51 protein-coding genes and 2 tRNA genes (2 of these 53 running past the window's edge) are annotated in these 57053 nt (G+C 67.4%); 31 read left to right on the top strand and 22 right to left on the bottom strand.

The features are described 5' to 3' along the window. Positions 1 to 2128, top strand: the 3' portion of a protein-coding gene (locus DIE03_RS29740; protein WP_124455802.1) for a phosphocholine-specific phospholipase C. The gene continues 44 nt to the left of window position 1, outside the view; 2128 of the gene's 2172 nt are visible here — the last part of the coding sequence; the start codon falls outside the window, past its left edge; the stop codon is at positions 2126 to 2128. 205 nt (positions 2129 to 2333) lie between these two features. After that, positions 2334 to 3059 (top strand): phosphonate utilization associated transcriptional regulator, encoded by a 726-nt coding sequence (locus tag DIE03_RS29735; RefSeq protein WP_124455801.1) that lies wholly within the window; start codon positions 2334 to 2336, stop codon positions 3057 to 3059. A gap of 177 nt (positions 3060 to 3236) precedes the next feature. Here the strand turns inward: DIE03_RS29735 and DIE03_RS29730 are convergent, their stop codons facing one another. From DIE03_RS29730 to DIE03_RS29705, 6 genes are all read right to left on the bottom strand, one after another. After that, a complete protein-coding gene (locus tag DIE03_RS29730) occupies positions 3237 to 3608 on the bottom strand; it encodes a hypothetical protein (protein ID WP_124455800.1) in 372 nt (123 codons plus the stop codon). Beyond that, the gene (locus DIE03_RS29725) at positions 3605 to 4993 is read right to left on the bottom strand and encodes an FAD-dependent oxidoreductase (RefSeq protein ID WP_124455799.1); all 1389 of its coding nucleotides are present in this window, start codon (positions 4991 to 4993) and stop codon (positions 3605 to 3607) included. Before DIE03_RS29725 ends, DIE03_RS29730 begins: the two co-directional genes overlap by 4 nt. Before the next feature lie 102 nt (positions 4994 to 5095). After that, positions 5096 to 6226 (bottom strand): 2-aminoethylphosphonate--pyruvate transaminase, encoded by a 1131-nt coding sequence (locus DIE03_RS29720; protein ID WP_124455798.1) that lies wholly within the window; start codon positions 6224 to 6226, stop codon positions 5096 to 5098. A gap of 49 nt (positions 6227 to 6275) precedes the next feature. Further along, positions 6276 to 8003 (bottom strand): putative 2-aminoethylphosphonate ABC transporter permease subunit, encoded by a 1728-nt coding sequence (locus DIE03_RS29715; RefSeq protein WP_124455797.1) that lies wholly within the window; start codon positions 8001 to 8003, stop codon positions 6276 to 6278. After that, complete coding sequence (locus tag DIE03_RS29710; RefSeq protein WP_124455796.1) at positions 8000 to 9091, bottom strand: putative 2-aminoethylphosphonate ABC transporter ATP-binding protein; 1092 nt, start codon at positions 9089 to 9091, stop codon at positions 8000 to 8002. The genes DIE03_RS29715 and DIE03_RS29710 overlap by 4 nt, the downstream gene beginning before the upstream one ends. 97 nt (positions 9092 to 9188) lie before the next feature. Beyond that, complete coding sequence (locus DIE03_RS29705) at positions 9189 to 10244, bottom strand: putative 2-aminoethylphosphonate ABC transporter substrate-binding protein (protein WP_124455795.1); 1056 nt, start codon at positions 10242 to 10244, stop codon at positions 9189 to 9191. 209 nt (positions 10245 to 10453) lie between these two features. Here DIE03_RS29705 and phnA point away from each other — a divergent pair, with 209 nt between their 5' ends. After that, positions 10454 to 11692, top strand: coding sequence for a phosphonoacetate hydrolase (phnA, locus tag DIE03_RS29700; protein ID WP_124455794.1), 1239 nt, complete (start codon positions 10454 to 10456; stop codon positions 11690 to 11692). 29 nt (positions 11693 to 11721) lie between these two features. Further along, positions 11722 to 13176, top strand: coding sequence for a phosphonoacetaldehyde dehydrogenase (phnY, locus tag DIE03_RS29695; RefSeq protein WP_124455793.1), 1455 nt, complete (start codon positions 11722 to 11724; stop codon positions 13174 to 13176). Positions 13177 to 13266: 90 nt separating this feature from the next. Here the strand turns inward: phnY and DIE03_RS29690 are convergent, their stop codons facing one another. Next, positions 13267 to 13539 (bottom strand): hypothetical protein, encoded by a 273-nt coding sequence (locus tag DIE03_RS29690; RefSeq protein WP_124455792.1) that lies wholly within the window; start codon positions 13537 to 13539, stop codon positions 13267 to 13269. A 327-nt stretch (positions 13540 to 13866) separates the two neighbouring features. Between DIE03_RS29690 and DIE03_RS29685 the strand changes: the two genes are divergently transcribed. From DIE03_RS29685 to DIE03_RS29675, 3 genes are read left to right on the top strand one after another with little or no spacing between them, the layout of a single operon-like run. Beyond that, on the top strand, positions 13867 to 14649 hold the full coding sequence (locus DIE03_RS29685) for an amino acid ABC transporter substrate-binding protein (RefSeq protein WP_124455791.1): 783 nt from the start codon (positions 13867 to 13869) through the stop codon (positions 14647 to 14649). Positions 14650 to 14663: 14 nt separating this feature from the next. Next, positions 14664 to 15344: an amino acid ABC transporter permease gene (locus DIE03_RS29680; protein WP_124455790.1), complete on the top strand. Its 681-nt coding sequence runs from the start codon at positions 14664 to 14666 to the stop codon at positions 15342 to 15344. Then, on the top strand, positions 15341 to 16099 hold the full coding sequence (locus tag DIE03_RS29675; protein ID WP_124455789.1) for an amino acid ABC transporter ATP-binding protein: 759 nt from the start codon (positions 15341 to 15343) through the stop codon (positions 16097 to 16099). The genes DIE03_RS29680 and DIE03_RS29675 overlap by 4 nt, the downstream gene beginning before the upstream one ends. Positions 16100 to 16123: 24 nt before the next feature. Here DIE03_RS29675 and DIE03_RS29670 read toward each other — a convergent pair whose 3' ends face one another. Further along, positions 16124 to 16939 (bottom strand): alpha/beta fold hydrolase, encoded by an 816-nt coding sequence (locus DIE03_RS29670; RefSeq protein WP_124455788.1) that lies wholly within the window; start codon positions 16937 to 16939, stop codon positions 16124 to 16126. An 81-nt stretch (positions 16940 to 17020) separates the two neighbouring features. On the opposite strand from DIE03_RS29670, the gene DIE03_RS29665 reads away from it, so the two are divergent. Continuing rightward, positions 17021 to 17635 (top strand): CGNR zinc finger domain-containing protein, encoded by a 615-nt coding sequence (locus DIE03_RS29665; protein ID WP_124455787.1) that lies wholly within the window; start codon positions 17021 to 17023, stop codon positions 17633 to 17635. 37 nt (positions 17636 to 17672) lie between these two features. Here the strand turns inward: DIE03_RS29665 and DIE03_RS29660 are convergent, their stop codons facing one another. Together DIE03_RS29660 and DIE03_RS29655 are read right to left on the bottom strand one after the other, a co-directional pair. After that, a complete protein-coding gene (locus tag DIE03_RS29660; protein WP_124455786.1) occupies positions 17673 to 18725 on the bottom strand; it encodes a DUF3592 domain-containing protein in 1053 nt (350 codons plus the stop codon). Positions 18726 to 18910: 185 nt separating this feature from the next. Next, positions 18911 to 18986: transfer RNA gene (locus DIE03_RS29655), tRNA-Lys, on the bottom strand. Positions 18987 to 19176: 190 nt separating this feature from the next. On the opposite strand from DIE03_RS29655, the gene DIE03_RS29650 reads away from it, so the two are divergent. Both DIE03_RS29650 and DIE03_RS29645 read left to right on the top strand, forming a co-directional pair. After that, entirely contained in the window at positions 19177 to 19581 is a 405-nt protein-coding gene (locus tag DIE03_RS29650; RefSeq protein WP_034201217.1) for a PaaI family thioesterase, read from the top strand. 8 nt (positions 19582 to 19589) lie between these two features. Then, positions 19590 to 20456, top strand: coding sequence for a patatin-like phospholipase family protein (locus tag DIE03_RS29645; protein WP_124455785.1), 867 nt, complete (start codon positions 19590 to 19592; stop codon positions 20454 to 20456). Positions 20457 to 20509: 53 nt separating this feature from the next. Here DIE03_RS29645 and DIE03_RS29640 read toward each other — a convergent pair whose 3' ends face one another. Next, positions 20510 to 21523 (bottom strand): D-2-hydroxyacid dehydrogenase family protein, encoded by a 1014-nt coding sequence (locus DIE03_RS29640; protein WP_034179363.1) that lies wholly within the window; start codon positions 21521 to 21523, stop codon positions 20510 to 20512. A 427-nt stretch (positions 21524 to 21950) separates the two neighbouring features. Between DIE03_RS29640 and DIE03_RS29635 the strand changes: the two genes are divergently transcribed. Continuing rightward, the gene (locus tag DIE03_RS29635; RefSeq protein WP_124455784.1) at positions 21951 to 23000 is read left to right on the top strand and encodes a LysR family transcriptional regulator; all 1050 of its coding nucleotides are present in this window, start codon (positions 21951 to 21953) and stop codon (positions 22998 to 23000) included. A gap of 128 nt (positions 23001 to 23128) precedes the next feature. Here DIE03_RS29635 and DIE03_RS29630 read toward each other — a convergent pair whose 3' ends face one another. The 3 genes from DIE03_RS29630 to dprA all read right to left on the bottom strand — a co-directional run bounded on the left by DIE03_RS29630 (position 23129) and on the right by dprA (position 27659). After that, positions 23129 to 25726, bottom strand: a complete 2598-nt coding sequence (locus tag DIE03_RS29630) for a DNA topoisomerase III (protein WP_124455783.1) — start codon at positions 25724 to 25726, stop codon at positions 23129 to 23131. 193 nt (positions 25727 to 25919) lie between these two features. After that, positions 25920 to 26300, bottom strand: coding sequence for a thioredoxin family protein (locus DIE03_RS29625; RefSeq protein ID WP_124455782.1), 381 nt, complete (start codon positions 26298 to 26300; stop codon positions 25920 to 25922). Positions 26301 to 26336: 36 nt separating this feature from the next. Beyond that, the gene (gene dprA, locus DIE03_RS29620; RefSeq protein ID WP_260434974.1) at positions 26337 to 27659 is read right to left on the bottom strand and encodes a DNA-processing protein DprA; all 1323 of its coding nucleotides are present in this window, start codon (positions 27657 to 27659) and stop codon (positions 26337 to 26339) included. A 185-nt stretch (positions 27660 to 27844) separates the two neighbouring features. On the opposite strand from dprA, the gene def reads away from it, so the two are divergent. From def to DIE03_RS29550, 14 genes are all read left to right on the top strand, one after another. Continuing rightward, positions 27845 to 28348 carry a peptide deformylase gene (gene def / locus DIE03_RS29615; protein ID WP_011353573.1) on the top strand — a complete coding sequence of 168 codons (504 nt, stop codon included), beginning with the start codon at positions 27845 to 27847 and terminating at the stop codon, positions 28346 to 28348. Positions 28349 to 28382: 34 nt separating this feature from the next. Then, complete coding sequence (gene fmt / locus DIE03_RS29610) at positions 28383 to 29375, top strand: methionyl-tRNA formyltransferase (RefSeq protein ID WP_124455780.1); 993 nt, start codon at positions 28383 to 28385, stop codon at positions 29373 to 29375. A gap of 120 nt (positions 29376 to 29495) precedes the next feature. Next, on the top strand, positions 29496 to 30137 hold the full coding sequence (locus tag DIE03_RS29605; protein WP_124455779.1) for a LysE family translocator: 642 nt from the start codon (positions 29496 to 29498) through the stop codon (positions 30135 to 30137). Between the two features lie 100 nt (positions 30138 to 30237). After that, positions 30238 to 31095 (top strand): zinc metalloprotease HtpX, encoded by an 858-nt coding sequence (gene htpX, locus DIE03_RS29600; RefSeq protein WP_059232900.1) that lies wholly within the window; start codon positions 30238 to 30240, stop codon positions 31093 to 31095. A 232-nt stretch (positions 31096 to 31327) separates the two neighbouring features. Beyond that, positions 31328 to 32719, top strand: coding sequence for a 16S rRNA (cytosine(967)-C(5))-methyltransferase RsmB (gene rsmB, locus DIE03_RS29595; protein ID WP_124455778.1), 1392 nt, complete (start codon positions 31328 to 31330; stop codon positions 32717 to 32719). Then, positions 32716 to 33306, top strand: a complete 591-nt coding sequence (locus DIE03_RS29590; RefSeq protein ID WP_124455777.1) for a DUF4390 domain-containing protein — start codon at positions 32716 to 32718, stop codon at positions 33304 to 33306. The genes rsmB and DIE03_RS29590 overlap by 4 nt, the downstream gene beginning before the upstream one ends. Then, entirely contained in the window at positions 33296 to 35710 is a 2415-nt protein-coding gene (gene esaS, locus DIE03_RS29585; protein WP_124455776.1) for a sensor histidine kinase EsaS, read from the top strand. Before DIE03_RS29590 ends, esaS begins: the two co-directional genes overlap by 11 nt. After that, positions 35711 to 36412 (top strand): response regulator transcription factor EsaR, encoded by a 702-nt coding sequence (gene esaR, locus DIE03_RS29580; RefSeq protein WP_124455775.1) that lies wholly within the window; start codon positions 35711 to 35713, stop codon positions 36410 to 36412. Between the two features lie 60 nt (positions 36413 to 36472). Then, positions 36473 to 36548: transfer RNA gene (locus DIE03_RS29575), tRNA-Phe, on the top strand. Positions 36549 to 36899: 351 nt separating this feature from the next. Then, entirely contained in the window at positions 36900 to 37634 is a 735-nt protein-coding gene (queC, locus tag DIE03_RS29570; RefSeq protein WP_014895698.1) for a 7-cyano-7-deazaguanine synthase QueC, read from the top strand. Between the two features lie 75 nt (positions 37635 to 37709). Further along, positions 37710 to 38342, top strand: coding sequence for a 7-carboxy-7-deazaguanine synthase (gene queE, locus DIE03_RS29565; RefSeq protein ID WP_034190231.1), 633 nt, complete (start codon positions 37710 to 37712; stop codon positions 38340 to 38342). 18 nt (positions 38343 to 38360) lie between these two features. Beyond that, positions 38361 to 38813, top strand: a complete 453-nt coding sequence (gene queD, locus DIE03_RS29560) for a 6-carboxytetrahydropterin synthase QueD (protein ID WP_006482561.1) — start codon at positions 38361 to 38363, stop codon at positions 38811 to 38813. Between the two features lie 316 nt (positions 38814 to 39129). Next, entirely contained in the window at positions 39130 to 39915 is a 786-nt protein-coding gene (locus DIE03_RS29555) for an HpcH/HpaI aldolase/citrate lyase family protein (protein ID WP_124455774.1), read from the top strand. Continuing rightward, on the top strand, positions 39912 to 40664 hold the full coding sequence (locus tag DIE03_RS29550) for a tetratricopeptide repeat protein (RefSeq protein WP_124455773.1): 753 nt from the start codon (positions 39912 to 39914) through the stop codon (positions 40662 to 40664). The genes DIE03_RS29555 and DIE03_RS29550 overlap by 4 nt, the downstream gene beginning before the upstream one ends. A gap of 81 nt (positions 40665 to 40745) precedes the next feature. On the opposite strand, the gene rodA is transcribed toward DIE03_RS29550, so the two are convergent. From rodA to DIE03_RS29525, 5 genes are all read right to left on the bottom strand, one after another. Next, positions 40746 to 41894 carry a rod shape-determining protein RodA gene (rodA, locus tag DIE03_RS29545; protein WP_124455772.1) on the bottom strand — a complete coding sequence of 383 codons (1149 nt, stop codon included), beginning with the start codon at positions 41892 to 41894 and terminating at the stop codon, positions 40746 to 40748. A gap of 11 nt (positions 41895 to 41905) precedes the next feature. Further along, on the bottom strand, positions 41906 to 44185 hold the full coding sequence (mrdA, locus tag DIE03_RS29540; RefSeq protein WP_124455771.1) for a penicillin-binding protein 2: 2280 nt from the start codon (positions 44183 to 44185) through the stop codon (positions 41906 to 41908). Between the two features lie 103 nt (positions 44186 to 44288). Next, complete coding sequence (gene mreD, locus DIE03_RS29535) at positions 44289 to 44801, bottom strand: rod shape-determining protein MreD (RefSeq protein ID WP_009687274.1); 513 nt, start codon at positions 44799 to 44801, stop codon at positions 44289 to 44291. Next, on the bottom strand, positions 44798 to 45865 hold the full coding sequence (gene mreC, locus DIE03_RS29530) for a rod shape-determining protein MreC (RefSeq protein ID WP_124455770.1): 1068 nt from the start codon (positions 45863 to 45865) through the stop codon (positions 44798 to 44800). Before mreC ends, mreD begins: the two co-directional genes overlap by 4 nt. A 127-nt stretch (positions 45866 to 45992) precedes the next feature. Beyond that, the gene (locus DIE03_RS29525) at positions 45993 to 47036 is read right to left on the bottom strand and encodes a rod shape-determining protein (protein ID WP_004189550.1); all 1044 of its coding nucleotides are present in this window, start codon (positions 47034 to 47036) and stop codon (positions 45993 to 45995) included. A 367-nt stretch (positions 47037 to 47403) separates the two neighbouring features. Between DIE03_RS29525 and gatC the strand changes: the two genes are divergently transcribed. The 5 genes from gatC (at position 47404) to DIE03_RS29500 (ending at position 52516) form a co-directional block, all read left to right on the top strand. Further along, a complete protein-coding gene (gene gatC / locus DIE03_RS29520) occupies positions 47404 to 47703 on the top strand; it encodes an Asp-tRNA(Asn)/Glu-tRNA(Gln) amidotransferase subunit GatC (RefSeq protein ID WP_006477478.1) in 300 nt (99 codons plus the stop codon). Between the two features lie 69 nt (positions 47704 to 47772). Continuing rightward, positions 47773 to 49263 carry an Asp-tRNA(Asn)/Glu-tRNA(Gln) amidotransferase subunit GatA gene (gene gatA, locus DIE03_RS29515; protein WP_124455769.1) on the top strand — a complete coding sequence of 497 codons (1491 nt, stop codon included), beginning with the start codon at positions 47773 to 47775 and terminating at the stop codon, positions 49261 to 49263. A gap of 4 nt (positions 49264 to 49267) precedes the next feature. After that, positions 49268 to 50743, top strand: coding sequence for an Asp-tRNA(Asn)/Glu-tRNA(Gln) amidotransferase subunit GatB (gene gatB / locus DIE03_RS29510; protein ID WP_124455768.1), 1476 nt, complete (start codon positions 49268 to 49270; stop codon positions 50741 to 50743). 118 nt (positions 50744 to 50861) lie between these two features. Next, positions 50862 to 51701, top strand: a complete 840-nt coding sequence (locus tag DIE03_RS29505) for a polyphosphate kinase 2 family protein (protein ID WP_124455767.1) — start codon at positions 50862 to 50864, stop codon at positions 51699 to 51701. Positions 51702 to 51742: 41 nt separating this feature from the next. Continuing rightward, positions 51743 to 52516, top strand: coding sequence for an exodeoxyribonuclease III (locus tag DIE03_RS29500; protein WP_124455766.1), 774 nt, complete (start codon positions 51743 to 51745; stop codon positions 52514 to 52516). Positions 52517 to 52602: 86 nt separating this feature from the next. On the opposite strand, the gene DIE03_RS29495 is transcribed toward DIE03_RS29500, so the two are convergent. After that, on the bottom strand, positions 52603 to 53655 hold the full coding sequence (locus DIE03_RS29495) for an NAD(P)-dependent alcohol dehydrogenase (RefSeq protein WP_023477668.1): 1053 nt from the start codon (positions 53653 to 53655) through the stop codon (positions 52603 to 52605). A 226-nt stretch (positions 53656 to 53881) separates the two neighbouring features. On the opposite strand from DIE03_RS29495, the gene DIE03_RS29490 reads away from it, so the two are divergent. After that, positions 53882 to 54826: an AraC family transcriptional regulator gene (locus tag DIE03_RS29490; protein ID WP_124455765.1), complete on the top strand. Its 945-nt coding sequence runs from the start codon at positions 53882 to 53884 to the stop codon at positions 54824 to 54826. 23 nt (positions 54827 to 54849) lie between these two features. Here the strand turns inward: DIE03_RS29490 and DIE03_RS29485 are convergent, their stop codons facing one another. Beyond that, positions 54850 to 55905, bottom strand: coding sequence for a M48 family metallopeptidase (locus DIE03_RS29485; protein ID WP_124455764.1), 1056 nt, complete (start codon positions 55903 to 55905; stop codon positions 54850 to 54852). Further along, a protein-coding gene (locus DIE03_RS29480) for an AmpG family muropeptide MFS transporter (protein ID WP_124455763.1) crosses the window boundary here: on the bottom strand, positions 55895 to 57053 show its 3' portion. It continues 263 nt past the right edge of the window; 1159 of the gene's 1422 nt are visible here — the last part of the coding sequence; its start codon lies beyond the right edge, outside the window; its stop codon occupies positions 55895 to 55897. The genes DIE03_RS29485 and DIE03_RS29480 overlap by 11 nt, the downstream gene beginning before the upstream one ends.

Here is a 57053-nt window from a genome sequence, read left to right as displayed (position 1 = left end):
GTCGGCCGGCGCGATGGCCGCCTACGCGGGCTTTCCGCCCGCGATCCGCAACGCGCTGGCGATGCCGGCCGCCTATCGCACGGGCACGATCCGCGACGTCGAACACGTCGTGATCTTCATGCAGGAAAACCGTTCGTTCGACCATTACTTCGGCGGGCTGCGCGGCGTGCGCGGCTTCAACGACCCGCGCCCGCACCTGCTGCCGAGCGGTGCGCCGGTGTGGCAACAGCCGCCGGCGTCGGTGTTCACGAAGAACTACCATTCGCGCGGCCTCGATCCGTCGGCGCCGTACGTGCTGCCGTTCTACCTCGACCCGAAGCAGACGACCGAATTCCAGCCGGGCACCAACCACGGCTGGAGCAGCGGCCACCTGTCCTGGAACAACGGCCAGTGGGACCAGTGGGTGAACCAGAAGCAGGACGTGCTGACGATGGGCTACCTGAAGCGCCAGGACCTCACGTACCACTACGCGCTGGCCGACGCGTTCACGATCTGCGATTCGTACTTCTGCTCCGCGCACGCCGACACGGCGCCGAACCGCATCTACCTGTGGACCGGCACGGTCGACCCGCGCAACATCTACGGCAACCCGCCGAACGGCCCGGGCATCGGCGAGCGCGACGACGTGAACGGCTACACGTGGACGACCTACGCCGAGCGCCTCGAGGACGCGAAGATCAGCTGGAAGGTGTACCAGGGCGGCACGGGCATCCCGGGCGACCCGACCGACAACTACACCGACAACTCGCTGATGTTCTTCAAGCGCTTCCAGGTGAAGGAGGGCGCGAGCGGCCCGCTGGTCGACAAGGGCGCATCGGACCACACGCTCGCCGAGCTGAAGGCCGACGTGCAGGCGAACCGGCTGCCGCAGGTGTCGTGGATCGTGTCGCCGTACAAGTACAGCGAGCACCCGCAGGCGTCGCCGACCGACGGCGCGTTCTACATCAACATGGTGCTCGAGGCGCTGACGTCGAACCCGGAGGTGTGGGCGAAGACGGTGTTCATCCTCAACTACGACGAGAACGACGGGCTGTTCGACCACGTCGTGCCGCCGGTGCCGCCGGTCACGAGCGGCGTGGGCGGCCAGGGCATCGTGTCGTCGAACCTGCTGTCGAACCTCGGCGACGAGCTGCTCGACCTGAACAAGTACCCGGGCGAAATGAGCCCGCTCGTGCCGGGCGCCGACCCGGGCGGCATCCAGCCGATCGGCCTCGGGCCGCGCGTGCCGCTGATCATCATCTCGCCGTGGACGAAGGGCGGCTGGGTCTGCTCGGAGACGTTCGACCACACGTCGGTGCTGCGTTTCCTCGAAGCGCGCTTCGGCGTGAAGGAGCCGAACATCAGCGCATGGCGCCGGTCGATCTGCGGCGACCTCACGTCGGCGTTCGACTTCTCCGCGCGTCCCGACACGCGCACGGTGAGCTTCACGGTGCCGCAGCACATCGCGACGGCCGGCCAGGCGTACCAGGTGCCCGCGCAGCAGTCGATGCCGGCGCAGGAGCCCGGCACGCGTCCGGCGCGTGCGCTGCCGTACGAGCTGTTCGTGCACGCCCACGTGCATGGCCGCGACGACAGCGTGTCGCTCGACTTCGCGAACTCCGGTGATGCGGGCGCCGCGTTCTACGTGTACGACCGCCGCAACCCGGCGACGCCGCCGCGCCGTTACGCGGTGTCCGCGCATGACCGCTTCGCCGATACCTGGAGCACGTCGGCCGCGCGCGGCGAGTACCATCTCGCCGCCTATGGCCCGAACGGCTATCTGTGCGAGTTCCAGGGCAACACGCGGCTCGCCGCGGACGGCCGCCACGCGAACCCGGAAGCGAAGATCGGCTACGACGTGCGCAACCGCCACGTGTACCTGCAACTGCGCAACAGCGGGCGTGCGACGTGCCGTATCACGGTCGACAACGCGTACAGCCATGCGCAGGCGCGCACCTACACGCTGGAGCCGGGCGAGCGTGTCGAGGATCACTTCGCGCTGTCGTCGAGTCACGGCTGGTACGATCTGACGATTACCGCGACGACGCTGCGCGGCGGTGACGACAAGGTCGTGCGCCGCTTCGCGGGCCACGTCGAGACGGGCCGGCCGAGCCAGAGCGATCCGGGGCCGGTGAAGCCCACGGCCTGACGGCCGCACGTCGCGCGAGGCGGGAAGTTCGCCCGCCGCGCGACCGCCGATCGCCGCCTGCCGGGGCGCCAGGTACTTTCCGGCAGGCGGAATTGGCTTTTGGAAACTGAAAACTGTTGACAATGTGTCGAGCCGAGGGTATACAAGGATCATTCGCCGATATGGCGCCCTCGTTTTCACCCGCAGCGTCGCTGCCTGCCCGACCATGACTTCCCCGAACGCGCTCAGCGCCATCGAACTCCTGCAAAGCCAGTCGCTCGCGATGATCGTCCAGGACATGCTCGAGCGCGCGATCGTCTCCGGTGAATACGCACCAGGCGAGAAGCTCAACGAAGTCGATATCGCGACCAAGCTGAACGTGTCGCGCGGCCCCGTGCGCGAAGCTTTCCGCGCGCTGGAGCAGGCCGGCCTGCTGCGCAACGAGAAGAACCGCGGCGTGACGGTGCGCGTCGTGCCGCTGCGCGAGGCCGAGGAGATCTACGAAGTGCGCGCGATGCTCGACGAATCGGTCGCCCGCGCGCTCGCGAAGCGCATCTCGCCCGATACGCTGAAGGTGCTGAAGGGCATCATCCAGTCGATGAAGGATGCCGCGAAGACGCACGACGTCACGCGCTATACCGAGCTGAACGTGCAGTTCCACGACGCGATGGTCGTCGGCGTCGGCAATACGCACCTCACCGATACCTACCGACGCCTCGTGCGCCAGCTCGGGCTGCTGCGCCAGGCCGCGATCGAGGCCGAGGAGGATGCGATCTCGGTGTCCGCGGCCGAGCACGACAAGATCGTGCAGGCGCTCGCGGGCGGCGACGAGGAGAAGGCCGTCGCGCTCGTGCGCGAGCACGTCGCGCACGGTCTCGCGCGGATGCGTCGTACGCATGAGCAGGGGCTGCCAGCGGCGGGCAAGGCGGCGCGGGAGAAGACCGGCGCGTGAGTGGACGTGTTATCTGTCCCGCACGTTGACGACGAAAAGCCACGGAACGGTTGACTTACGGCCTTTCGTGGTCGAAGCGGGCCTACCTACGGCTCGTTTGTGCAGCCGAATATGGCGGCCGACGCTTCACTCGACGTTGACGATGTCCGCCCGAATGCGGTGATCCCTCGCAACGGATCATCTGCCGCGCTGTTTATCGAAGAAGTCGTCCAGTACCCAACCGGTTCCGGATTCACAGCGCACTTGCGTGTATGCATAGACCTTTGCAGCCCGATCCGCCACGGGGGCGCAGGACTCGCCTTTCCTGACCGTAAAGATCGGTTGGGTCCTATCGTCGTTTGGTTCGGCGAAGGCCGGCATTTCACGAAGCGCCGTCCATTTCTCATCTCTATATTTCGAGCACGCACCGACCATCACGGCGAGTGCGGCGAACAGCAGAAAGCGCATCATTTCTTCATATGTATTGGCGAGATCACGAATCGTATCGCGACGATCCTGGTCTGCACATGCTCGAAATGAATCGACACGTCGTCTGCTCGATGCCGTCACGCCTTGTCCGCCTTCCCCGCCGCGCTCGCAAACTTCGCGAGCCACGTATCGACTACCGAAGGCTGCCGGCTCTCGTCCTCCGCGCGCTCCTTGCGGCGGATCGCGTTGCGCACGACGTGCGCGCCGACATAGCGGATCGGCTCCGGCGGGAAGTGGCCGAGCGGGCCGCGCACGATCGGGCTGCGCGTCCACGCGTTGTCGAGGCCGAGCACGAGCGACGACAGGATCTGCCCGCCCATGTAGGTCGGCCCGACACCGTTGCCCGAATAGCCGAAGCCGTAGAACACGTTCGGCGCGTCGTCGAGGCGGCCGAAGAACGGGAAGCCCGTGACCGAGCGATCCGACGGTCCGTTCCAGCTCGCGGTGACCGGCACGCCGGCGAGCGACGGAAAAAACTCGCGCAGGCTGTGCGTGAGCTGCGCCTCGTACGGCGAGCGCCGGTCGAACACCGGCGCGATGCGGCTGCGCCATGAGAATGTGTTGCCGCCCTTGCCGAGCATCAGCCGGCCGTCGGCCGTCGTGCGGTAGTAGTAGACGAAGATTCGCGAATCGAGCACTGACACGCCGTCTACGAGCCCGGTTTTTTCGAGCAGCTCCGGGCATTTCTCGGTGATCACCATGTCGCTCGACACGACCGCGATCGTGCGCTCGAACTGCGGGAAGCGGCTCGCCATCCACGCGTTGATCGCGAACACGAGCTTGCCTGCGGTGACGCTGCCCGACGGCGTGCGCACGACGGCCGGCTGCCCCGGCGTGAAGTCGAGCATCGGCGTGCGTTCGTAGAGGCGGATGCCCATCGCGAGCGCGACGCGGCGCAGCCCGCGCACGAGCTTGCCGGGATGCACGGTCGCGGCGATCGGCGAGTAGACGCCGTCGAGATTGCGCGCGGAACCCGAGCGGCGCGCGACTTCGGCGGGTGGCAGCGGTTCGTAGCTGTGGATGCCGCACGCGGCGAGCGCGTCGAGCACCGGCGCGAGCGTGCCGACCTGTGCGCGCGACGTCGCCGTGTACAGCGTGCCGTCGAGCCGCAGTTCGGCGTCGATGGCGTGCGCGCGGCAGAAATCGGCGATGTGCTGCACGGCCGCTTCGGAGGCCTTCACGAGCCGGATCGCCTCGGCTTCGCCGAACAGGCGCCGCAGCGTCAGGAATTTCGCGGACCACGTGAGCAGGCAGCCGCCGTTGCGGCCGCTCGCGCCGGCGCCGCACAGGTCGGCCTCGACGATCGCGATGTCGAGCGCGGGGTGTTGCTGCTTCGCCTGGATCGCGGTCCAGAGCCCTGTGAAGCCGCCGCCGACGATGCACACGTCGGCCTGCGTCGCGCCCTGCAGCGCGGGGGCGAGATCGCCGTCGTTGAACAGCGCTTGTTCGATCCAGAAGGGTCGCATCGGGGTGTTCGTCTATAAGGGTCGGGGCACGTGCCGCGCACGGCCGGAAAACGGCCGGCCGCATGCGCGTAAGCACGCGGCCGGGTGCATCGTGTCACGTCGTCATGCTGCCGCTTCGGCCGACACGCGGCGCACGCCCATCGCGCGCAACGTGTCGGCGATCGCCGCGACGGCGCCCGGAATACCGGCTTCGCCGAAGTGGCCGATACAGCCGACGCGGAACGTCTCGACTTCGGTCAGCTTGCCCGGATACAGAATGTAGCCGCGCTTTTTGACTTCCTGATAAAACCGCTTGAAGTCGTAGTTCGGATCGTCCGGCGCGTGGAACGTGACGATGATCGGCGCCTGGATCGCCGGATCGAGGAACGGCCGGAAGCCGAGCGCGAGCATCCCGTCGATCAGCGCGCGGTAGTTGCGCTGGTAGCGGCCGCCGCGCGCGGCGAGCCCGCCTTCGTCGACGTACTGCGCGACGGCCGCGTCGAGCGCCGCGACCACGTGCGTCGGCGGCGTGAAGCGCCACTGCGTCGTGCGCTGCATGTAGACCCACTGGTCGTACAGGTCCATCGCGAGCGAATGGCTGTTGCCTTCGCAGCGTTCGAGCGCGCTGCGCTTCGCGATCACGAAGCCGAGCCCCGGCACGCCCTCGAGGCATTTGCCGGACGCCGCGATCACCGCGTCGAACGGCGTCGTGCGCGCGTCGATGTCGATCGCGCCGAACGAGCTCATCGCATCGACGATCAGCGCGCGTCCGTGCTTCGCGACGACCTGCGCGATGTCGTGCAGCGGGTTCAGCACGCCGGCACCCGTCTCGCAGTGCACGAGCGCGACGTGCGTGATGGTCGGGTCGGCAGCGAGCGCGCGCTCGACGTCGGCCGGATCGACGCGGCGATCCTCGCGGTAGTCGATCGTCGTCAGCCGGCGGCCGAGCACGCGGCAGATCTTCGCGATGCGCTGGCAGTACGCGCCGTTGTTCGGCACGAGCACGTGACCGTCGCGCGGCACGAGCGTGCCGAGGGCCGCCTCGACCGAGAACGTGCCGCTGCCTTGCAGCGGCACGCATTCGTGCGTGCCTTCGCCGTGCACGATCTGCAGCAGGCGTTCGCGCAGCCGCGCGGTGATCGCGTTGAAGTCGCTGTCCCACGACCCCCAGTCGCGCAGCATCGCGTCGCGCGTGGTGTCGGAGGTCGTCAGGGGGCCGGGGGTGAGCAGGATGGGCTGGGCGGCGAGCGGCATGGTGTCTCCTTGATGAAGTCGGGACGTCACGTGAATGCGGCTAAAAAAATCAGTGGCGATGCGGGTTGCGCCAGGCCTGCGTACGGCGCAACAGTCGATGCGAGATGCAGGCGAACAGCACGCACGCGAACGACGAGGTCGCGAGCACGAGCGTGGCCATCGCGGCGGCCGGGCCCATCTGGCCCGCGTCGTCGAGGTTCAGGATCGCGACCGATGCGGGCTGCGTGTCCGGCGAGTAGAGGAACGCGACGGCCGAGACCGTCGTCATCCCGTTGACGAACAGGTAGCGTGCGATCAGCAGGATCGCCGGCAGGCACACGGGCACCGTCACGCGCAGGAAGGTCTTGTAGAACGGCACCTTCAGCGAGGCGGACACGGCCTCGAACTCGCTGTCGATCTGCCTGAGCGCGGTCACGGCGGTGAGGTGGCTCGATGCGTAGTAGTGGACGACCGTGACGATCGCGAGCAGCCACAGCGACCCGTACAGCGCGTTCAGCGGATTGCCCGGCGCGTTGAACAGGAAGATGTAGCTGATGCCGAGCACGAGCCCCGGCACGCCCATCGGCAAAATCGCGCACAGGCTGATGAAGCCGCGCAGCCACCGTGCGCCGCGCGTCTTCTCGATCAGGTAGGCGCCGCCGAACACGACGATCGTGCCGCCGGCCGCCACCGTCGCGGCCATCCGCAGGCTGTTCTTGTACGCGTCGAAGATGCCGGCGCCGATCAGCCCCATCTCGTAGTGCTGCAGCCCGACGCTCATCTGGTACGGCCAGAACTTCACGAACGACGCGAACACCGAGATGCCGACCACCGCGATGAAGAACGCGCACACGAGCGTGCAGTACGCGAGCATCGCGGCGTCGAAGCCGCGCGACGGCTTCGGCTGGTACGGCGTCGAGCGCGCGCCGAGCTGCGATTGCTGGCGGCGGCGGATGAAGAAGTCGACGCCGAACGCGACCAGCGCCGGACACAGCAGCATCAGGCTCACGACCGCGCTGCGGTTGAAATCCTGCAGCCCGATGATCAGCTTGTAGATGTCGGTCGACAGCACGTTGTACGAGCCGCCGATCACGACCGGCACGCCGAAGTCGTTGATGCACATCGTGAACGCGACCATCGTCGCGCTGATCAGCCCGTACTTCGCACCGGGCAGCGTGATCGTGAAGAACTTGCGGATGCGACTCGTGCCCATCGCGTCGGCGGCCTCGTAGAGCCGGCCGTCCGCGAGCGACAGCGCGGTGACGAGGATCATCAGCACGTGCGGGAACGACGCGTACACCATGCTCAGCACGATACCGGGCAGCCCGTAGATCGAATGGCCGTGCAGCAGCGGCTTCAGCAGCCCCGCGTTGCCGAACCAGTAGATGAACGACACGGCCGACAGCAGCGTCGGCGCGAGCAGCGGCAGCAGCGCGATCGTGCGCGCGGCGCTCTTCAGCGGCATGCACGAGCGCGTCAGCGCATACGCGAACGTGAACGCCATCGGCACGACGATCAGCGTGACGAGTGCGCCGACCGTCAGCGAATGCAGCATCGAGCGCAGCACGCCGCTGTCCTCGAGATACTCGACGAAGTTGTGCGCGCCGACGAAGCGCCCGTCCGCGTCGACGAAGCATTTCTGCACGACGAGCGCGAGCGGCAGCAGCAGGAACAGCGACATCAGCGCGGCCATCGCGACGAGCGCGAGCTGCGCGATGCGGTCGTGCCAGTGCGTGATCTGCCGCACGTCGGCGGGAGCGGAGGCGCCGCGGCGGCGCTCGGTGAGGACGGTGCTCATTGCAGTCGCTCCTTCGCGCACGGGAACACGCGGACATGCTCGCGATCGAGCGCGAGGTCGATGCGCGCGCCGGCCTGCACGCCGGTGCGGTCGACGTCGTGATACGACAGGTCGGCGACGATCTCCTGGCCGTCGAGCCCGTCGATCCGGAAGCTCACGCGGCAGAACGCGCCGAGGAACTCGAGCTTCTCGACGCGGCCGGCCAGCACGTTGTCGGCCGTTTCGCCCGGCACGCGGATGCGCAGGTCCTCGGGCCGCACGTAGACCGATACCGCCGCGCCTTGCGCGGGGCGGGCCGCGCCGTGGCGGCAGTCGAGGCCGACCGCGCCCGCGCGCAGCGTGCCGTCCTGCGCGACTTCGGCGGGAATCGTGTTGACGCGGCCGATGAAGTCCGCGACGAACGGCGAAGCCGGCTGCCGGTAGATTTCGAGCGGCGTGCCGATCTGCTCGATCACGCCGTGGTTCATCACGACGATGCGATCGGCCATCGACAGCGCTTCTTCCTGGTCGTGCGTGACCATGATGGTCGTCACGCCGAGCCGCTGCTGCAGCGCGCGGATCTCCTGGCGCAGCCGCACGCGCACGCGCGCATCGAGCGCCGACAACGGCTCGTCGAGCAGCAGCAGGCCGGGGGACGTCGCGAGCGCACGCGCCAGTGCGATCCGCTGCTGCTGGCCGCCGGACAGCTGGCCGGGATGCTTGCGTTGGCTGTCGGGCAGGCCGACCAGCGCGAGCAGCGTGTGCACGCGCTCGTGGATCGCGTCGCGCTTCATCCTGCGGTTCACGAGCCCGTACGCGACGTTGTCGTACACGGTGAGGTTCGGGAACAGCGCGTACGACTGGAACACGATGCCGTAGTCGCGCAGTTGCGGCGGCAGCCGCGAGATGTCGCGGCCGTCCTGCATGATCTGGCCGGCGTTCTGCGTCTCGAGCCCCGCGATGATCCGCAGCAGCGTGGTTTTCCCGCAGCCGGACGGCCCGAGGAAACAGATCATCTCGCCCTTCATCACGCTCAGGTTGATGTCGGTGAGGACCTGCGTGTCGTTGTACCGCTTCTCGATGCGTTCTACGCTCAGGTAAGGTGCCATGCGCGCCTCCATGCTGGGGCGGCCCGGAGGCCGGATTCGACGAGGGGAAGGGTGGCGCGGGGCGGCGCGCTGCGCGGCCCCGCTACCGGTTGCCGCGTTATTGCTGCGCCTTCGCCCCGTAGCGCTTCTGCCACGTATCGAGGATCGACTGGCGGTTCTTCGCTGACCACACGAAGTCGTTCTTCACGAGCAGGTCCGAGTAGTTGTCGGGGATGCCGGCCAGCTTCCGCGCGACGCCCGGATACGCGACGATCGCCCACCAGCGCGCGGTGATCTGGTTCGCGTCCTTGCTCGCCATGAAGTCGGCGAGCTTCTTCGCCGCATCGGGCTGCTTCGTCGTCTTCATGATCGCCGTGCCTTCCATGTCCCAGCCGAGCCCTTCCTTCGGGAACACGAGATCGATCGGCGCGCCCTGCGCCTGCAGTTCGTGGCCGCGGAACTCGAACGAGATGCCGATCGGGAATTCGCCGGTGCCGGCGAGCGTGCACGGCTTCGAGCCCGAATGGACGTACTGCGCGACGTTCTTGTCGAGCGCGTCCATGAATTTCCAGCCCTTGTCATCGCCGAAGGTCTGCAGCCATGCGGTCACGTCGAGGTAGCCGGTGCCCGACGACACGGGGCTCGGCATCACGATCGCGCCTTTGTAGACCGGCTTCGTCAGGTCTTCCCACGACGTCGGTTTCGGAATGTTCTTCGCCTGCGCGGCGACGCGGTTGTAGCAGATCGTCGCGCCCCACACGTCCATGCCGACCCAGTGCGGCGGCGTATTCGCGTCGCTGTACTTGCGCGTGAGCTGGTCGAAGCCCTTCGGCGTGTACGGCATCAGCATGCCCTGCAGGTCGAGCAGCGTGAGGCTCGATGCGGCGAGGCCGAGCACGACGTCCGCGCGCGGGTTGTTCTTCTCCGCGAGCAGCTTCGCGGTGACCGAGCCGGTCGAGTCGCGCACCCAGCGGATCTCGATATCGGGGTTCGCTTTCTCGAATGCGTCCTTGTAGGGCTTCATCGCCTCGTCTTCCAGCGCGGTGTAGACGAGCAGCGACGTCTTCGCGTGCGCCGCCTGCGCGGCGCCGAGCGCGACCGCCGCGGCCAGCGCGAAACGGGCCGCGCCCGCCGCCCATGCATTCAAACGCTTGTTTACCGGCACTTCGTTCATCTTCAGACCCCTTGACTGTGGCGCCGCGGCACACGGCGGATGAGTGGAGACCAGCCCTCTTGCTGCTACGTTGTTTTGCTTTCTGTTCTCTGCATGTTGTTGACAATCTACAAATCATCAATTTTAATGTCAAGCATGGAAAACACCTCCCTTCGGCGCGGCGCGGGCGCCGACGGCTCACACCCTTCGACCTGAAAGGAATGAACGTCATGAGTGAAACGCCTGTATCCGTGGAAGTGAACGGCCGCCGCTACAACTGGATGAGCCGGCCCGTGGTGGTCGTCTGCGTCGATGGCTGCGCATACGAATATCTGGAAGAAGCCGCTCAGGCCGGCGTCGCGCCGTTTCTGCGCACGCTGCTGAAGCCGGGCACGGCGCTCAAGGGCGAGTGCGTGGTGCCGAGCTTCACGAACCCGAACAACCTGTCGATTGTGACCGGCGTGCCGCCGGCGATCCACGGGATAAGCGGCAACTACTTCTACGATCGCGACACCGGCGCCGAGGTGCTGATGAACGATCCGAAGTACCTGGTCGCGCCGACCGTGCTCGCGACCTTCGCCGATCAGGGCGCGCGCGTCGCGGTCGTCACCGCGAAGGACAAGCTGCGCCGCCTGCTCGGCAAGGGGCTGAAGGGCATCTGCTTCTCGTCGGAAAAGGCCGACGAGGCGAGCGTCGAGGAAAACGGCATCGACAACGTGCTCGAGCTGGTCGGCAAGCCGGTGCCGAGCGTGTACAGCGCGGACCTGTCGGAATTCGTGTTCGCGGCCGGCGTGCGCCTGCTCGAGACGCGCCCGATCGACCTGATGTACCTGTCGACCACCGACTACGTGCAGCACAAGTGCGCGCCCGGCACGGAAGGCGCAAACGCGTTCTACGCGATGATGGACACCTACCTGCGGCGTCTCGACGAACTCGGCGCGATCGTCGCGATCACGGCCGACCACGGGATGAACGCGAAGCACGACGGCGAGACCGGCGAGCCGAACGTGATCTACCTGCAGGAGCTGTTCGACGAGTGGCTCGGCCACGATGCGGCGCGCGTGATCCTGCCGATCACCGATCCGTACGTCGTGCACCACGGCGCGCTCGGCTCGTTCGCGACCGTCTACGTGCCGGCGACGGCCGATGCCGACGCGCTGCGCGCACGGCTTGCCGCGGTCGACGGCATCGAGGTCGTGCTGACGGGCGCCGAAGGTTGCGCGCGTTTCGAGCTGCCGCCCGCGCGGATGGGCGACCTGATCGTGATCTCGAAGCAGGACGTCGTGCTCGGCACGCGCCGCATCAAGCACGACCTGTCGGGCCTCGACGTGCCGCTGCGCTCGCACGGCGGCATCTCCGAGCAGATCGTGCCGCTGATCTTCAGCAAGCCGGTCGCGACCGACGTCACGGGCCGCGCGCGGCTGCGCAACTTCGACATCATCGACATCGCCCTCAACCACCTGCAGTGATACGCATGCATCCGTAAGGGGACACACTCATGAACGCCATTGCAGCATCGACGGACGTCCGAGGGATTCGACGCGAAGCACTGCGAATCAATGGAGAACGGATTCATCGGGACGCGGCCATCGACGTGCGCAATCCGTACGACGGCTCGCTGGTCGGCACCGTGCCGAAGGCGACGCTGGACGACGTGCGGCGCGCATTCGCGGTCGCGCGTGCATACCGGCCGACGCTCACGCGCCACGAGCGCGCGGCGATCCTGCGCCGCGCAGCCGAGATCGTGCGTGCGCGCACCGCGGAGATCGCGGCGCTGATCACGGCCGAGGCCGGGCTGTGCATCAAGGATTCGACGTACGAGGCGGGCCGCGTGGCCGACGTGCTGACGTTCGGCGCGGGCGAGGTGCTGAAGGACGACGGCCAGATCTTCTCGTGCGATCTGACGCCGCACGGCAAGAAGCGTCGCGTGTACACGCAGCGCGATCCGCTGCTCGGCGTGATTTCGGCGATCACGCCGTTCAACCATCCGATGAACCAGGTCGCGCACAAGATCGTGCCGTCGGTCGCGACCAACAACCGGATCGTCGTGAAGCCGTCGGAGAAGGTGCCGCTGTCGTGCTATCTCTTTGCGGACATCCTGTACGAAGCCGGCTTGCCGCCGCAGATGCTGCAGGTGATTACCGGCGACCCGAAGGAGATTGCCGACGAACTGATCACGAACCCGGCGATCGACCTGATCACGTTCACGGGCGGCGTGTCGATCGGCAAGTCGATCGCGTCGCGCATGGGCTACCGGCGCGCGGTGCTCGAGCTCGGCGGCAACGATCCGATCATCGTGATGGAGGATGCCGATCTCGACGAAGCGAGCACGCTCGCGGTGTCGGGGTCGTACAAGAACTCGGGGCAGCGCTGCACGGCGATCAAGCGGATGCTCGTGCATGAATCGGTGGCCGATCGCTTCACGGAACTCGTCGTCGAGAAGACGCGTGCGTGGTCGTACGGCAATCCGTCCGATCCGTCGGTCGACATGGGCACGGTGATCGACGAGGCGGCCGCGAAGTTCTGCGAGCAGCAGGTGAACGATGCGATTGCGCGCGGCGCGCGGCTGCTGGTCGGCAACGTGCGCAACGGCGCACTGTATTCGCCGACGGTGATCGATCGCGTGACGCCCGACATGCCGCTCGTGAAGTATGAAACCTTCGGCCCCGTGTCGCCGATCATGCGCTTTCGCGACATCGACGAAGCGATCCGGATGTCGAACAGCACCGACTATGCGCTGTCGTCGTCGGTATGCACGAACCGCTTCGACCACATCACGCGCTTCATCACCGAGCTGGAAGTCGGCAGCGTGAACGTGCGCGAGGTGCCGGGCTACCGGCTCGAACTGACGCCGTTCGGCGGCGTGAAGGATTCGGGGCTCGGGTACAAGGAAGGCGTGCAGGAGGCGATGAAGAGCTTCACGAATACGAAGACGTATTCGCTGCCGTGGTAAGCGGCGTGTGATGCGCGCGCGCCGGCTCGAAGGCCGGCGCGCGGAATTTCCCCGGGGCGGGATGCGGCCGTGATGGCCGGCAGGCGACGGTCAATCGTCGTCGTCGCGGTGATGTCGCCAGCCGCGATGCCAGCCGTTGTCGTGCCGGTAGCGCCGGTAGCGATATTCGCCGTAGTACGGGCCGTAATAGGCCGGTGCCGGCTCGTACACGACGGGCGGCGGCGTGTAGTAGACAGGCGGTGGCGCCTCGATCACCGGCCCCGGCACGCCGAAGTACACGCCGACATCGGCGTGCGCGAATGCGCTTGCCGACAGGCAGGCGGCCGCGAGGCCGACGGCACTGGAGAACAGGATGCGTTTCATTTGCCGTTCACTCCGTTCGCGGGGGCGAGGCCCGCGAGCAACAGTTTTACCTGCCTTCATGGTACGTAGCGCATGCGGAACGGGTGATACCGCGGTGTCGCTTCTGTAACCACCGGTAACGAATCGTCGGACGATTGCCGCGCTGCATCGCGACGGATCTCATCGGCGGGATGACGGTGGCTGGCCGGCGCGTTATTCGTAGCGCTCATATCGTTAGCCGATTTGCGTTTTTGCCGCGCCCCAACGCGTCGGTAGAATTCGCGGACCTCTCGAACGGCGCATGCATGCCGGCGGGATGATTCTCTCCAATCATTCGGGGTCCGCACCATGAAATTCCTCCGTTCCATCCTGATCGTCGCACTGCTGCAGGCCACGGCGGCCACCAGTGCGCTGGCTGCCGACGACCTGTCGCAGATCAAATCGGCCGGCGTGTTCCGGGTCGGCACCGAAGGCACCTACGCGCCGTTCACGTACCACGACGAAACGGGCAAGCTGACGGGTTTCGACGTCGATATCGCCACGGCGATCGCGCAGCGCCTCGGCGTGAAGCCGCAGTTCGTCGAAGGCAAGTGGGACGGCCTGATCGCGGGCCTCGACGTGAACCGCTACGATGCGGTCGTCAATGAAGTGTCGATCACCGACGCGCGCAAGGCGAAATACGATTTCTCGTCACCGTACATCACGTCGCACGCGGTGCTGATCGTGCGCGCGGACAACACGACGATCCGCTCGTTCGACGACCTGAAGGGCAAGAAGTCCGCGAACACGCTGACGAGCAACTTCGGCAAGCTCGCGGCCGCGCACGGCGCCGACGTGGTGCCCGTACAGGGCTTCAACGAATCGATCGACCTGCTGACGTCCGGCCGCGTCGATGCGACGATCAACGATTCGCTGTCGTACCTCGATTTCCGCAAGCACAAGCCCGACGCGAAACTGAAGATCGCGGCGACCGACACGAGCGGCGCGGGCGACGCGTCCGGCGTGCTGCTGCGCAAGGGCAGCCCCGCGCTGGTGGCTGCGATCGACAAGGCGCTCGCGGACATCAAGGCGGACGGTACCTACGCGAAGATCTCGCAGAAGTACTTCGGCCGCGACGTGTCGCAGCCGTGACGCGAGGCTGAACGATGCCGGCCTGGCTGCACCTGACGGCGGAATCGCTGCGACCCCTGCTTTACGCAGGGCTCGTGTTCACGGTTCCGCTCACGCTCGCGTCGTTCGCGATCGGCCTGCTGCTCGCATTCGGCGCGGCGCTCACGCGGCTGTTCGGGCCGCGCTGGGCGCAGGCCGCCGTGCGCTTCTATATCTGGCTGTTCCGCGGCTCGCCGTTGCTCGTGCAGCTGTTCGTGATCTTCTACGGATTGCCGAACGTCGGCATCGTGCTCGATCCGCTGGCGGCCGCCGTGATCGGCTTCTCGCTGAACGTCGGTGCGTACAACGCCGAGGTGATCCGCGGCGTGATCGAGTCGATCCCGAAGGGGCAGTGGGAAGCCGCGTACTCGATGGCGATGACGCGCGCGCAGGCGCTGCGCCGCGCGATCCTGCCGCAGGCCGCGCGCGTCGCATTGCCCGCGCTGTCTAATTCATTCATTTCGCTTGTGAAGGACACGTCGCTCGCGGCCGTGCTGACCGTGCCCGAGATCTTCCAGGCCGCGCAACGCATCGCGGCCGTGACCTACGAACCGCTGATCCTCTATACCGAAGCCGCGCTGATCTATCTGCTGTTCAGCTCGGTGCTGTCGTCGCTGCAACGCCGACTGGAGCTTCGCTTCGGCCGCCACGCGCTGTTTCAGGCGGAGTTGCGATGATCCGACTCGAACGCATCGACAAGTCGTTCGGCTCGCATCGCGTGCTGAGCGGGATCGACCTCGCGTTGCAGCCGGGTAGCGTGACCGCATTGATCGGCCCGTCCGGCAGCGGCAAGAGCACGCTGCTGCGCTGCGTGAACCTGCTCGAAGTGCCGGAGGCCGGTACGCTCGCGGTCGGCGATGCGCGCATCGAATTCGCGCCGGGGCGCCGGCCGTCGCGCGACGCGGTGTTCGCGGTGCGCAAGCAGACCGGCATGGTGTTCCAGAACTTCCAGTTGTTTCCGCACCTGAGTGTCGTGCAGAACGTGATGGAAGGGCTCGTGACCGTGCAGCGCTGGCCGCGCGAACGGGCGCGTGAGCGGGCGCTCGCGCTGCTCGACAAGGTCGGTATCGCGGACAAGGCCGATGCATGGCCGGCCACGCTGTCGGGCGGGCAGCAGCAGCGCGTCGCGATCGCACGGGCGCTCGCGCCGTCTCCGCAGGTGCTGTTGTGCGACGAGCCGACGTCGGCGCTCGATCCGGAGCTGTCCGTCGAAGTGGTCGAGGTGCTGCGCCAGCTCGCGCGCGAAGGCACGACGATGCTGATGGCCACGCACGACTTGCGCCTGGCCGCGTCGATCGCGCACGACGCGGTATTCCTCGCCGACGGCCGCATCGTCGAAGCCGGCGCATCGCGCGACCTGTTCGGCCGGCCGCGCGACCCGCGCACCGCGAAGTTCGTCGCGACGCTCGCGCAGGGCGTGCCGGCGTTTTGATGCGGCACGCGATGCCGATGGCGTTCAGCCCGGCGCGTGCCCATCCAGTACCGCGGCGACGATCGCCTCCGGTGCATCCTCCTGGACCAGGTGCCCGGCGCGCGGCACCCTGATCAGCGTGCCGTTCGCGATGCGATCGGCAAGCGCCTGCCCCTGCTCGAGCGGAATCCACGCGTCGTCCTCGCCCCACACGATGCGCACGGGGAAGTCCGGTGGCGCGTAGCGCGCCTCGGCTTCCTCGATGTAGCGCTGGCGCATCTGCGCGATCTGGCGATAGAACGCGGCCTGGCCGGCCGGCGTGAGCCACGGCGCGCGGTAGATCGACAGCGCTTCGTCGCCCAGCGGCCGCGCCACTGCATTGCCGAGATAGGCCGTCAGGAGAGCGTGATGCGCATACGCGGGCAAGCCGGTGAATGCGGCTTCGTGCTGCGCGACATGCCGCACGAACGGCGAGCCTTGCGGTGCGATCGCAACCGGGTTCACGAGCGTGAGATCCGCGTACGCGATGCCGTCGAGAAAGTGCGCGCGCAACACGGTGGCGCCGCCGTAGTCGTGCGCGAGCACGCGTGGCTGCGAAATTCCCCACTCGTTCAGCATTGCGCCGAACAACGCGTTCTGTCGGCCGAGCGACACGTCGGCGTCCGGCATGTCGGACTGGCCGTAGCCGAGCAGGTCGTAGAAATACACGCGATGCCGCCGCGCGAGCCACGGCGCGATCCGGCGCCATACCTGCGACGAAAACGGCGTGCCGTGCACGAGCACGAGCGGCGGGCCTTCGCCGAGCGCGCCCCATGCAATCCGGTGGCCTTCGAAATTGAAGCGATTCGCGAGTTCGAGCATCGGCTTCTCCGTGCTAACCTGTTTTGGTTGTTAACAGGTTACGCCGGATTCTCCGGATGTGAAACCGATAGGTGAAATTAAATGGTTACTCGATCCGAGCCTGCGCGACACGCGCACGCATGGGGTGCGGCCGATTTCGTCGGCGGCCATCCGGCGCTCGATTTTCTCAATACGGTGGCCGACACGGGCAAGACGCGCTGCGAGGACAAGCTCGTCGACTGGCCGGCCGTGCGCGCGTGGGCGGAGCAATCGGGATTGCTGGCGCCGGTCGATCTGGCGCGGCTGCTGCGTCATCCGCGGCAGGACGGGCCTGACGAGCTGGCTGCGCTGCGTCACTTTCGCGACGATGCATATGTCGCGGTTGCGCACCTGACGGCGGCAGGCGGTGGCAGCGACGGCCCGCGCGCGGCGGATCGGCTCGCGGTGGCGATCCGCGAAGCGATCGGGCGCAGTGCGTTCAACGCGGTCGACGGCCGTTTCGCATGGCGGCCCGACGCGCGCGCCGCGTCGCGCTGGATCGATGCGGCCGCGCTCGGCTTCGAGCAGTTGCTGCGCAGCGACGATTTCGCGCGCGTGCGGCAGTGCGGCCGGTGTACGTGGTTCTTCGTCGACCGTGGCCGCGGCGTCGGGCGCCGCTGGTGCGACATGCGCACGTGCGGGAATCGCGCGAAGGTGGAGGCGTTTCGGGAGCGGTGAAGCGGCGCGGCGTGACGACTGCCGCGCCGCACGCGCATCATTGGGCGGCTTCGTGCGGCCGGTGATCGGGCCACAGCGTCGCGGCGATGAACAACCCGGCCGCGACGAACGGCGCGCCGATCGCGAACAGGATCGCCGTGAGGCCCCAGCGATCCCAGAAGCGGTCGACGATTGCGCGCTCGGGGGTGACGGGGTCGTACAGCACGTTGACCGCGTCGCCTTCGTGCAGGCCCGGATGCGACGACGCCGAGCCCTGCGCGAACGTGATCAGCCGCCCGCTGTCGGTCGTGAACGCGACGATCGCCGAATACAGCGACGTGCGCGACCGCGACGATGTTCCGTTCGTCGCGATCTCGACGACATGGCCGGTCGAGCGCGCATAGTGATGGACGATCTGCCACTGGCGCAGGCCGGCCGCGCCGGCGCCGGCGAGAAAGCTCGTGCCGATCGCGATCGGAATCACCACGATCGCGATATCCCAGCGGCGCCGCGTCTCCCTGCGTGCGGCGCGGGTCGGCGGTGCGGGATCGGATTGCCGGCGGCGACGCTCGCCGGCGATCAGCAGGCCGCCGATCGCGAACGATACGACGGCGAGCAGCGCCGGCACGACCACCGGAAACCAGTGTTGCGCGAAATCGTCGATCAGCGCGGGGCGGTCGGGATGGTCGGGGTCGAGCAGCACGTCGACGTTCTCGCCGATGTCGTACGCGGGGACGGTCGACGCGGTATTGCCGGCAACTTCGCGGCGCCGGCCGTCGTTCGAGAGGTACGCGACGATCGGCCGGTACGCGCGCATCGCGTCGCTGTCCTGCACGATGCGCACGACCGTGCCCGGCGCGCGGACCAGGCGGCCGGTCGCGCCGCCGGCCGTGACGGCGAGCACGCCGGCCAGCACGAGCAGCACGATGCCGAGCAGCATCGCGACGAGCGGGCCCTTACCGGGCATGACCCGATCCGGTTCGTGCGCCGCGCGGCGGATTCGGGTGTGATCGGGTGAACGGCTCGTCCCGACGGACAGGCCGATATCGGCGCAACCATGCCCTCTGAATGGTCGCGTCTCGTTCACATGCTTCCATGTCTGACGTCCCATGTTCTCTCAGTGCCGGCGGGCAAACGACGGTGCCTGTGCCGGTCGTGTGATATTTGTCGGACGATTCTAGCGGAAACGGTGCGCAAGATGCGTGCGGTCGCATGCTGCGAATGGCACGCGCCGTGAATACGGCGGCGAAAAAGGAAAAGGCCGGTCAGCTTGCGCTGACCGGCCTTTGAAATTCCTGGTGGGGCGTGAGTGACTCGAACACTCGACCTACGGATTAAGAGTCCGCTGCTCTACCAACTGAGCTAACGCCCCCAACAGAAGAAAGATTATGCACGAGCCTTTTGGGCTTGGCAAGACCTTTCTGCAAATTTCCTGAAAATATTTCGTCACGCCGATGGCGGCAGCCGGCGCGGCAACGAGCGGTCGCAGTTTGCGCGCTCCCGGTATGATGACGCCACACGTGTTGCGCGGCGGTCGCGCAACACTTTCTGGACATTCGAAGATGGACGAAAACGCAGTCCGCGAATTGCTGGATCGCCTGCTGGCCCCGTGGGTCCGCTCGCTCGGTCTGGTCCCCGTGTCGATCGGCGACGACAGCGTCACGCTGCGCCTGCCGTTTTCCGGCGAATTCCGCCATTCGGGCGGCATCATCTGCGGCCAGGTGTTCACGGCGGCCGCCGATACCGCGATGGTGGTCGCGATCTCGTCCGCGCTCGGCGAGTTCCGGCCGATGACGACGGTATCGCTGAACACCAACTTCATGCGTCCCGTGCGCAAGGGCGACGTGCTCGTCACCGCGCGCGTGCTGCGGATGGGCCGCAACCTCGTGTTCGGCGAAGTCGAGCTGTTCGACGAGGACGGCAAGATGGCCGTCCACGCGACGTCGACCTACGCGCTCGTCAGCTGAGCGGCGCGATGTTCGACCAGATCGTCTTCGCGGGCGGCGGCAATCGCTGCTGGTGGCAGGCCGGCTTCTGGGATGTCGCGCGGCCGGCGCTCGACCTGCGTCCGCGCGTGATTACCGGCATCTCGGCCGGCGCGGCGACCGCGTGCATGTTGTATACGCGTGACGCCGCATGGGTGATGCGCTATTACGAGGAGGCGCTGCGCCACAACCGGAAGAACGCGTACTGGGGCAACCTGTTCGGGCGCGAGCCCGTGTTTCCGCATTACCGGATCTACCGCCAGGCGTTGCTCGACATCTACGGCGAGCCGTTCGCGAAGCTGGCCGACGCGCCGGAGATCCGCATCGGCGTGTCGCACGTGCCGCGGTGGCTCGGCGCGCGCAGCGCGGTCGCCGCCGGGCTCGTCGCGTACAACATCGAGAAATACGTGCGCAAGACGCTGCACCCGACGCTCGGGCGCACGCTCGGCTTTCGGCCCGAGTTCGCGCGTGCGCAGTCCTGCACGCAAGTCGACGAGCTCGCCGACCTGATCCTGCAGTCGTCGTGCACGCCACCGTTTACGCCGGTGTTGCGCCGCGGCGGCCGGCCCGTGCTCGATGGCGGAATGGTCGACAACGTGCCGGTCGACGCGCTCGATCCGTCGCCGGGCGACGTGCTGGTGCTCGTCACGCGGCTGTATCCGCGCCCGCAGATGTTCACGGTCGCGCATGGCGACCAGCGGCGGCTGTACGTACAGCCGTCGAGCAAGGTGCCGATTTCGAGCTGGGATTACACGAGCCCGCAGCAGATGCGGCATGCGTACGACCTCGGGCGGCACGACGGCGAGCATTTCCTCACGCGCGTCGGCGCAATGACGGGCGGCCGCGTGGCCGCCTGACGGTCGGGAACGGAGGGGGAGCGGGGGCCGCGCGACGCGCGCAGCCCGTGCGTTCAGCGCTTGCGGATCGGCGTCAGCGCTTCGGGGTTGGCGACGCTCGACATGTCGCCGTCGTCGAACGCGAGAATGTTGCGGAATGCTGCACTGAAATACAGCTCGTAGCTTTCGCGTTCGACGTAGCCGATGTGCGGCGTGCAGATCACGTTTTCCATCCGCAGCAGGCTGTAGCCCTGCAGGATCGGCTCGCTTTCGAACACGTCGATCGCGACCATGCCCGGCCGGTTGTGCGACAGCGCGTTGACGAGCGCGTTTTCCTCGAGCAGTTCGGCGCGGCTCGTGTTGACGAGCAGCGACGTCGGCTTCATCCGCATCAGGTCTTCCTGCTTCACGATCCCGCGCGTGTCGTCGTGCATGCGCAGGTGCAGCGACAGCACGTCGCTCTGCTCGAACAGCGCCTCGCGGCTCTCGGCCGCCGTGTAGCCGTCGGCGCGCGCGGCTTCGAGCGAATGCTCGCGGCCCCAGATCAGCACGTTCATCCCGAAGGCCTTGCCGTAGCCGGCGACGAGCCGGCCGATCTTGCCGTAGCCCCAGATGCCGAGCGTCTGGCCGCGCAGCACCTGGCCGAGGCCGAAGTTCGGTGGCAGCGCCGACGTCTTCAGGCCCGACTGCTGCCAGGCACCCTGCTTCAGGTTCGCGACGTACTGCGGGATACGGCGCTGGGCGGCCATCACGAGCGCCCACGTCAGTTCGGCGGGCGCGACCGGCGAGCCGGTGCCTTCGAGCACCGCGATGCCGCGGTCGGTACAGGCTTCGAGGTCGATGTGGCTCGACACGCGGCCGGTCTGGCTGATCATGCGCAGGTTCGGCAGCTTGGCGAGCAGTTGCGACGAAATCGGGGTCCGTTCACGAATCAGCACGAGCGCCTCGACTTCCGCCAGGCGGCTGGCGAGCTGTCCCAGGCCGCGCACCGTGTTGTTGAAGACCTTCACGTCGTGGCCGGCAAGCATCTCGAAGCAGTTCAGCTTGCGGACGGCGTCCTGGTAGTCGTCGAGGATGGCAATTTTCATGGTGAACGGGTGTCGCGCGTTGAAAGCGGCAGTGGCGGCGGGCGCACGTCGCGCACCCGTTCCGCCCGGCCGGGGCCGACATGATGCTACGTCGGCCGCCTTCTTGGTGCCTTTTTAACAGGTTGTTACGCTCCGCCGCAATTGGCGGGAGCCTGACCCGGCGCCGCTCGCGTGCGGGGCGCAAAGGTGCGCTGTTGTGTCGCATCAAACACGTCTTTCCTGATTCGGCTACTTACTCGACGAGGTTCACCCAATTGTTGCTCCAATCAGAATAATTGGATCATCTATCCGCGAAGGGCGAGGATTTTTGACTATTTTTATCGTCAACAGCCCCCTTGTTGAGCAACTCTGCATCATTTCCGCTGTCGTAGGAGAATTACGCATTTGCTTCATCTTTTTGAAGTTGTACTAGCGGCAGGAGTCGTTTATGGATCACTTGCAGTCGATGCGCGTTTTCGTGAAGGTTGCAGATCTCGGCAGTTTCGCGCGGGCCGCGAGCGCAATGGATATCTCCAACGCGGTCGCGACGCGCCACGTCGCCGACCTGGAAGGCCGGCTCGGCACGCGCTTGCTGAATCGCACCACGCGCAGCCTCTCCCTGACGGAGTCGGGTCAGGTCTATCTGGAGCGTGCCCGCCAGATCCTCGATGAGCTCGAGGACGTCGAGCAGATGGTCGTCGCACGCAATCACGAACCCGTCGGCACGCTGCGCATCGTCGCGCCGGTCGTGTTCGGGCTGCACAACCTTGCCCCCGTGCTGCAGTCGTACACGGAGAATTTCCCGAAAGTGGTGCCGGATCTCACGCTGGTCGACCGGCAGGTCGATCTCGTCGAGGAAGGTTTCGACGTCGGTATCGTCGTCACGCGCCAGATGCGCAGCGCGAGCATCGTCACGCGGCGCCTGACCACCGGTTGCATGACCGTGTGCGCGACGCCGAGCTATCTGGAGAAGCACGGCGTGCCGACCCACCCGGAGCAGCTTGCCGAGCACCCGAGCCTGAGCCTGCCGGCCGAATACTGGGGCGACGAGCGCGTGTTCACGGGGCCGGACGGCGAAGTGCGCGTGCGCCCGACCAATGTGATCGTCGCGAACAACACCGCGATGCTGCGCCAGTTCGCGTTGCTCGGGATGGGTGTCGCGATCCTGCCGAGCTACCTGATCGGCAGCGACATCGCGCGCGGCGCGCTCGTGCGTCTGCTGCCGGATTTCCGGCTGCCGCAGGTCGAGATCAACATCGCGTACCCGAGCCGGCGCCATCTGCCGGCGAAGGTGCGGACGTTCATCGACCACCTCGTCGAGCATTTCAGCCACTCGACCGACGCGATGATCGGCGAGCAGTGGGCCGCGCAGAGTTCGGCGCTCGCGCCGATCGGCGTCGAGACGCGTGCGGAGCAGCCGGAAGCGGCCGACCCGAACCTGTCGCCGCGCCTGCCGCGTTCGCCGCGCACGCGCGTCGCGGTGCCGTCGCCGCTGTAACGGCGCGACGGCCGGGCGGCGGTTGCCGCCGGCACAAAGAAAAAACGCGGATCGAGCGATCGATCCGCGTTTTTTTATGGCTCCGGGAGGGAGCCTGACGCGCCGGGGCAGGGCCGGCGGCCGGGCCGTCACGAACCCGTCTTGCGCGCAGTCGTCTTGCGGGCGGCCGTTTTACGGGCCGGTGCCGGTTTCTCTTCGGCGCCTTCCGTCACGGTTTCGGCATCCTTCGTCGCCGATTTTGCCGTCTTCTTCGCGGCAGCGGCCTTCGGTTCCTTCTTCTCGAACTCGAAGCCGATCTTGCCGTCCGGCTGCTTCACGAGGAACGCCTTGAAGTTGCGGCCGGTACGCGACGACTTGAAGTTCGGCAGCAGATCCGTGCGGCCGTCGGCCAGCAGCTTGCCCATCTGCTCGCGCGTGATTTCCTGCTGCAGGATCACCTTGCCCGATCGGAAGTCGCAGGTCTTCGGGTTCGCCACCGAGTGCTCGCACACGTAGCTCATCCCGTGCTCGAACACGCGGCCCTTGCACTTCGGGCACGCGCCGACCGGCTCCTGCGCGGAGAAGTCGGGCGCTTCGCCTTCCTCGCCGCCCTGGTCCTGGCCGAAATCGAACTCGAGCTTGTAGTTCTTCGTCTCGTCGTCGAAGGACAGCTTGAGGATCGCCGAGAACGGGCGGCCCATCTTGCTGCGGAACCCGGACAGCGGCCCGATTTCCTTCTTCTGCAGCAACTCCTCGACTTCCGGGATCTCGAACTGCCGGCTGCCCGGGATCTTCGAGATCGAGAACTCGCACTTCGTGCACGCGAAGCGGCGGTAGTTTTCCTTCACCTGGCCGCCGCAGTTCGGGCACGGCGTCTCGAGCGTCGCGTAATCGCCGGGGATCGTGTCGGAATCGTATTCCTTCGCGCGCTTGACGATCTGCTGCGTCATGCGGGCGATTTCCTGCATGAACGCATCGCGCCCGAGATTGCCGCGCTCCATCTGCGACAGCTTGTATTCCCATTCGCCGGTCAGCTCGGGCGCGGTCAGTTCCTTCACGCCGAGCCCGCGCAGCAGCGTCATCAGCTGGAATGCCTTCGCGGTCGGGATCAGTTCGCGGCCTTCGCGCAGCAGGTATTTCTCGCCGAGCAGGCCTTCGATGATCGCCGCGCGCGTCGCCGGCGTGCCGAGACCCTTCGCGGCCATCGCCTCGCGCAGTTCGTCGTCCTCGACGAGCTTGCCCGCACCTTCCATCGCGGACAGCAGCGTCGCTTCCGAGTAGCGTGCGGGCGGCTTCGTCACGAGCGCGACGGCGGCGATTTCGTCCGTCTTCACCTTCTCGTCCTTTTGCACCGGCACGAGGTTCGCGTCCGCGCCTTCGGCGTCGCGGCCGTACACCTGCAGCCAGCCCGGCTCGACGAGCACCTTGCCTTCGGTCTTGAAGTGATGGCCGGCGACTTCGGTGATCCGCGTCGTGACGCGGAATTCGGCCGCCGGGAAGAACACGGCGAGGAAGCGCTTCACGACCATGTCGTACAGCTTCTGCTCCGGCTCGGACAGCGACTTCGGCGCCTGCAGCGTCGGGATGATTGCAAAGTGGTCGCTGATCTTCGAGTTGTCGAAGATCCGCTTGTTCGGCTTCACCCAGCCCTTGTCGAGCACCTGCTTCGCATGCGGCAGGTAGTTGTTGCTCTCCTTGAGCATCTCGAGCGTGGACTCGACCGTCGACAGGTAGTCTTCCGGCAGCGCGCGCGCGTCGGTACGCGGGTAGGTCAGCACCTTGTGCTTTTCATACAGCGCCTGTGCGAGGCCGAGCGTGTTCTTCGCGGAGAAGCCGAAACGGCTGTTCGCCTCGCGCTGCAGGCTCGTCAGGTCGAACAGCAGCGGCGACAGTTGCGTCGACGGCTTCGATTCCTCGGACACCGTGCCGACCTGGTCGCGGCATGCGGCGACGATCGTTTCGGCGGCCGGCAGGCTCCACAGGCGGGAGTCGCGCTTTTCCGGATCGAATTCGTCGCGCTTGAATTTCGGGTCGTACCACTTGCCTTCGTAGAAGCCGCCCGCACACGCGAATTCGGCCTTCACTTCCCAGTAGTCGCGCGGGATGAAGCGGCGGATTTTCTCTTCACGTTCGACGACGATCGACAGCGTTGGCGTCTGAACGCGGCCGACGGTCGTCAGGAAGAAGCCGCCGCCCTTGCTGTTGAACGCGGTCATCGCGCGGGTGCCGTTGATCCCGACGAGCCAGTCGGCTTCCGAGCGGCAGCGTGCGGCGTCGGCGAGCGGCTGCATGTCGGTGTCGCTGCGCAGGTTCGCGAAACCGTCGCGGATCGCCTGCGGCGTCATCGACTGCAGCCACAGGCGCTGGACCGGCTGCTTCGCCTTCGCGTGCTGCGCGATCAGGCGGAAAATCAGCTCGCCCTCGCGTCCCGCGTCACATGCGTTGATCAGGCGGTCGACGTCCTTGCGCTTCATCAGCTTCGTGAGCACCTTGAGGCGCGACTCGCTTTTTGCGATCGGGTTCAGGTCGAAATGCGGGGGGATGACGGGCAGATGCGCGAAGCTCCATTTCCCGCGCTTGACCTCGTACTCTTCCGGGGCGGCGATTTCCAGCAGGTGGCCGACAGCGGACGAAAGGACGAAATCGTCGCTCTCGTAATACTCGTCATGCTTGGTAAAGCCGCCCAAAGCGCGTGCGATGTCGTTCGCGACAGAAGGCTTTTCCGCAATGATCAGTGCTTTGGACATGACAGGTGTGTGTTGGTAGACCGGGTTCGCCGGTTGTGGGTCCCTTTTACGACCGCTTTATAGCACACGCCGCAGCGACGGCGGCTCAGCGTGTAAAAAGCGGCTCATCATAGAGGGGGGCTGCAACGGCGGCAAGCGCCCGCCGCGGCGGGGCGCGCAAACGCGCGCCAAATCGCCGCGCCGGCCCGCGCATTCAGGCTTCGACGATCAGGACGTTGCGCAATTTCGGTGCGTGCGGCGCGCCGGGTACCGCGCTCAGGTCGGACAGCATCCGCTCGACGATCGCCGCGTGCGGCAGCACCGTGCCGAAGAAGCGTGCGGTGTTGGCGTCCTCGATCAGGATCGTCGGGAAGTTCTCGACGTCGAGATCGTCGAGTTGGTCGGCATGCGTTTCGATGTCGATCCAGGCGAAACAGGCGTCCGGGTGCGCGTCGGCGAGCTGGTCGAAGGCCGTCCGGTAGTCGCGGCACGTGCCGCACCACTCGGCGCACAGGCAGGCGACGAGCAACGTGCCGGGATCGGCGAGGCGCTCGGCGATCCGATCCGCATCGGTGTCGAGATTCAGCGCGGGCATGGAATTCCTTGGATATCGTCGGCGGCGCGGCCGCCCCTATGCCGGGGAATGTAGCACGCCGCGTGCGGCCGGGGTGGGCGCGGCGTCAAGCCGCGCGAAGCGCCCGCCGGGTAGGCTGGCGACACGGCCGGCCAGCTCCAGCGCCAGCAGCGCGCCGTGCAGCACGTCGTCGGACAGGCCGCTGTGCTCGGCGAGCCATTCGTAGGTCACGGGGCCGTATCCCAAGGCGGCCAGTACCGCATGCTCGGACGCGGTGCCTGGCGGTGGCGGGGCGTCGATTCGGGACGGTGCGGCGGTGGCCGCCATGGCGAGGCCCGCCTGGTCGGCGCCGGCCGCTGCCATCGCGAGGATGCCGTCGGCGTTCGTGCCGGGATGATGCCCGGCGCGAGCCGTGCGGCCGGTTGCACGCGCGGCCGGTTCGGCCAGCCCGTACTCCTCGAGCACATCGAGCGGCGCCGCCGTGAGCTTCGCGCCGTCGCGGATCAGCGCGTGGCAGCCCTGCGCGAGCGGCGCGTGGATCGAGCCCGGCACCGCGAACACATCGCGCCCCAGTTCGTTCGCGAGCCGTGCGGTGATCAGCGAGCCGGAGCGCGGCGCGGCCTCGACGACGAGCGTGCCGATCGCCAGTGCGGCGATCAGCCGGTTGCGCTGCGGGAAATGCGCGGCACGGGCCGGCGTGCCGAGCGGCCATTCCGACACGATCGCCCCGTGCGCGGCGATTTCGTGCGCGAGCGCGCGATGCCGCGCCGGATAGACGAGATCGGCGCCCGTCGCGATGACGGCGACCGTGCCCGAGCAGCCGTCGAGCCCGCCGCGATGCGCGGCACCGTCGATTCCGAGCGCGAGGCCGGAGACGATCGAGAGCCCCGCGTCGGACAACGCACGCGCGAAGCCCGTTGCGTCGGCGAGCCCCTGCGGTGTCGCATGCCGGCTGCCGACCACGGCGAGGCCGCGGGCATGCAGCAGGTCGAGCCGGCCCTTTACATATAGCAGGGGCGGCGGATCGTGCAGGTCGCGCAACCGCGACGGGTAGGCCGGATCGTTGAGCGTGACCAGTGCATTGCCCGGCGCGTCGAGCCACGCGAGCGCGGCCTCGGTGCGCGCGTCGAGATCGCCGCGCTCGCTCGCGCGCACGGCTTGTGCGGCGGCGGGGCTGCTCACCGCGGCGATGGCCGGGTCGGATGCGCGCAACAGCGCGGCCGGTGAGCCGAATGCATCGAGCAGGATCTGCAGCACGGCGGGCGCGAGGCCGGGCGCATGCGCGAGCTGCAGCCACGCGCGCAGCGCGGATGGCGTCAGCGCTTGCGGCGACATGAGACAGCCCTCGAATGCGGCGGCCAGCGGACCGCGTGGCGCCATGATAAAATTTTCATCATCCGAAATACTCGACAGGGCCGCGCGCACGAGTGCCCGGCCAATTGCAGGAGGCGCGATTCGCGGCGTTGATTCGCCACGCATCCGCCTCATCTTCATTGCATCCCGGCGGCGGCACCAGCCGGCCGGATGGCCGATGCGGCACGCCGCTCCACCGAATACCGAACACCATGGCTTTGCTCAATATTCTTCATTACCCCGACAAGCGGCTGCACAAGGTCGCCAAGCCCGTCGACAAGGTCGACGACCGGATCCGCAAGCTCGTCGCCGACATGGCCGAGACCATGTACGCGGCACCCGGCATCGGCCTGGCGGCCACGCAGGTCGACGTGCACGAGCGCGTGATCGTGATCGACGTCTCCGAGGAGAAGAACGAGCTGCGCGCGTTCATCAACCCCGAGATCGTGTGGTCGAGCGACGAGAAGCAGATCTACGAAGAGGGCTGCCTGTCGGTGCCCGGCATCTATGACGAAGTCGAGCGGCCCGACCATGTGCGCGTGCGCGCGCTCAACGAACAGGGCGAGACCTTCGAGCTCGACTGCGAAGGCCTGCTCGCCGTGTGCGTCCAGCACGAGATGGATCACCTGATGGGGCGCGTGTTCGTCGAATACCTGTCACCGCTCAAGCAGACGCGCATCAAGACGAAGATGAAGAAACTCGAACGCGCGATGTAACGCGCGTTCACGCTGCCCGACCCCGAACGCTGTCATGACCCATACGTTGCGCGTGATTTTTGCCGGCACGCCGGAATTCGCCGCGGCTGCCCTTGCCGCGATCCACGAGGCCGGTTTCCCGGTGCCGCTCGTGCTCACCCAGCCCGATCGCCCTGCGGGGCGCGGGATGAAGCTGCAGGCGAGCGCCGTGAAGCGCTACGCCGTCGAGCACGGGATGCCCGTCGCGCAGCCGCCGTCGCTGCGCCGCGCGGGCAAGTACCCGGCCGAGGCGGCCGACGCGATCGAGCTGCTGCGCACGACGCCGCACGACGTGATGGTGGTGGCCGCCTACGGCCTGTTGCTGCCGCAGGAAGTGCTCGACATCCCGCGCGCCGGCTGCATCAACATCCATGCATCGCTGCTGCCGCGCTGGCGCGGCGCGGCGCCGATCCATCGCGCGATCGAAGCCGGCGACGCCGAGACGGGCGTCACGCTGATGCAGATGGACGTCGGCCTCGACACCGGCGCGATGATCGAGGAGGCGCGCATCGCGATTGCGCCCGACGACACGACCGCGACGCTGCACGACCGTCTGGCCGCCGACGGCGCGCGGCTGATCGTCGATGCGCTCGTGCGGCTCGAGCGCGACGGCACGCTGCCGGCGACGCCGCAGCCGGCCGACGGCGTGACCTACGCGGAAAAGATCGGCAAGCACGAAGCGGCGCTCGACTGGCGCAAGCCTGCCGACGTGCTCGCGCGCCAGGTGCGTGCGTTCGATCCGTTCCCGGGCGGTGTCGCGACGCTCGACGGCGCGGCGATCAAGCTGTGGGCGGCCGAGCCCGTGGCGGCGCGCGGCACGATTGCCAACGAGGCGCCCGGCACGATCGTCGAAGCCGCGCCGGAAGGCGTGGTCGTCGCATGCGGCAGCGGCGCGCTGCGCGTCACGCAGTTGCAGAAGCCGGGCGGCAAGCGGCTGCCCGCGCGCGAATTCCTGGCCGGCTCGCCGCTCGCCGCAGGCCAGCATTTCGCGCTGCCCGACGTTGCCTGACACGGGCTGATCGCCATTCGACACGGTCGGCCGACGCTGCGCAATCGGCCGGACGGCCGAGTCGCACGCCGCGGCAGGCGCGCGTAGAATTTCCCTGCGCTCCCCGGTTTCGAGGTCTTCATGTTCGGCATCACCCATTTCGGCTTCTTCGTGTTCGCGGTATTCCTGCTGAACGTCACGCCCGGCCCCGACACGGCCTACATCGTCGGCCGCAGCGTCGCGCAGGGCCGCGGCGCGGGGCTGATGTCGGCATTCGGCATCTCGGCCGGCTGCTGCGTTCACGCGCTCGCCTGTGCATTCGGCCTGACCGCGCTGCTCGCGGCGTCGGCCACCGCGTTCACGGTGATCAAGCTGGTCGGCGCGGCCTACCTGATCTACCTCGGCGTACGGATGATCGTCGCGAAGCAAGCCGCCGCGCCGTCGGGCGCCGATGCCGCGCAGGCCACGGCCGCCAAGCCGCTGCGCCAGCTGTTCATGCAGGGTTTCTGGACCAACGTGCTGAATCCGAAGGTCGTGCTGTTCTTCGTGTCGTTCTTCCCGCAGTTCGTGTCGGCCGACAGCCCGCACAAGGCATGGGCGTTCCTGACCCTCGGCGCGGTGTTCGTCGCGATGAGCACGGTCTGGACCAGCCTCGTCGCGTGGGTCGCGGGCAGTGTCACGCAGCACTTTTCCGGCAAGCCGGGCGTCAGGAAGTGGCTCGACCGCACGGTTGGCAGCGCGTTCGTCGGCCTCGGGCTGCGTCTTGCAACATCGCAACGTTGAGATTGAATTTTTCCGGCAAGACCTTATCTAACAAATCGCTTACAATTTTCCGCCGCGCCCGGTGATGCGCGGCGGGTCCCCTGACGGATAAGGAGTGGGTATGTTCAATTGGGTCAAAACGGCGATGCTGATGGCCGCGATCACGGCCCTGTTCATCGTGATCGGCGGAATGATCGGCGGTTCGCGGGGCATGACGATCGCGCTGCTGTTCGCGCTCGGCATGAATTTCTTTTCCTACTGGTTCTCGGACAAAATGGTGCTGCGCATGTACAACGCGCAGGAAGTCGACGAGAACACGGCGCCGCAGTTCTACCGGATGGTGCGCGAGCTGGCCACGCGCGCGAACCTGCCGATGCCGCGCGTCTACCTGATCAACGAGGACGCGCCGAACGCGTTCGCGACGGGCCGCAACCCCGAGCACGCGGCGGTCGCCGCGACGACCGGCATCCTGCGCGTGCTGTCGGAGCGCGAGATGCGCGGCGTGATGGCGCACGAGCTCGCGCACGTGAAGCACCGCGACATCCTGATCTCGACGATCACCGCCACGATGGCAGGCGCGATCTCGGCGATCGCGAACTTCGCGATGTTCTTCGGCGGGCGCGACGAGAACGGCCGGCCGGCCAACCCGATCGCGGGTATCGCGGTCGCGCTGCTCGCCCCGATCGCAGGCGCCTTGATCCAGATGGCGATTTCGCGGGCACGCGAGTTCGAGGCCGATCGCGGCGGCGCGCAGATTTCCGGCGATCCGCAGTCGCTCGCCACCGCGCTCGACAAGATCCATCGCTATGCGGCGGGTATCCCGTTCCAGGCGGCCGAGGCCCATCCGGCCACCGCGCAGATGATGATCATGAACCCGCTGCATGGCGGCGGCCTGCAGAACCTGTTCTCGACGCACCCGGCCACCGAGGAGCGCATCGCGCGCCTGATGGAGATGGCGCGTACCGGCCGCTTCGACTGAACCCCGGCATCCCGCGCGGCCGTTGCCGCACGGGGGCCGTCACGCCACCCCGCACGCTTCGCGCTGCGGGGTGTTTCATTTGTGCGCGCCGTAAAGGGGCCAAAGGGGCCGCGTGGTCGCAGGCTACAATGCGCGGTTTGGGATCGCGAGGCCTTGCGGCGCCGCGATCCTGCCGTTTGCCGTATTTGATTGCTGCGCCTGCTTGCCGCGCCTGATTGCCGATTCCGTACCGATGACACGAACCCGTTCTTCCGCTCCGTCTTCTTCCGGCCGCCCGGCGCGTCTGGCCGCGCTGCATCTGGCGCCCGATTCGCTCGGCTTCGCGCTCGACGCGGCCGCGCAGGCGGTCGACGCGGTACGGCGCGGCACGGCGCTGCCGGCAGCGTTGTCGGCGGTATTCGCACAGATGCCGTCCGGTGCGCAGGCGCTCGCGCGCGGCGCGACGCAGGACGTCGCGTACCGGACGATGCGTCGCCTCGGCAGCGCGGACTGGCTGGTCGGCAAACTCGTCAGCAAGGCACCGCCCGCGCACGTGCACGCCGTGCTCGCCGGCGCACTCGCGCTGCTGCTCGACCCGGCCGACGCCGCCGCGTATCCGGCGTTCACGGTGGTCGATCAGGCCGTCACCGTGATCGGCGCGCGGCGCGAGTGCGCGTTCGCGAAGGGCATGGTCAACGCGGTGCTGCGCCGTTTCCTGCGTGAGCGCGACGCGCTCGTCGCGGCGATGCAGGCCGACCCGGTCGCGCGCTGGAATTACCGCGCATGGTGGGTCGATGCGGTGAAGCGCGCATGGCCCGATGCATGGCAGGCGATCCTCGCGGCCGGCGAACGCCAGGGCCCGTTGACGCTGCGCGTGAATGCGCGCCGCGCGAGCGTCGACGCGTATCTCGACACACTGCGGGCGAGCGGGATCGACGCGACCGCGATCGGCCGGCACGCGGTGCGGCTCGCGTCGGCGCTGCCGGTCGAGCGCATTCCGGGCTTCGCCGACGGCGTGGTGTCGGTGCAGGACGCCGGCGCGCAGCTCGCGGCCGAATGGCTCGACGCGCGCGGCGGCATGCGCGTGCTCGATGCATGCGCGGCACCCGGCGGCAAGACCGGCCACATTCTCGAGCTGGCTGACGCGGAAGTCGTTGCGCTCGAAAGCGATGCAACGCGCGCGGCGCGCATCGGCGAGAACCTCGTGCGCCTGTCGCTCGAAGCGGACGTGCGCGTCGGCGATGCAGGTGCGCCCGACGCGTGGTACGACGGGCGCCCGTTTGACCGTATCCTCGCCGACGTTCCGTGCTCGGCGTCCGGCATCGTGCGGCGGCACCCCGACATTCGCTGGCTGCGCCGCGAGGCCGACATTCCGGCGCTCGTCGCGGAACAGCGCCGCATCCTGTCGGCGCTGTGGCCGCTCGTGAAGCCGGGCGGCGAGCTGCTTTACGTGACCTGCTCGATCTTCCCCGAGGAAGGTGAATTGCAGGCGCGCTGGTTTGAAGCGGCCTGTGAAGATGCGGTACGATTGGACGCCCCCGGCCAGCTGCTGCCGGGCAGCGTGCAGGGACGGGCGGCCGCCGCCGCACTCGACCAGAACACCGATCACGACGGATTTTTCTACGCGCGGTTCCAGAAACGGTGACGATCAAACACCTTTTTCCATTTCGGCTCGCGGCCGTCCTGCTGGTCGCATTGATGCTGTGCCTGGCCGTCGTCCGGCCGGCGCATGCCGAATCGATCGCCGTGCAGCGCGCGTCGCTCCAGTCCGACGGAAGCGGCTGGAGCCTCGACGCGCGTTTCGACTTCGAGCTGAACCCGAACCTCGAGGATGCCGTCAACAAGGGTATCCCGCTTTACTTCACGACCGACTTCGAACTGAGCCGCGCGCGCTGGTACTGGTTCGACGAGCAGCCGGTGGCGGTCACGCAGACGATCCGCCTGTCGTTCCAGCCGCTCACGCGCGAGTACCGCGTGTCGACCGGCGGCCTGCAGCTCGGCTTCCCGTCGCTGAAGGACGCGCTCGCGGTGGTCCGGCACATCACGTCGTGGCACGTGATCGACCGCAACCAGGTGCGCGCGGGCGAAACCTACACGGCGTCGGTGCGGATGCAGCTCGACACGGCGCTGATGCCGAAGCCGTTCCAGGTCGATGCCGTGAACAACCGCGACTGGACGCTCGGGTCGGACTGGAAGCGCTTCAACTTCACGGTGACCGAACGTGCTAAATAAAGTGCGCCGCGCGGCCAGCGGGAAGAGCCTCCTCGTCCGCGTGATCGTCTCGACCGTCGCGCTGACCGCGCTGCTGCTGCTCGTGCTGCTCGCGGCCGCGAGCGCGAACACCGAATTCTTCGATCGCTACTACTCGTGGCTGTACGCGACGAACATCGTCGTCGCGCTCGTGTTCCTGCTCGTGGTGCTCGGGCTGATCGGGATGATCGTCGTGCGCCTGAGGAAGGGCAAGTTCGGCACGCGGCTGCTCGCGAAGCTCGCGGTGTTCTTCGCGCTCGTCGGCGTGGTGCCGGGCGGGATCATCTACATCGTGTCGTACCAGTTCGTGTCGCGCAGTATCGAGTCGTGGTTCGACGTGAACGTCGAGACCGCGCTGACGGCCGGCCTGAACCTCGGTCGCGGCATGCTCGATGCGTCGCTGTCCGACCTGCAGACGAAGGCGCGGCTGATGTCCGACCAGCTCGCGAGCGTCGATGCGAACACGAACGGCACGACGCTCACGCTGCTGCGGCTGCGCGATCAGTTCGGCGTGCAGGACGCGACGATCGTCGAGCCGGGCCGCGGCGGCTCGGGTGCGGCGCCCGAGCTGCACATCGTCGCGCAGGCGTCGGGCAATTTCGCGGCGCTGATTCCGGACGACCTGCCGACGCCGCTGATGCTGAATCAGGCGCGCGAACACGGCGCGTACGCGGCGATCGAGGGCGAGGTCGACGGCGACCCGCGCGCGCATGGCGCGAAGGGTGCGCTGCGGCTGCGCGTCGTGCGGCCGATTCCCGATGCGACGACGTCGCTGCTGCAGCCGGCGGAGCGCTTCCTGCAGCTCACGCAGCCGGTGCCGCCGACGCTCGCGCACAACGCGGACGCCGTGCAGCGCGCGTATCGCGAGTACCAGGAAAAGTCGCTCGGCCGCACGGGGCTGCGCAAGATGTACATCGGCACGCTGACGCTCGCGCTGTTCCTCGCGACCTTCATCGCGATGATGCTCGCGCTCGCGCTCGGCCAGCAGCTCGCGCGGCCGCTGTTCCTGCTCGCGCAGGGCACGAAGGAGATCACGGAAGGCGACTACACGCCGAAGCGCGAGATCAAGACGCGCGACGAGCTCGGCTTCCTCACGCAGTCGTTCAACGCGATGACGCGCCAGTTGTCCGAGGCGCGGCTGGCGGTCGAGAAGAACCGCATCGCGCTCGAGCATTCGAAGACGTATCTCGAAAGCATCCTCGCGAACCTGACGGCCGGCGTGTTCGTGCTCGACCGCCAGTTCAGGCTGACGACAGCCAATCGCGGCGCCGAGCGGATCTTCCGGCAGCCGTTCAATTCGCTGATCGGCACGACGCTCGACCGGATCGGCGTGGCGGCGGGATTCGGCGCGATGGTGCGCAAGGCGTTCGCCGATCGCGAGGCGGCGTCCGACGGCGGCAGCGGCGATCGCGGCCACTGGCAGCAGCAGTTCGCGATCGAGGTGCCGGGCGAAACCGATCCGCTGACGCTGCTCGTGCGCGGCACGCGCCTCGTGTCGACGGTCGAGGGGCAGGCCGACGATCCGCAGACGTCCGGTTACGTCGTCGTGTTCGACGACATCTCCGACGTGATTTCCGCGCAGCGGTCGGTCGCGTGGGGCGAAGTCGCACGCCGGCTCGCGCACGAGATCAAGAATCCGCTGACGCCGATCCAGCTGTCGGCCGAGCGGCTGCAGATGAAGCTGTCCGACAAGCTCGCGCCGCCCGACGCGGACGTGCTCAAGCGCGGCGCGACGATGATCGTGAACCAGGTGGCCGCGATGAAGCGGATGGTCGACGATTTCCGCGAATACGCGCGCACGCCGCCGGCGGTGCTCGCGAACCTGCAGTTGAACGAACTGGCGAGCGAGGTGCTCGGGCTGTATGGTGTCGGCGAAGGCAAGAGCCCGATCGTCGCCGAGCTCGCGCCGTCGCTGCCCGTGATTCGCGGTGATGCGACGCAATTGCGCCAGGTGATTCACAACCTGCTGCAGAATGCGCAGGATTCGGTCGCGGAGTCTGCGCATCCGCGTGTGTTGATCGAAACCAAGACAGTAGAATATGGCGATCCCGACGCCGAGGGCAAAACGCGCGTCGCGGTACGTCTTACCGTGTCCGACAACGGGCCCGGTTTTCCGGCACGCATCCTGACCCGCGCGTTCGAGCCTTACGTGACGACGAAGGCGAAGGGCACGGGGCTCGGGTTGGCCACGGTCAAGAAAATCGTCGACGAGCATGGTGCGCGGATCGATTTGCGCAATCGCATGCACGGCGAGACCGTCGAGGGTGCGCAGGTGTCGATCCTGTTCCTGCAGATGGCGAGCGATGCGCCAGACGCCGCATCGGGCGCGCAGGACGGGGCGGCACCCGCCAAGACAAAAGCAAGTGAGCAGACAAAGGCAGCGTAAATGGCAACCATCCTGGTGGTAGATGATGAAATGGGCATCCGGGAATTGCTCTCGGAGATCCTCAGCGATGAAGGACATGTCGTCGAGGCAGCGGAGAACGCGCAGGCCGCGCGGGAATACCGGCTGAATCAGGCGCCCGATCTCGTGCTGCTCGATATCTGGATGCCCGATACCGACGGCGTGACCCTGCTCAAGGAGTGGGCGGCGCAGGGGCTGCTGACGATGCCCGTGATCATGATGTCCGGGCACGCGACGATCGATACGGCCGTCGAGGCAACCAAGATCGGCGCGCTCGATTTCCTCGAGAAGCCGATCGCACTGCAGAAGCTGCTGAAGTCCGTCGAGCACGGTCTCGCACGCGGTGCGGCGCCCGTGTCCGCGAATGCGGCGGCGAAGGCCGGCGCCGGGCAGGCGGCGGGGCCGGCGGCGGTGGCGTCCGCGGCAGCGCTGCCGACGCTCGGCGACGACATGGCGGCGGCACTCGGCCTCGCGGGGCAGACGGCCGCGATCCCGTTCGACATCCCGTTGCGCGAAGCACGCGATGCGTTCGAGCGCGCGTACTTCGAATATCACCTCGCGCGCGAAAACGGCAGCATGACGCGCGTCGCGGAGAAGACGGGCCTCGAGCGCACGCACCTGTATCGCAAGCTCAAGCAGCTCGGCGTCGAGCTCGGCAAGAAGCCGTCCGAAGGCGCGCTTTAAAATATTTTGCGAAAGCACTTGCTCAGGGATGAATAGCTCGATATACTTTCATTCTTCGTTGGCCCGGTAGCTCAGTTGGTAGAGCAGCGGATTGAAAATCCGCGTGTCGATGGTTCGATTCCGTCCCAGGCCACCAGCATTTAAAACCCCAAGAATCGGAAGGTTCTTGGGGTTTTTCGTTTGTGGTGGGTATTGCGTGTCGTGGGCGGTGTGGCCGGCAGCATTCGCACGGGCGTGATAAAATCCGTGCCCGCTCAATGACTTAGCGCATCGCTTCACGCGCACGGCAGGCTGCGAATCTCGCGCCGCCGTGACACGCGGCAACGATGCCGCGCGATGGGCGGTATAAGCGCACCGCCGCGTTCGCGGCCGCCCGCGCTGCCTATACTGGTCGAGCCGGCGCAGGCCGGCCGCGTCGGGCCGCCCGGCGGCAGTCGGCCCTGGGGGCGCAGCGCGACGCGAGCCTACACATTCACGGAGTATCACGGTGATTCGGACAGACGCTAAAGACGGCGCGCTCGTGTTGTTTTCCGGCGGGCAGGACTCGGCCACGTGCGTGGCATGGGCCCTCGAACGCTATCAGACGGTCGAGACGCTCGGCTTCGATTACGGCCAGCGCCATCGCGTCGAGCTCGAATGTCGCGAGGGCGTGCGCGAAGCGCTGAAGCGCGACTTTCCCGCCTGGTCGGACCGGCTCGGCGACGATCACATGATCGACCTGTCGGTGCTCGGCGCGATCAGCGATACCGCGATGACGCGCACGATCGAGATCGAGACGGCCGCGAACGGCCTGCCGAACACGTTCGTGCCCGGTCGCAACCTGATGTTCATGACGATCGCCGCGGCGATCGCCTATCGTCGCGGGTTGCGCGTGCTGGTCGGCGGGATGTGCGAGACCGACTTCTCGGGCTACCCCGACTGCCGCGACGATACGATGAAGGCGCTGCAGGTCGCGCTGAACCTCGGGATGGACACGCGCATCGTGCTCGAGACGCCGCTGATGTGGCTCGACAAGGCGCAGACGTGGCAGCTCGCCGAGCAGCTCGGCGGCGAGGCGCTCGTCGAGCTGATCCGCGTCGAGACGCACACGTGCTACGTGGGCGAGCGCGCGGAACTGCACGATTGGGGCTTCGGCTGCGGCGAATGCCCGGCCTGCAAGCTGCGCAAGCGCGGCTACGAGGCTTACCTGAAGGGCGAGCGGGTGACCGAAGCGCCGCTGTGATGCGGGTGCATCGGCAGCACGGATTGAATAACGGATTCTGATCGACAACGAGCGGCGCGAGCCGGACGAAGCACGATGACTTACGCGGTCAAGGAAATTTTCTACACGTTGCAGGGCGAAGGCGCGAATGCGGGCCGGCCGGCCGTGTTCTGCCGGTTCGCCGGCTGCAACCTGTGGTCGGGCCGCGAAGAGGATCGTGCGGAGGCCGTGTGCCGCTTCTGCGATACCGACTTCGTCGGCACTGATGGCGAGAACGGCGGCAAGTTCAAGGACGCCGATGCGCTCGTCGCGACGATCGCCGGCCTGTGGCCGGAGGGCGAGGCGCACCGCTTCGTCGTCTGCACGGGCGGCGAGCCGATGCTGCAGCTCGACCAGCCGCTCGTCGACGCGCTGCACGCGGCCGGCTTCGAGATCGCGATCGAGACGAACGGCTCGCTGCCGGTGCTCGAATCGATCGACTGGATCTGCGTGAGCCCGAAGGCCGATGCGCCGCTCGTCGTCACGAAGGGCAACGAGCTGAAAGTCGTGATCCCGCAGGACAACCAGCGGCTGGCCGACTATGCGAAGCTCGACTTCGAGTACTTCCTGGTCCAGCCGATGGACGGCCCGTCGCGCGACCTCAATACGAAGCTCGCGATCGACTGGTGCAAGCGTCATCCGCAGTGGCGGCTGTCGATGCAGACCCATAAATATCTGAACATTCCCTGAGCCACGGCTTTTGACATCGTGCTGATTACCCGAAAACTCGAATTCGACGCGGGCCACCGCATCCCCGATCACCGCAGCCAGTGCAGGAACCTGCACGGCCATCGCTACGTGCTCGAAATCACGCTGCGCGGCGATCTCGTCGATACCGAGGGGGCGCCCGACCGCGGCATGGTGATGGATTTCGCCGACGTGAAGGCGCTCGCGATGGAGCACCTCGTCAGCAAGTGGGACCACGCGTTCCTTGTCTATGCGCGCGACGAAGTCGTGCGCTCGTTCCTCGAACAGATGGCCGACCACAAGACCGTCGTGATCGACCGGATCCCGACCGTCGAGAACCTCGCCGCAATCGCGTTCGACCTGCTCGCGAACGTGTACGATGCGCACTACGGCGTGAACCTGCGCCTCGAGCGCGTGCGCCTGTACGAGACGCCGAACTGCTGGGCCGACGTCGAGCGCCAGCCCGGCCGCTGATCCTGCCTTCCCGGCAGCCCGCGCCGGCCGGCGCGGGCTGCCCGTCACCGTGCCGTGCGGCTTCGCCCGCACCGGCGCAGCTTCCCGCCTGTTCCCACATTCCGCGTAACGCCGCGCTATGATCGTTGGGTGGCACCGGACAATGCGTCCGTGCGCCGTCGCGCCGCGCGTGCTGTCAGATCGGCTGCCCGTCGCCGACTAACGTTCCAGAGTGCGATCCGGTGCAGCCGCCTTGCTGCGCTGCACGACGTGTCGCGCTCCGCTTCGCCAGTTGCTTGTCCCGTTCGATTGCCGTTCCGTCCAGGAGGCCGTATCGATGAGCACGCTCACCAATTCCCTCAAGCAGCGCCTGCGTGACGGCGACGATCCGCTGTACGGCCTGTGGCTGTCGCTCGGCAGTGAATCGGCCGCGGAAGCGCTCGCGCACGCCGGCTATGACTGGCTCTGCATCGACATGGAGCACGCGCCGAACGACAGCCGCGACGTCGCTTCGCAACTGCGCGCGATCGCGGCCGCCCACTTGCCGAGCGAGCCCGTCGTGCGCGTGCCGGCGCGCGAGCCGTGGCTCGTGAAGCGTGCGCTCGACGCCGGTGCGCGCACGCTGATGTTTCCCGGCATCGAGACGCCCGACGAAGCCGCGCATGCGGTGCGGCTCACGCGCTATCCGTCGCCCGATTCGCCGGACGGGCTGCGCGGCGTCGCGGGCATGGTGCGCGCGGCGGCGTTCGGCATGCGCCGCGATTACGTGCAGACGGCGAACGCGCAGGTTGCGGTGATCGTGCAGATCGAATCGGCGCGCGGTGTCGACGAGGTCGAGCGGATCGCGGCGACGCCTGGCGTCGACTGCCTGTTCGTCGGCCCCGCCGATCTCGCGGCGAGCCTCGGCCATCTCGGCGACATTCGCCACCCGGACGTCGAAACCGCGATGGCGCGCGTGCTCGCGGCCGGCCGGCAGGCCGGCGTCGCGGTCGGCATCTTCGCGGGCGATACGGCGGTCGCGCGCCAGTACCGCGAGGCCGGCTACCGGATGATCACGGTATCGGCAGACGTGAGCTGGCTGTTGCGCGCGACGCGGCAGGCGCTGCAGGAGGTGCGGTCATGAACGGCGCAGACGGCGCGTGCCGCGGGCGCGCGCGGATCGGTGTGATGTTCGGCCTGTGGGCCCTGTGTATCGCGGCGGCCGCGCAGGGTGCGCCGCAAGCGAAGCCCGATCCGTCGCGCGAGACGCAGTCGGCGGTCGCCGACTACAACGCCGGCGATTTTCGTGCGGCGCTGGTGCAGTTCCACGACGCGGCCGAGCGCGGCGATCGTCTCGCGCAATTCAACTACGCGATGATGCTGCTGACGGGCGAAGGCGTGACCGCGAACGTCGACGAAGGATTGCGCTGGCTGAAGCGCGCGGCCGACGCGAACATGTCGCATGCGCAGTACGTGTACGGCCGGATGTTCGACGACGGCGAGTTCGTCGCGCGCAATCCGGCCGAAGCGCACCGCTGGTTCCTGCGCGCGGCGAAACAGGGGCACGTGCAGGCCGCGCTGTCGCTCGCGAACCAGTTCCTCGACGGGCGCGGCACGCCGCGCGACAACCGGCAGGCGTTCGCGTGGTACAAGCAGGCCGCCGACGCGGGCGAGCCGACCGCGCAGTACGTGACCGCGTCGTTCTACGAGCGCGGCGGCGACGGCGTCGCGCAGAACCTGAACATCGCGCGGGCGTATTACGCGGCGGCGGCCGCGCAGGGCGACGAGACGGCCGGGCTGAAATTCAAGGAGCTGAGCGCGCGGCTGAAGTCGCAGGGGCCGGCATCGGGCAGCGGAGCGGAGCCGGGCGGCCCGCATGCGCCGCCGCTGTGAGCGCACGCGGCGTTCGGTCCGCCCCATGAAAAACGGCGCCCTGGGGCGCCGTGTTCCTTGACCGCGATGCGGGCCGCGCGGTCAGCTCTTCATCAGCCGCCGCTGCCGCCCGACGCTCATGATCATCCCGATCGCAATGCCGAGGGTCGCGAGCGCGGTGCCGCCGTAGCTCATGAACGGCAACGGCACGCCGACGACCGGCAGCACGCCGCTCACCATCCCGATGTTGACGAACGCATAGACGAAGAACGCGAGCGTGAGCGAGCCCGCGAGCAGGCGGCCGAACAGCGTCGCGCCCTGCGCGGCGATGTAGAGCCCGCGCGCGATCAGCGCCATGTACAGCGTCAGCAGCACGAGCCCGCCGACGAGCCCCCATTCCTCCGAGAACACCGCGAAGATGAAGTCGGTGTGCTTTTCCGGAATGAATTCGAGGTGCGCCTGCGTGCCTTTCAGGTAGCCCTTGCCGAGCACGCCGCCCGAGCCGATCGCGATCACGGCCTGGATCGTGTGGAAGCCCTTGCCGAGCGGGTCGGAGGTCGGGTCGAGCAGCGTGCACACGCGGTGCTTCTGGTAATCATGCATCAGCGGCCACTGCACTTCGGGCTGGCAGATGCGCTCCTCGAACACGGCGATCGAGCCGACCGCGATCACGCCGGCGACGAGCACCGGCACGATCAGCTTGAACGACAGGCCGGCGAGGTAGATCACGAAGAAGCCGGCCGCGAACACGAGCAGGCCCGTGCCGAGGTCGGGCTGCTTCGCGATCAGCCCGACCGGCACCATCAGGATCCCGAACGCGGCGAGGAAGTCGTACCAGCGCAGTCCGCCTTCGCGGCGCTGGTAGTACCACGCGAGCATCAGCGGTGTCGCGATCTTGAGGATTTCGGACGGCTGGATCACGACGCCAACGTTCAGCCAGCGCTTCGCGCCTTTCTTGGTCATCCCGAACAGCGCGACGGCGATCAGCAGCGCGACCCCGAACGTGTAGAGCGGGACCGCGAAGCGCATCAGCGTGGTCGGCGGGATGTTGGCGATCACCCACATCAGCACGAACGTCAGCAGGATGTTGCGCAACTGGTCCTCGACGCGGCCCGGCATGTCGATCGCCGCGCTGTACAGCGTGACGATGCCGACGCACAGCAGCAGGAACACGATGAGGGCGAGCGGGCGGTCGAAGCCCGCGAACATCTGCTTGATCTTGTCGAGCCAGGCGCGCTTGTCGAATTGCATGCCTTTCTCCGTTAATGAGCGGTGCCGGCGTCCGCGGCTTTCGCGGGGGCCGTCGCACGGTGGTTGTCGTCCCGCGGCGTGGCGACGAGCGGCTGCGCATCGCTGGCAGGCCGGCGCGGCCGGTGCGGGCGCCGGATCGGCGGCAGGCTCGCGGCCCGCGGCGCCGCGGCGCTCGCGTCGGCCGGCTGGGCCGCGCTGGCGGCCGACGCAGCCGATGCAGCCGATGCAGCCGATGCCGCATCTGCCGCGCTGGCCGCGGTCGGCACGACCGGCTGCGGCAGCGCCGTGAAGCCGGCCGCGACGGCGGCGGGCTTGTTCGCGTCGCCAATCACCGGCGCGCTGATGGGTTCGGTCGCCGACGCGGCGGCCGCCACGGCCGCGGCCTCGTTCTTCGGGTTCTGGCGCTCGACCAGGTAGTAGTCGAGCACGCGGCGCGCGATCGGGCCCGCGGCCTGCGCGCCCCAGCCGCCGTTCTCGACGACCAGCGCGACGGCGATCTGCGGATGGTCGACCGGTGCATACGCGATGAACAGCGCGTGGTCGCGCAGGTGCTCGGCGAGCAGGTGGCCCTTGTAGTTCGAGCCCTGCAGCGAGAACACCTGCGCGGTACCGGTCTTGCCGGCGGCGAGGTACGGCGCGCCGCGGAACACCTTGTATGCGGTGCCGGACGGGTTCTCGATCACGTTCTCCATCCCGCGTTTCACGACGTCGATGTCGGCCTGCTTGAGCGGGATCACTTCGCTTTCCTTCGGCACGGTCAGGTGACGCCCGCGCGTGATCGGATCCTCGACCTCCTTCACGAGGTGAGGCTTCATCACGACGCCGTTGTTCGCGAGCGTCGCGGTCGCGTGCGCGAGCTGCAGGATCGTGAACGAGTTGTAGCCCTGGCCGATCCCGAGGCTGATCGTCTCGCCGTCGAACCACTTCTGCTGCGCGGCCTTCTTGAACGCCTTCTTCTTCCAGTCGGTCGACGGCAGGATCCCGCGCGCCTCGCCCTGGATGTCGATCCCGGTGATCTGGCCGAAGCCGAACGGCTTCATGAAGTTCGCGATCGAGTTCACGCCGAGGTCGCGCGCGAGCATGTAGAAGTAGGTGTCGTTCGACACCATGATCGCCTTGTTCATGTCGACCCAGCCCTGGCCGGAGCGCACGTCGTTGCGGAACGTGTGGCCGCCGAACGTGAAGTAGCCGGGATCCTGGAAGCCCCAGCCCGGCGTGCGCTTGCCGAGCGTCAGGCCCGCGAGCGCCATGAACGGCTTGTACGTCGAGCCGGGCGGGTAGGTGCCGTGCAGGGGGCGGTTGAGGAGCGGCTTGTCGGGCGAGTTGTTCAGCTCGTCCCAGGTCTGCTGGTCGATGCCGTCGACGAACGAGTTCGGGTCGAAGCTCGGCGACGACACGAACGCGAGCACGTCGCCCGTCTTCGGCTCGATCGCGACGAGCGCGCCGCGCTTGCCGGCGAACGCCTGCTCGGCGACCTGCTGCAGCCCGATGTCGAGCGACAGCACGAGGTTGTTGCCGGGTGTCGCCTGCGTGCGCGACAGCGTGCGCACCGGCCGGCCGCCGGCCGTCACTTCGACTTCCTCGAAGCCCGTCAGCCCGTGCAGCTCGGCTTCGTAGCTCTGCTCGACGCCGATCTTGCCGATGTAGTCGGTGCCCTTGTAGTTGTTCGCATCGCGGCGCGGATCGTAGTTTTCCTGATCGCTGTCGTTCTCGTCGCTCATCGCGTCGATACGATCCTGGTCGCGCTTCGAGATCCGGCCGATATAGCCGATCACGTGCGCGGCCGTCATGCCGAGCGGGTATTGCCGGAACAGCCGCGCGCGCACGTCGACGCCGGGGAAGCGGAAGCGCTGCGCGGTGAAGCGCGCGACTTCCGCGTCGGTGAGCCGCGTGCGGATCGGCAGGCTCTCGAAGTTCTTCGAGTCTTCCTGCAGCTTCTTGAAGCGGCGGCGGTCGCGGGCGTCGATCGGGATGATCTCGGACAGCTTGTCGATCGTGTTGTCGAGCGTGTCGTCGAGCTTCGACGGCGTGATCTCGAGCGTGTAGGCCGAATAGTTCTTCGCGAGGATCACGCCGTTGCGGTCGGTGATGATCCCGCGGTTCGGCACGATCGGCGCGACCGAGATGCGGTTTTCCTCGGCCTGCAGCGCGTATTTGCCGTGCTGCATCAATTGCAGGTAGAAGAAGCGGCTCGCGAGCAGCCCGAAGCAGACGAACACGAACACGCCCGCCGCCGCGACGCGCAGGCGGAACTTCGAGAGCTGCTGTTGGGTGTCGTTGAATTCGGTCATGCGGTTAGGGGCAATCCGACCCGCGCGCAGGCGGGCGAGGTGCCGCCCCGGAACGCGGCGTGCAACGGGCGTGGGGGCGGCGGGTATTCAAGGTCGGTCCGGCTCAGATGGGGCGCGTATCGTCCGGATCGACCGGACGGCGCTGCGGCATCAGCAGCAGGTGGCTCGCGATCGGCCACAGCGCGGCTTCGACGAAACCGTCGACGAGATAGCGCCAGCCGGGGAACGCGGCGCCCATCACGAGACGGATCACGAACGGCACGAGCTGCGCGACGACGAGCAGCGGTGTGACATACAGCACCTGCACGCCGATCGGCATCCACAGCACGCGGCGGTGGATCGTGATCGCGCCGTACGACAGCAGCGTATAGGCGAGCGCGTGCTCGCCGAGCAGCCCCGCGTCATGCACGTCCATCAGGATGCCGAGCGCGAACGCGACGCCCATCCCGACCTTGCGCGGCTGGTGGATGTTCCAGAACAGCAGCACGAGCGCGACGAAGTCGGGCACGCCGGGCAGGCGGCCCCACGGCATCAGGTTCAGCAGGAACGCGGCGGCGAGGCTGAAGACGATGAAGTACGGATTGACCGGCTGCAGGATGTATTGCGGGCGGTTCATCGCTGGGCTCCTGGTTGCCCGGCGGCGGGCTTCGCGGGCGCGGCGGCCGGCTTGGCCGGGGCGGCGGGCGCCGCCGGCGCAGGCTTCGCGGCGGGCTGGGCCGCGGCGGCCGGCTTCGCGTTCGCGTCGGCCTTGTCGGCTTTCTCGCCCTTCGCGGCGGCTTTCGCGCCTTTCTTGCCCTTCGCGTTCTTGTCGGCAGCCGGATCGGGCTCGACCGGGCGCGGCGGGATGTCGTTCTGGTAATGCAGCACGAGCATCTGGCGCGCGCCGCGCACGGCGGCGACCGGCGCGCAGGTCACGCGTGCGAAGGCGGTATCGGCGAGCTTGTCGACGCGCGCGACCTTCGCTACCGGCAGGCCGGGCGGATAGACGCCGTCGAGGCCGCTCGTGACGAGCTCGTCGCCGGCGACGAGATCCGCGCTCGTCGGCACGAAGCGCAGGTCGAGCGAATCGCCCTTCGGCGTGCCGTAGATCACGCTGCGCAGGCCGGTGCGCAGCACCTGCACGGGAATCGCGAGATCGCGGTCGGTGATCAGCGTGACTTCGGCCTGCAGCGGGAACACGCGCGTGACCTGGCCGACCACGCCGTCTTCGCTGACGACCGGCGAGCCGTTCTGGATGCCCTGTTGCGAACCTTGCCCGATCACGATCTTCTGCGTGAACGGATCGCTCGTGTCGTACTGGATCTCGACCGGCGTCGATTGCGTCGCGATGTGCTGGCGCAACTCGAGCACCGCGCGCAGGTGCGCGTTTTCCTGCGTGAGCACGGCGGCCTGGTTGGCCTGCGTGGACAGCTGCAGGTTGCGTTTGCGGAGATCGTCGTTCTCGTGGCGCAGCGATGCGCCAGTGACGGCGATGTCGGCCGCGCCCATGAACAGGTCGCGCGGCACGAGCGCCGCGCGCTGCAGCGGATAGAGCACGGTGCCGAGCACGCCGCGCACGATTTCGAGCGTGCTGAAGCGCGCGTCCGACACGAGGAGCGCGATGGCGAGGGCGACGAAGAAGATGAGCCGCGCGAGCGCGGGCGGACCTTGCTTGAAGAGGGGCGGCGGACTGTATTCCATGGTCGGCGCCGGGCGCGTGTGATCGGTTAAATGATGCTCAGACGCGCAAACGGCGCGGCGGTTCGTTCTGAACGAGCGATCCGGCCACGCCGCGGGTGCGTCATGTCAAACGGGACTGCTTAGGCGATCACTCGTACGAGAAGATGCTGCCCAGCTTGTCCATGCGCTCGAGCGCCATGCCCGAACCGCGCACGACGCAGGTGAGCGGATCTTCGGCGACGAGCACCGGCAGGCCGGTTTCTTCCGCGAGCAGGCGGTCGAGGTCGCGCAGCAGCGCACCGCCGCCCGTCAGCATCATCCCGCGCTCGGCGATGTCGGCGCCGAGTTCCGGCGGCGTCTGTTCGAGGGCGATCTTCACCGACGACACGATCTGGTTCAGCGGATCGGTCAGCGCTTCGAGGATTTCGTTGCTGGAGATCGTGAAGCTGCGCGGGATGCCTTCCGACAGGTTGCGGCCCTTCACTTCCATTTCCTTGACTTCGGAGCCCGGGAACGCGGAGCCGATTTCCTTCTTGATCGCCTCGGCGGTCTGTTCGCCGATCAGCATCCCGTAGTTGCGGCGGATGTAGTTGACGATCGCCTCGTCGAACTTGTCGCCGCCGACGCGGACCGAACCCTTGTACACGATGCCGCCGAGCGAGATCACGCCGACTTCGGTCGTGCCGCCGCCGATGTCGACGACCATCGAGCCGGTGGCTTCCGACACCGGCAGGCCTGCGCCGATCGCGGCCGCCATCGGCTCCTCGATCAGGTAGACCTGCGATGCGCCGGCGCCGTGTGCGGCTTCCTTGATCGCGCGGCGCTCGACCTGGGTCGAGCCGCACGGCACGCAGATGATGATGCGCGGCGACGGCGAGAACATGCGCGATTCGTGAGCGGTCTTGATGAACTGCTTGATCATCTGCTCGGTGACGGTGAAGTCGGCGATCACGCCGTCCTTCATCGGGCGGATCGCCTCGATGTTGCCCGGCACCTTGCCGAGCATCTGCTTGGCTTCCTTGCCGACCGCCTGGATCGTCTTCTTGCCGTTGGGGCCGCCTTCTTGGCGGATCGACACGACGGACGGCTCATCGAGCACGATGCCCTTGCCGCGCATGTAGATCAGGGTGTTTGCGGTGCCGAGGTCGATCGCGAGATCGTTGGAGAAGTAGCTGCGCAAAAAACCGAACATTCAGAATCCTGTTTCGCTCTGGGCCGGCCCTGCATAGCGAGCGCTGAGGGCGGCAGCGGAAAAAATAACAGCCTCGGGAAGCGTGGCGGAAGCGGCCGCCGCGGCGCACGAAGCTGCGAGTGATGTCTACCGGGGATCGCACGATGCACGCACGGCTTGCCGAAGCGGGGCGAAACGGTGCGGGAAAAGGCTGCCGGGTTTGGGTCGAACGCGTAATGATACCTTATAATTTCTCGGTATTTGAATCGAAACGGGCGGTATTTTTGCCGCTTCGGCCCCGATTTTTGAGGGTGGGATCGCACCCTCCAACCCCCCGCCGCAGTGCTGCTTTCGATGCGCTGCGCAGCCTTGTTTTTCCGGTGATCGCATGGCCCTGACCCTGACCGATGTGAAACGCATCGCGCACCTGGCGCGACTCGAAATGGCCGACGCCGACGCCGAGCACATGCTCGGCCAGCTCAATGAATTCTTCGGCCTCGTCGAGCAGATGCAGGCGGTCGATACCGCCGGCATCGCGCCGCTTGCCCACCCGATCGAACAGATCCAGGAAGTCGCGCAGCGCCTGCGCGACGACGCCGTGACGGAAGTCGTCAATCGCGACGACAACCAGCGTCCGGCGCCGGCCGTCCAGGACGGCCTCTATCTCGTGCCGAAGGTGATCGAGTAAGCATTCGATGACAAGCGCGCCGGCCGCCCTGCGCCGCGCGCCACCCAGAATTCCCAGGAAAACCACTCAATGCACGCAAAAAGCCTGACCGAACTGCGCGCCGCGCTCGCCGCCAAGGAATGCTCGGCCGTCGAGCTCGCGCAGCACTACCTGAAACGGATCGACGCCGCACGCGACCTGAACGCGTTCGTCCACGTCGATGCCGATCTGACCCTCGCGCAGGCGAAAGCCGCCGACGCGGAGCTCGCGCGCGGCGCGGGCGGCGCGCTCACCGGCCTGCCGATCGCGCACAAGGACGTCTTCGTCACGCGCGGCTGGCGCTCGACCGCCGGCTCGAAGATGCTCGCGAATTACGAGAGCCCGTTCGACGCGACCGTCGTCGCCCGCCTGCAGGCGGCCGGCATGGTCACGCTCGGCAAGACCAACATGGACGAGTTCGCGATGGGCTCGTCGAACGAGAATTCGGCGTTCGGCGCGGTGAAGAACCCGTGGGACACCAACGCGGTGCCGGGCGGCAGCTCGGGCGGCAGCTCGGCCGCCGTCGCCGCGCGTCTCGCGCCGGCCGCGACCGGCACCGACACCGGCGGCTCGATCCGCCAGCCCGCGTCGTTCGCGGGCGTGACGGGCATCAAGCCGACCTACGGCCGCGTGTCGCGCTACGGGATGATCGCGTTCGCGTCGTCGCTCGACCAGGGCGGCCCGATGGCGCAGAGCGCGTCCGACTGCGCGCTGCTGCTGAACGCGATGGCCGGCTTCGACGAGCGCGACTCGACGAGCCTCGAGCGCGACGACGAAGACTTCACGCGCCACCTCGGCCAGCCGTGGGCGGCCGGCAACGACGCGGGCAAGCCGCTCGCGGGCCTGCGCATCGGTTTGCCGAACGAGTATTTCGGCGAAGGCCTCGCCGACGACGTGCGCGCGACGATCGACGCGGCACTGAAGCAGTATGAAGCGCTCGGCGCGACGCTCGTGCCGGTGTCGCTGCCGAAGACGGAGCTGTCGATCCCCGTGTACTACGTGATCGCGCCGGCGGAAGCATCGTCGAACCTGTCGCGTTTCGACGGCGTGCGCTTCGGCCATCGCGCCGCGCAGTACGGCGACCTGCTCGACATGTACAAGAAGTCGCGTGCCGAAGGCTTCGGCCCCGAGGTGAAGCGCCGCATCCTGGTCGGCGCGTACGTGCTGTCGCACGGCTACTACGACGCGTACTACCTGCAGGCGCAGAAGATCCGCCGCATCATCGCGAACGATTTCCAGGAAGCGTTCAAGTCCTGCGACGTGATCATGGGCCCGGCGTCGCCGACGGTCGCATGGGATCTCGGCGCGAAGGGCGACGATCCGGTGCAGATGTATCTCGCGGATATCTACACGCTGTCGGTGAGCCTCGCGGGCCTGCCCGGCATGAGCGTGCCGTGCGGCTTCGGCGCGGGCGCGAACGCGAAGCGCCCGGTCGGCCTGCAGATCATCGGCAACTATTTCAACGAAGCCCGGATGCTGCAGGTCGCCGACGCGTTCCAGCGCGCGACCGACTGGCACAAGCAAGTTCCGGCGGGGGTGTAAGCATATGGCTACTCAATGGGAAGTCGTCATCGGTCTCGAGACGCACGCGCAACTGTCGACCGTCTCGAAGATTTTCTCGGGCGCATCGACGCAGTTCGGCGCCGAGCCGAACACGCAGGCCTGCCCGGTCGACCTGGCGCTGCCGGGCGTGCTGCCGGTGCTGAACCGCGGCGCGGTCGAGCGGGCGATCCGCTTCGGCCTCGCGATCGGCTCGACCATCGCGCCGCGCAGCATCTTCGCACGCAAGAATTATTTCTACCCCGATCTGCCGAAGGGCTATCAGATCAGCCAGTACGAGATTCCGGTCGTGCAGGGCGGCCAGATCACGATCCAGGTGCCCGCCAACGAGAAGGCCGGCAAGGCCGCGTACGAGAAGACGGTCAACCTGACCCGCGCGCACCTCGAGGAAGATGCGGGCAAGTCGCTGCATGAAGACTTCGCCGGGATGACCGGGATCGACCTGAACCGCGCGGGCACGCCGCTGCTCGAGATCGTCACCGAGCCGGAAATGCGCAGCGCGGCCGAGGCCGTCGCCTACGCGAAGGCGCTGCACGGCCTCGTCGTGTGGCTCGGCATCTGCGACGGCAACATGCAGGAAGGCTCGTTCCGCTGCGATGCGAACGTGTCGGTGCGCCCGGTCGGCCAGGAGAAGTTCGGCACGCGCGCGGAAATCAAGAACCTGAACTCGTTCCGGTTCCTCGAGGAAGCGATCAACTACGAAGTCCGTCGCCAGATCGAGCTGATCGAGGACGGCGGCGAAGTCGTGCAGGAAACGCGCCTGTACGATCCGGACAAGCGCGAGACGCGCTCGATGCGCAGCAAGGAAGACGCGCACGACTACCGTTACTTCCCCGACCCCGACCTGATGCCGCTCGTGATCGGCCAGGACTGGATCGAGCGCGTGCAGTCCGGCATGCCCGAACTGCCGGCCGCGATGCAGCAGCGCTTCGCCGACGAGTACGGCGTGTCCGCGTACGACGCGGGCGTGCTGACGTCGAGCAAGGCGATGGCCGCGTATTTCGAATCGGTGGTCGCGAAGGCCGGTGCGGCAAACGCGAAGATCGTCGCGAACTGGCTGATGGGCGACGTGTCGTCGCAGCTGAACCGCGACGGCATCGAGATCGACGCGATCCCCGTGTCGGCCGCGCAGCTCGCGCTGTTGCTGCAGCGCATCGCCGACGGCACGATCTCGAACAAGATCGCGAAGGAAATCTTCGCGGCGATCTGGGACGAGAAGGCGACCGACGAAGGCGCGGCCGACCGCATCATCGACGCGAAGGGGCTCAAGCAGATCTCCGACACCGGCGCGCTGGAAGCCATCATCGACGAAGTGCTCGCGGCGAACGCGAAGTCGGTCGAGGAATTCCGCGCGGGCAAGGAAAAGGCGTTCAACGCGCTGATCGGCCAGGCGATGAAGGCGACCAAGGGCAAGGCCAATCCGCAGCAGGTCAACGAACTGCTGAAGAAGAAGCTCGGCTGAGCATGACCGCGCGCCTGAACCGCGCTTGACGACGGGCCGCTCCGAACCAGTTCGGGGCGGCCCGTTGCGTTTGGCGGATGCGTTATCGTATGCACCACACCGTCCAACGGAGGAACGAATGGCGAAACAACCGACGCTCGACGATTTCCGCGTGCCTTACAGCACGCGCGAGAAGGAAGCCGCCGCATTCAAGCTCGATGCGTTCGACCCGGCCGCGAAGCCGTTTTCGTCCGGCTCGAAGGACGCCGACCGCGAACGGCTGTCGGCCGTGTCGACCGAGCTCGACGTCCAGCAGGAGCGCCTGCACACGCAGCAGAAGAAGCGCGTGCTGCTCGTGCTGCAGGGGATGGACACGAGCGGCAAGGACGGCACCGTGCGCGCGGTGTTCCGCGACGTCGATCCGCTCGGCCTGCGCATCGTGCCGTTCAAGGCGCCGACGCCGATCGAGGCCGCGCACGACTTCCTGTGGCGCGTGCATGCACAGGTGCCGGCCGCGGGCGAGCTCGCGATCTTCAACCGCAGCCACTACGAAGACGTGCTGGTGCCGCGCGTGCTCGGCGCGATCGGCGACAAGGAGTGCGAGCGCCGCTACCGGCAGATCCGCGATTTCGAGACGATGCTGTCCGAGAACGGCACGACCATCATCAAGTGCTTCCTGCACATCTCGAAGGACGAGCAGCGCGCGCGGCTGCAGGCGCGTATCGACGACCCGACCAAGCACTGGAAATTCGACATCTCCGATCTCGACGCGCGCAAGCACTGGGACGCGTACCAGTCCGCGTACCGCGACGCGCTTGCCGCGACGTCGGTCGAGCATGCGCCGTGGTACGTGATCCCGGCGAATTCGAAGACGCACCGCAACGTGATGATCGCGGAGCTGCTGCTGCGCACGATGACCGACATGAAGCTGGAATTCCCGCCGCCGAAGCCCGAGCTCGAAGGCGTGAAGATCCGTTAAGCTGCCACCCTGTAAAAATATCGAACTGAACGGAACCCGACATGATGCGAGTGATTACCGCCAACCTGAACGGCATCCGCTCCGCCGCGAAGAAGGGCTTCTTCGACTGGCTCGGCGAACAGAACGCCGATTGCGTGTGCGTGCAGGAAATCAAGGTATCGGCCGACGACCTGCCGGCCGAATTCGTCGAGCCGCACGGCTTCAAGAGCTATTTCCACCACGCCGAGAAGAAGGGCTACAGCGGCGCGGGCGTGTACAGCCGCCACGAACCCGATGACGTGATCATCGGCTTCGGCAGCAGCGAATTCGACCCCGAAGGACGCTACGTCGAGGCGCGCTACGGCAAGCTGTCGGTCGTGTCGGTGTACGTGCCGTCCGGCTCGAGCGGCGAGGAGCGCCAGCAGGCGAAGTACCGCTTCATGGACGAATTCATGCCGCACCTCGCCGCGCTGAAGAAGAAGCGCGAGGTGATCCTGTGCGGCGACGTGAACATCGTCCACAAGGAAATCGACATCAAGAACTGGAAGAGCAACCAGAAGAACTCGGGCTGCCTGCCGGAAGAGCGCGAGTGGCTCACGAAGCTGTTCGACGACGTCGGCTACGTCGACGTGTTTCGCACGCTCGACCCGCGCGCCGAGCAGTACACGTGGTGGAGCAACCGCGGCCAGGCGTATGCGAAGAACGTCGGGTGGCGGATCGATTACCAGATCGCGACGCCGGGCGTGGCCGGTACCGCGAAAAGCACGTCGATCTTCAAGGACATCAAGTTCAGCGACCATGCGCCGCTGACGATCGACTACGACTACAAGAAGTGATGGCCGGCGCTGCGCCACGCGCGTAGCTGCCGAATGCAACACGGGCCGCATGTCGAACATGCGGCCCGTTTCGCTTGAAGCGGCGCTTACTGCTTGATCGACGCCATGTCGATCACGAACCGGTACTTCACGTCGCTCTTCAGCATCCGCTCGTAGGCGGCGTTGATCTGCTGCATCGGAATCGTTTCGATATCCGACGTGATGCCGTGCTCCGCGCAGAAATCGAGCATTTCCTGCGTTTCCGCGATCCCGCCGATCAGCGAGCCCGCGAGGCGGCGGCGCTTGAAGATCAGGTTGAACACCTGCGGCGACGGGTGATCGTGCTCCGGTGCGCCGACGAGCGTCATCGTGCCGTCGCGCTTCAGCAGGTGCAGGAACGGGTTCAGGTCGTGCTGCGCGGCGACCGTGTTCAGGATGAAGTCGAAGCTGTTCAGGTGCGCGTTCATCTGCGCTTCGTCCTTCGAGATCACCACTTCATGCGCGCCGAGCCGCTTGCCGTCCTCGATCTTCGACGGCGACGTCGTGAACAGCACGACGTGCGCGCCCATCGCGCGCGCCAGCTTCACGCCCATGTGGCCGAGGCCGCCGAGACCGACGATCCCGACCTTCTTGCCGGGGCCCACGTTCCACTGCCGCAGCGGCGAGTAGGTCGTGATCCCCGCGCACAGCAGCGGCGCCGCGCCGGCCGGGTCGAGCGTGTCCGGCACGCGCAGCACGAACGCCTCGTCGACGACGAGCTGCGTCGAATAGCCGCCGTACGTGATGTCGCCCGTCACGCGGTCCTGGCCGTTGTAGGTGCCGACGAAGCCGTTCTCGCAATACTGCTCGAGGCCTTCTTCGCAGCTCGCGCAGGTGCGGCACGAATCGACGAGACAGCCGACGCCGACCAGCTCGCCGACCTTGAAGCGCGACACCTGCGGGCCGGTCGCGGTCACGCGGCCGACGATTTCATGGCCCGGCACGACCGGGTAGATCGTGTTGCGCCATTCGTTGCGCGCCTGGTGAAGATCGGAGTGGCAGACGCCGCAGTAGAGGACGTCGATCTGGACGTCGAGGTCGCGCAGCGCGCGACGCTGGAATTCGAACGGGGCGAGCGGCGATTGCGAATCGGTCGCCGCGTAGGCATAGGTCGTGCTCATGCAAAGGCTCCTTGTCCGGAAAAGATCCGGCGAAACAGACTGCCGTCGCATCATGTGGCGATGCGGCGAGACAGGTGCCTATCGTAAGGAGCGCACCGCCGCGGCGAAATACATGAAGGTCTGGAAGATTTGCCTATTCCTCTTGAATTGCGCGCGAACGCCCGTCAAAACGCGTTCGAGGTGCTAAATTGCGAGCCAGATTCTCTTGCCGGACAGGACCACGTAGATGAGCTTCCAGCCCCTTTTTGCCGACTCGGGCGACCGCGTGCAGCGCCGCATGATCGAGCTGCACACGCGCCTCGCGCCGAACGAGGGCGACACGCTCGCGGCGCTCGACGGCGTGCGCTTGTTTCGCGTGAGCCGTCCCGCGCCGCGCATGCCCGTGCTGTACGAGCCGAGCATCATCGTCGTGTGCCAGGGCCGCAAGCTCGGCTATCTCGGCGACCGCTCGTTCGTGTACGACGCGCAGCAATACCTGGTGCTGTCGGTGCCGCTGCCGTTCGAATGCGAAACCTTCGCGAGCAGGGACGAGCCGTTTCTCGCGATCTCGATCCGCGTGGATCTCGCCGTGATCGCCGAGCTCGCGATCCTGCTCGACGAGGCGCTCGGCGCGGCGATCAGCGAGCCGCTCGGCGTCTATTCGACGCCGCTCGATGCGCCGCTGGCCGATGCGGTCGTGCGGTTGCTCGAAGCACTCGCGTCGCCGCACGACACGCGCGTGCTGGGGCCGGCGATCATGCGCGAGATCGCGTATCGCGTGCTGACCGGCGAGCAGGGCGACGCGATGCGTGCGGCGCTCGTGCAGCAGCATCATTTCGGCCGCATCGCGAAGGCGTTGCGGCGCATCCATGCGGAGCTGAAGGCCGATCTCGACGTCGAGACGCTCGCCCGCGAAGCCGGGATGAGCCTCGCGGTATTTCACGCGCAGTTCAAGCATGTGACGGCGACCTCGCCGATGCAGTATGTGAAGGCCGCGCGGCTGCACCAGGCGCGGCTGATGATGGTGCGCGACGGGCTGGGCGCCGGCGCGGCGGCCGCACGCGTCGGCTATGCGAGCGCGTCGCAGTTCAGTCGCGAGTTCAAGCGGTTGTTCGGCCGCAGCCCCGGAGACGATGTGCGCTGGATGCGTGACAGCGCCGTGCGCCCGGCGATGGCCGACGCGGACGCATAGCGTGCGAGGTCACGCGGCGGCGCTCAGCGCCGCGCGACCTTGCGCCGCTGCGCGCTGATGCCCGCATAGTCGGGCAGCGAGTCGACCCGCTTGCCGGTCGCCTTCGCATACAGCGGCATCAGGTCGGACAGCCGGTTCAGCAGGTCCTGGCGCCGCGCGGTGCTGTACGGGTGCGTGTAGATGAAGCCCGTTGCCTTGTTCGCACGCGTCGCGACCGCGAGCTTGTCCCACAGCGTGATCGCGGCGCGCGGATCGAAGCCCGCGCGTGCGGCGATGTCGCCGCCGATCACGTCGGCTTCGGTCTCGTCGGTCGGTTCGTAGTGAAGCGACTGCAGGCGCTCGCCGAGATTCAGCGCCTGCGGCAGCGGATCGCCGACGCCGAACAGCGGCGGCAGCGCGGCCGCACGCAGCGACGTCTGCGACGTTGCGCTGAAGTTGCTGCGCGCGTGTTCGCGCAGCGCGTGCGCGATGCCGTGCGCGAGCAGGACGCCGAGCTCGTCGTCGTTCAGGCGCACACGGTCGAGCATGCCGCCGTACACGAGCACCTTGCCGCCCGGCAGACAGGTCAGGCGGATGTCGCGCGAGCGGATCGCGTTGACGTCCCACGTCCAGTTCTTCACGCGATCGTTCCACTTCACCGAATACGGCGCGAGCTTCGCGACGATCGCGCGCAGGCGCTTCACGCGCGGCTGGTTCGCGGGCAGCAACCGGTTGCTGTCGGCGGCGGCTTGCACGATCTGCGCGTATTCGTTCGCGGTGAGCTGCTCGAGCAGCGGCGACGGGATCAGCGTGCGGAACGCGATCGCGTTGCCGTAGCGGACCTGCTGCTGCTGCGTCTGCGCATACGCCTTTGCCGGCGCGGCGGCGCCGGTCGGCTGCGCGGCTTCGGCGGCGGGCGGCGCGACGGGGGCGGCGGAAGTCGCCGGCGCGGGCGGCGTAGCGGGTGCGGCAGCCGGCGCGGAGCCCGTTGCGGTCGCGGCGGTGTCGGACGCGTGCGCGAACGTCGCGACGAGTGCCGCGGCGCCGATGCTCAGCGAGGCCGCCGCGTGCGCGACGCGGTGCAGGCTGTCACTGCGCACGGCTGGCCTCGCCGTTACGTGCGGCACCGTTCCACGGCGCGATCTTGAACAGCAGCAGCATGCCGGGAATCGCGAGCGCGGTACACACGATGAAATAGTCGTACCAGCCGATCTTAGCGACGACGAAGCCGCTCGCGGCCGAGGCCAGCGTGCGCGGCACCGACGCGAGGCTCGTGAACAGCGCGAACTGCGTGGCCGTATAGCGCGGGTCGGTCGTGCTCGCGATATACGCGACGAACGCAGCCATCGTCAGGCCGGTCGTGAAGGTTTCGAAGCCGTAGACGATCGCGAGCGCGACGGTCATCGGGCTCAGCCTTGGCGTGATCTCGACACCGAACACCGACATGAACGACGCGAGCGCGTGGCTGGCTGCGACCGTGAAGTCGTAGAGTACCGCGAGCACCGGCGAGCCGGGGCCGAGCTGCGCGAGCCACGCGAAGCCGAGCGTCGACACCATCTGCAGCGCGCCGAAGATCCACAGCCCGCGGCCGATGCCGATCTTCACGAGCCAGATGCCGCCGATGATGCCGCCGGCGACGCTCGCGACGAGCGCGGTGGTTTTCGCGACGATGCCGATCTCGGTGCGCGAGAATCCGATGTCGAGGAAGAACGACGTCGACAGCGTGGTGGCCATCGTGTCGCCGATCTTGAACAGGAAGATGAACGCGATGACGAGCAGCGCGCCGGCCCAGCCGTCGCGCTGGATGAATTCGCGGAACGGCAGCACGATCGCGTCGCGCAGGTTGCGCGGCGGCGTGCCGACCACTTCGGGCTCGCGCACGACGAGCGTCATCAGGATGCCCGGCAGCATGAACGCCCCGGTGATCGCGAACACGGCGTCCCACGGCAGGTGGTCGGACAGGATCAGCGCGAGCGAACCGGGGATCAGCGCGGCGAGCTTGTACGCGTTCACGTGCACCGCGTTGCCGAGGCCCTGCTCGGTGTCGCGCAGCAGTTCGCGGCGGTACGCGTCGATCACGATGTCGGCGCTCGCGCCGAAGAACGCGACGAGCGTCGTGAGCGCGGCCACAGTCCAGATCGAGTCGCGCGGCGACACGAAGCCGAGCGCGGCGATCGCGCCGGCGACCAGCAACTGCGTGAGCAGCAGCCAGCCGCGCCGGCGGCCCGGCCGCCAGCCGGGCAGGCGC

The sequence above is a fragment of the Burkholderia sp. Bp8992 genome (assembly GCF_003853705.1).
GTDB lineage: Bacteria > Pseudomonadota > Gammaproteobacteria > Burkholderiales > Burkholderiaceae > Burkholderia.
Note: the sequence above shows the minus strand (reverse complement) of the source record. Positions and strands in the feature narration are given on the sequence as shown.

Excerpts from the sequence above, each read along its gene's own strand:
- DIE03_RS29735 (WP_124455801.1), top strand. The coding sequence starts at position 2,334 with ATGACTTCCCCGAACGCGCTCAGCGCCATCGAACTCCTGCAAAGCCAG.
- DIE03_RS29725 (WP_124455799.1), bottom strand. The coding sequence starts at position 4,993 with ATGCGACCCTTCTGGATCGAACAAGCGCTGTTCAACGACGGCGATCTC.
- DIE03_RS29720 (WP_124455798.1), bottom strand. The coding sequence starts at position 6,226 with ATGCCGCTCGCCGCCCAGCCCATCCTGCTCACCCCCGGCCCCCTGACG.
- DIE03_RS29715 (WP_124455797.1), bottom strand. The coding sequence starts at position 8,003 with ATGAGCACCGTCCTCACCGAGCGCCGCCGCGGCGCCTCCGCTCCCGCC.
- DIE03_RS29710 (WP_124455796.1), bottom strand. The coding sequence starts at position 9,091 with ATGGCACCTTACCTGAGCGTAGAACGCATCGAGAAGCGGTACAACGAC.
- DIE03_RS29705 (WP_124455795.1), bottom strand. The coding sequence starts at position 10,244 with ATGAACGAAGTGCCGGTAAACAAGCGTTTGAATGCATGGGCGGCGGGC.
- phnA (WP_124455794.1), top strand. The coding sequence starts at position 10,454 with ATGAGTGAAACGCCTGTATCCGTGGAAGTGAACGGCCGCCGCTACAAC.
- phnY (WP_124455793.1), top strand. The coding sequence starts at position 11,722 with ATGAACGCCATTGCAGCATCGACGGACGTCCGAGGGATTCGACGCGAA.
- DIE03_RS29690 (WP_124455792.1), bottom strand. The coding sequence starts at position 13,539 with ATGAAACGCATCCTGTTCTCCAGTGCCGTCGGCCTCGCGGCCGCCTGC.
- DIE03_RS29685 (WP_124455791.1), top strand. The coding sequence starts at position 13,867 with ATGAAATTCCTCCGTTCCATCCTGATCGTCGCACTGCTGCAGGCCACG.
- DIE03_RS29680 (WP_124455790.1), top strand. The coding sequence starts at position 14,664 with ATGCCGGCCTGGCTGCACCTGACGGCGGAATCGCTGCGACCCCTGCTT.
- DIE03_RS29675 (WP_124455789.1), top strand. The coding sequence starts at position 15,341 with ATGATCCGACTCGAACGCATCGACAAGTCGTTCGGCTCGCATCGCGTG.
- DIE03_RS29670 (WP_124455788.1), bottom strand. The coding sequence starts at position 16,939 with ATGCTCGAACTCGCGAATCGCTTCAATTTCGAAGGCCACCGGATTGCA.
- DIE03_RS29665 (WP_124455787.1), top strand. The coding sequence starts at position 17,021 with ATGGTTACTCGATCCGAGCCTGCGCGACACGCGCACGCATGGGGTGCG.
- DIE03_RS29660 (WP_124455786.1), bottom strand. The coding sequence starts at position 18,725 with ATGGGACGTCAGACATGGAAGCATGTGAACGAGACGCGACCATTCAGA.
- DIE03_RS29650 (WP_034201217.1), top strand. The coding sequence starts at position 19,177 with ATGGACGAAAACGCAGTCCGCGAATTGCTGGATCGCCTGCTGGCCCCG.
- DIE03_RS29645 (WP_124455785.1), top strand. The coding sequence starts at position 19,590 with ATGTTCGACCAGATCGTCTTCGCGGGCGGCGGCAATCGCTGCTGGTGG.
- DIE03_RS29640 (WP_034179363.1), bottom strand. The coding sequence starts at position 21,523 with ATGAAAATTGCCATCCTCGACGACTACCAGGACGCCGTCCGCAAGCTG.
- DIE03_RS29635 (WP_124455784.1), top strand. The coding sequence starts at position 21,951 with ATGGATCACTTGCAGTCGATGCGCGTTTTCGTGAAGGTTGCAGATCTC.
- DIE03_RS29630 (WP_124455783.1), bottom strand. The coding sequence starts at position 25,726 with ATGTCCAAAGCACTGATCATTGCGGAAAAGCCTTCTGTCGCGAACGAC.
- DIE03_RS29625 (WP_124455782.1), bottom strand. The coding sequence starts at position 26,300 with ATGCCCGCGCTGAATCTCGACACCGATGCGGATCGGATCGCCGAGCGC.
- dprA (WP_260434974.1), bottom strand. The coding sequence starts at position 27,659 with ATGGCGCCACGCGGTCCGCTGGCCGCCGCATTCGAGGGCTGTCTCATG.
- def (WP_011353573.1), top strand. The coding sequence starts at position 27,845 with ATGGCTTTGCTCAATATTCTTCATTACCCCGACAAGCGGCTGCACAAG.
- fmt (WP_124455780.1), top strand. The coding sequence starts at position 28,383 with ATGACCCATACGTTGCGCGTGATTTTTGCCGGCACGCCGGAATTCGCC.
- DIE03_RS29605 (WP_124455779.1), top strand. The coding sequence starts at position 29,496 with ATGTTCGGCATCACCCATTTCGGCTTCTTCGTGTTCGCGGTATTCCTG.
- htpX (WP_059232900.1), top strand. The coding sequence starts at position 30,238 with ATGTTCAATTGGGTCAAAACGGCGATGCTGATGGCCGCGATCACGGCC.
- rsmB (WP_124455778.1), top strand. The coding sequence starts at position 31,328 with ATGACACGAACCCGTTCTTCCGCTCCGTCTTCTTCCGGCCGCCCGGCG.
- esaR (WP_124455775.1), top strand. The coding sequence starts at position 35,711 with ATGGCAACCATCCTGGTGGTAGATGATGAAATGGGCATCCGGGAATTG.
- queE (WP_034190231.1), top strand. The coding sequence starts at position 37,710 with ATGACTTACGCGGTCAAGGAAATTTTCTACACGTTGCAGGGCGAAGGC.
- DIE03_RS29555 (WP_124455774.1), top strand. The coding sequence starts at position 39,130 with ATGAGCACGCTCACCAATTCCCTCAAGCAGCGCCTGCGTGACGGCGAC.
- DIE03_RS29550 (WP_124455773.1), top strand. The coding sequence starts at position 39,912 with ATGAACGGCGCAGACGGCGCGTGCCGCGGGCGCGCGCGGATCGGTGTG.
- rodA (WP_124455772.1), bottom strand. The coding sequence starts at position 41,894 with ATGCAATTCGACAAGCGCGCCTGGCTCGACAAGATCAAGCAGATGTTC.
- mrdA (WP_124455771.1), bottom strand. The coding sequence starts at position 44,185 with ATGACCGAATTCAACGACACCCAACAGCAGCTCTCGAAGTTCCGCCTG.
- mreD (WP_009687274.1), bottom strand. The coding sequence starts at position 44,801 with ATGAACCGCCCGCAATACATCCTGCAGCCGGTCAATCCGTACTTCATC.
- mreC (WP_124455770.1), bottom strand. The coding sequence starts at position 45,865 with ATGGAATACAGTCCGCCGCCCCTCTTCAAGCAAGGTCCGCCCGCGCTC.
- DIE03_RS29525 (WP_004189550.1), bottom strand. The coding sequence starts at position 47,036 with ATGTTCGGTTTTTTGCGCAGCTACTTCTCCAACGATCTCGCGATCGAC.
- gatC (WP_006477478.1), top strand. The coding sequence starts at position 47,404 with ATGGCCCTGACCCTGACCGATGTGAAACGCATCGCGCACCTGGCGCGA.
- gatA (WP_124455769.1), top strand. The coding sequence starts at position 47,773 with ATGCACGCAAAAAGCCTGACCGAACTGCGCGCCGCGCTCGCCGCCAAG.
- gatB (WP_124455768.1), top strand. The coding sequence starts at position 49,268 with ATGGCTACTCAATGGGAAGTCGTCATCGGTCTCGAGACGCACGCGCAA.
- DIE03_RS29505 (WP_124455767.1), top strand. The coding sequence starts at position 50,862 with ATGGCGAAACAACCGACGCTCGACGATTTCCGCGTGCCTTACAGCACG.
- DIE03_RS29500 (WP_124455766.1), top strand. The coding sequence starts at position 51,743 with ATGATGCGAGTGATTACCGCCAACCTGAACGGCATCCGCTCCGCCGCG.
- DIE03_RS29495 (WP_023477668.1), bottom strand. The coding sequence starts at position 53,655 with ATGAGCACGACCTATGCCTACGCGGCGACCGATTCGCAATCGCCGCTC.
- DIE03_RS29490 (WP_124455765.1), top strand. The coding sequence starts at position 53,882 with ATGAGCTTCCAGCCCCTTTTTGCCGACTCGGGCGACCGCGTGCAGCGC.